Origin of the sequence: Evansella halocellulosilytica (assembly GCF_002335745.1) — a bacterium.
Classification (GTDB): Bacteria; Bacillota; Bacilli; order Bacillales; family Salisediminibacteriaceae; genus Bacillus_CA; species Bacillus_CA halocellulosilytica.
Map to the genome: position 1 here is coordinate 2,510,713 of NZ_NIST01000001.1, position 57,671 is coordinate 2,568,383.

Annotated in this window: 51 protein-coding genes, 15 tRNA genes, 3 rRNA genes and 1 pseudogene (1 of these 70 running past the window's edge); 57 read left to right on the top strand and 13 right to left on the bottom strand. The window is 39.8% G+C overall.

The window, feature by feature from the left end:
• Window positions 1-108 precede the first annotated feature (108 nt).
• The gene (locus tag CD001_RS11915) at window positions 109-474 is read right to left on the bottom strand and encodes a YgzB family protein (protein WP_096187946.1); all 366 of its coding nucleotides are present in this window, start codon (window positions 472-474) and stop codon (window positions 109-111) included.
• Window positions 475-769: 295 nt separating this feature from the next.
• On the opposite strand from CD001_RS11915, the gene CD001_RS11920 reads away from it, so the two are divergent.
• The 21 genes from CD001_RS11920 to CD001_RS12020 all read left to right on the top strand — a co-directional run bounded on the left by CD001_RS11920 (window position 770) and on the right by CD001_RS12020 (window position 11,305).
• On the top strand, window positions 770-1,642 hold the full coding sequence (locus tag CD001_RS11920; protein ID WP_096187947.1) for a nucleotidyltransferase-like protein: 873 nt from the start codon (window positions 770-772) through the stop codon (window positions 1,640-1,642).
• Between the two features lie 544 nt (window positions 1,643-2,186).
• A 16S ribosomal RNA gene (locus tag CD001_RS11925) occupies window positions 2,187-3,741 on the top strand.
• Window positions 3,742-4,339: 598 nt separating this feature from the next.
• Window positions 4,340-7,275 (top strand): 23S ribosomal RNA (locus CD001_RS11930).
• Window positions 7,276-7,405: 130 nt separating this feature from the next.
• Window positions 7,406-7,522 (top strand): 5S ribosomal RNA (gene rrf, locus CD001_RS11935).
• Together the 16S, 23S and 5S rRNA genes with 15 tRNA genes alongside form the textbook arrangement of a ribosomal RNA operon.
• Before the next feature lie 12 nt (window positions 7,523-7,534).
• Window positions 7,535-7,610 (top strand) — tRNA-Asn (locus tag CD001_RS11940).
• A 4-nt stretch (window positions 7,611-7,614) separates the two neighbouring features.
• Window positions 7,615-7,707: transfer RNA gene (locus CD001_RS11945), tRNA-Ser, on the top strand.
• Window positions 7,708-7,716: 9 nt separating this feature from the next.
• Window positions 7,717-7,791, top strand: a tRNA-Glu gene (locus CD001_RS11950).
• A gap of 67 nt (window positions 7,792-7,858) precedes the next feature.
• Window positions 7,859-7,934 (top strand) — tRNA-Val (locus CD001_RS11955).
• A 39-nt stretch (window positions 7,935-7,973) separates the two neighbouring features.
• Window positions 7,974-8,050, top strand: a tRNA-Met gene (locus CD001_RS11960).
• 50 nt (window positions 8,051-8,100) lie between these two features.
• Window positions 8,101-8,176, top strand: a tRNA-Asp gene (locus tag CD001_RS11965).
• 150 nt (window positions 8,177-8,326) lie between these two features.
• Window positions 8,327-8,402, top strand: a tRNA-Phe gene (locus tag CD001_RS11970).
• Between the two features lie 9 nt (window positions 8,403-8,411).
• Window positions 8,412-8,487 (top strand) — tRNA-Thr (locus CD001_RS11975).
• A 57-nt stretch (window positions 8,488-8,544) separates the two neighbouring features.
• Window positions 8,545-8,629 (top strand) — tRNA-Tyr (locus CD001_RS11980).
• Window positions 8,630-8,705: 76 nt separating this feature from the next.
• Window positions 8,706-8,781, top strand: a tRNA-His gene (locus CD001_RS11985).
• Between the two features lie 14 nt (window positions 8,782-8,795).
• Window positions 8,796-8,870 (top strand) — tRNA-Gln (locus CD001_RS11990).
• Between the two features lie 6 nt (window positions 8,871-8,876).
• Window positions 8,877-8,951, top strand: a tRNA-Gly gene (locus tag CD001_RS11995).
• Window positions 8,952-8,978: 27 nt separating this feature from the next.
• Window positions 8,979-9,053: transfer RNA gene (locus tag CD001_RS12000), tRNA-Cys, on the top strand.
• A gap of 15 nt (window positions 9,054-9,068) precedes the next feature.
• Window positions 9,069-9,157 (top strand) — tRNA-Leu (locus CD001_RS12005).
• 37 nt (window positions 9,158-9,194) lie between these two features.
• Window positions 9,195-9,279: transfer RNA gene (locus CD001_RS12010), tRNA-Leu, on the top strand.
• Between the two features lie 135 nt (window positions 9,280-9,414).
• Window positions 9,415-10,401 (top strand): tyrosine-type recombinase/integrase, encoded by a 987-nt coding sequence (locus CD001_RS12015; RefSeq protein ID WP_096187948.1) that lies wholly within the window; start codon window positions 9,415-9,417, stop codon window positions 10,399-10,401.
• Window positions 10,402-10,507: 106 nt separating this feature from the next.
• Window positions 10,508-11,305: a helix-turn-helix domain-containing protein gene (locus CD001_RS12020; RefSeq protein ID WP_179298713.1), complete on the top strand. Its 798-nt coding sequence runs from the start codon at window positions 10,508-10,510 to the stop codon at window positions 11,303-11,305.
• 288 nt (window positions 11,306-11,593) lie between these two features.
• Here the strand turns inward: CD001_RS12020 and CD001_RS12025 are convergent, their stop codons facing one another.
• Window positions 11,594-11,875 carry a helix-turn-helix domain-containing protein gene (locus tag CD001_RS12025; protein WP_096187950.1) on the bottom strand — a complete coding sequence of 94 codons (282 nt, stop codon included), beginning with the start codon at window positions 11,873-11,875 and terminating at the stop codon, window positions 11,594-11,596.
• Between the two features lie 163 nt (window positions 11,876-12,038).
• On the opposite strand from CD001_RS12025, the gene CD001_RS12030 reads away from it, so the two are divergent.
• From CD001_RS12030 to CD001_RS12135, 20 genes are all read left to right on the top strand, one after another.
• Complete coding sequence (locus tag CD001_RS12030) at window positions 12,039-12,323, top strand: hypothetical protein (RefSeq protein ID WP_096187951.1); 285 nt, start codon at window positions 12,039-12,041, stop codon at window positions 12,321-12,323.
• A gap of 130 nt (window positions 12,324-12,453) precedes the next feature.
• Window positions 12,454-12,681: a hypothetical protein gene (locus tag CD001_RS12035; protein ID WP_096187952.1), complete on the top strand. Its 228-nt coding sequence runs from the start codon at window positions 12,454-12,456 to the stop codon at window positions 12,679-12,681.
• A 247-nt stretch (window positions 12,682-12,928) separates the two neighbouring features.
• The gene (locus CD001_RS12040) at window positions 12,929-13,510 is read left to right on the top strand and encodes a ParB/RepB/Spo0J family partition protein (RefSeq protein ID WP_096187953.1); all 582 of its coding nucleotides are present in this window, start codon (window positions 12,929-12,931) and stop codon (window positions 13,508-13,510) included.
• 70 nt (window positions 13,511-13,580) lie between these two features.
• The gene (locus tag CD001_RS12045; protein ID WP_096187954.1) at window positions 13,581-13,901 is read left to right on the top strand and encodes a DUF3102 domain-containing protein; all 321 of its coding nucleotides are present in this window, start codon (window positions 13,581-13,583) and stop codon (window positions 13,899-13,901) included.
• A gap of 436 nt (window positions 13,902-14,337) precedes the next feature.
• Window positions 14,338-14,553, top strand: coding sequence for a helix-turn-helix transcriptional regulator (locus tag CD001_RS12050; protein WP_179298714.1), 216 nt, complete (start codon window positions 14,338-14,340; stop codon window positions 14,551-14,553).
• A gap of 443 nt (window positions 14,554-14,996) precedes the next feature.
• Window positions 14,997-16,208 (top strand): hypothetical protein, encoded by a 1,212-nt coding sequence (locus CD001_RS12055; protein WP_096187956.1) that lies wholly within the window; start codon window positions 14,997-14,999, stop codon window positions 16,206-16,208.
• A gap of 27 nt (window positions 16,209-16,235) precedes the next feature.
• The gene (locus tag CD001_RS12060) at window positions 16,236-17,375 is read left to right on the top strand and encodes a hypothetical protein (RefSeq protein ID WP_096187957.1); all 1,140 of its coding nucleotides are present in this window, start codon (window positions 16,236-16,238) and stop codon (window positions 17,373-17,375) included.
• Complete coding sequence (locus CD001_RS12065) at window positions 17,372-17,629, top strand: helix-turn-helix domain-containing protein (protein ID WP_096187958.1); 258 nt, start codon at window positions 17,372-17,374, stop codon at window positions 17,627-17,629. The genes CD001_RS12060 and CD001_RS12065 overlap by 4 nt, the downstream gene beginning before the upstream one ends.
• 565 nt (window positions 17,630-18,194) lie before the next feature.
• Window positions 18,195-18,608 (top strand): hypothetical protein, encoded by a 414-nt coding sequence (locus tag CD001_RS12075; protein ID WP_096187960.1) that lies wholly within the window; start codon window positions 18,195-18,197, stop codon window positions 18,606-18,608.
• Between the two features lie 327 nt (window positions 18,609-18,935).
• On the top strand, window positions 18,936-19,370 hold the full coding sequence (locus tag CD001_RS12085; protein WP_096187962.1) for a hypothetical protein: 435 nt from the start codon (window positions 18,936-18,938) through the stop codon (window positions 19,368-19,370).
• Entirely contained in the window at window positions 19,360-19,959 is a 600-nt protein-coding gene (locus CD001_RS12090) for a hypothetical protein (protein ID WP_096187963.1), read from the top strand. Before CD001_RS12085 ends, CD001_RS12090 begins: the two co-directional genes overlap by 11 nt.
• Window position 19,960: 1 nt before the next feature.
• On the top strand, window positions 19,961-20,404 hold the full coding sequence (locus CD001_RS12095) for a hypothetical protein (RefSeq protein ID WP_096187964.1): 444 nt from the start codon (window positions 19,961-19,963) through the stop codon (window positions 20,402-20,404).
• A 112-nt stretch (window positions 20,405-20,516) separates the two neighbouring features.
• Window positions 20,517-20,711: a hypothetical protein gene (locus CD001_RS12100; RefSeq protein ID WP_096187965.1), complete on the top strand. Its 195-nt coding sequence runs from the start codon at window positions 20,517-20,519 to the stop codon at window positions 20,709-20,711.
• Between the two features lie 34 nt (window positions 20,712-20,745).
• Window positions 20,746-23,775, top strand: a complete 3,030-nt coding sequence (locus CD001_RS12105; protein WP_096187966.1) for a phage tail tape measure protein — start codon at window positions 20,746-20,748, stop codon at window positions 23,773-23,775.
• A gap of 1 nt (window position 23,776) precedes the next feature.
• On the top strand, window positions 23,777-24,145 hold the full coding sequence (locus CD001_RS12110; RefSeq protein WP_096187967.1) for a phBC6A51 family helix-turn-helix protein: 369 nt from the start codon (window positions 23,777-23,779) through the stop codon (window positions 24,143-24,145).
• A gap of 696 nt (window positions 24,146-24,841) precedes the next feature.
• The gene (locus CD001_RS12115; protein ID WP_096187968.1) at window positions 24,842-25,387 is read left to right on the top strand and encodes a site-specific integrase; all 546 of its coding nucleotides are present in this window, start codon (window positions 24,842-24,844) and stop codon (window positions 25,385-25,387) included.
• Window positions 25,388-25,830: 443 nt separating this feature from the next.
• Window positions 25,831-26,862 carry a CBASS cGAMP-activated phospholipase gene (locus tag CD001_RS12120; RefSeq protein WP_096187969.1) on the top strand — a complete coding sequence of 344 codons (1,032 nt, stop codon included), beginning with the start codon at window positions 25,831-25,833 and terminating at the stop codon, window positions 26,860-26,862.
• Window positions 26,840-27,832: a cyclic GMP-AMP synthase DncV-like nucleotidyltransferase gene (locus CD001_RS12125; RefSeq protein WP_257009797.1), complete on the top strand. Its 993-nt coding sequence runs from the start codon at window positions 26,840-26,842 to the stop codon at window positions 27,830-27,832. The genes CD001_RS12120 and CD001_RS12125 overlap by 23 nt, the downstream gene beginning before the upstream one ends.
• Window positions 27,816-29,573 carry a ThiF family adenylyltransferase gene (locus tag CD001_RS12130; protein ID WP_096187971.1) on the top strand — a complete coding sequence of 586 codons (1,758 nt, stop codon included), beginning with the start codon at window positions 27,816-27,818 and terminating at the stop codon, window positions 29,571-29,573. Before CD001_RS12125 ends, CD001_RS12130 begins: the two co-directional genes overlap by 17 nt.
• 20 nt (window positions 29,574-29,593) lie before the next feature.
• Window positions 29,594-30,412, top strand: a complete 819-nt coding sequence (locus CD001_RS12135; protein ID WP_096187972.1) for a ribosomal-processing cysteine protease Prp — start codon at window positions 29,594-29,596, stop codon at window positions 30,410-30,412.
• Window positions 30,413-30,565: 153 nt separating this feature from the next.
• On the opposite strand, the gene CD001_RS12140 is transcribed toward CD001_RS12135, so the two are convergent.
• The 9 genes and pseudogenes from CD001_RS12140 to CD001_RS12180 form a co-directional block, all read right to left on the bottom strand.
• Window positions 30,566-31,318, bottom strand: a complete 753-nt coding sequence (locus tag CD001_RS12140) for a helix-turn-helix domain-containing protein (protein WP_096187973.1) — start codon at window positions 31,316-31,318, stop codon at window positions 30,566-30,568.
• A 52-nt stretch (window positions 31,319-31,370) separates the two neighbouring features.
• Complete coding sequence (locus CD001_RS12145; protein WP_096187974.1) at window positions 31,371-31,919, bottom strand: hypothetical protein; 549 nt, start codon at window positions 31,917-31,919, stop codon at window positions 31,371-31,373.
• A 538-nt stretch (window positions 31,920-32,457) separates the two neighbouring features.
• Window positions 32,458-33,639 (bottom strand): annotated as a pseudogene (locus CD001_RS12150) (hypothetical protein); the annotation flags it as partial.
• 96 nt (window positions 33,640-33,735) lie between these two features.
• Window positions 33,736-34,245 (bottom strand): tyrosine-type recombinase/integrase, encoded by a 510-nt coding sequence (locus CD001_RS12155; protein ID WP_257009798.1) that lies wholly within the window; start codon window positions 34,243-34,245, stop codon window positions 33,736-33,738.
• A gap of 356 nt (window positions 34,246-34,601) precedes the next feature.
• Window positions 34,602-35,402 carry an ExeA family protein gene (locus CD001_RS12160; RefSeq protein WP_096186330.1) on the bottom strand — a complete coding sequence of 267 codons (801 nt, stop codon included), beginning with the start codon at window positions 35,400-35,402 and terminating at the stop codon, window positions 34,602-34,604.
• Window positions 35,399-36,775 carry a DDE-type integrase/transposase/recombinase gene (locus CD001_RS12165; protein WP_096186329.1) on the bottom strand — a complete coding sequence of 459 codons (1,377 nt, stop codon included), beginning with the start codon at window positions 36,773-36,775 and terminating at the stop codon, window positions 35,399-35,401. The genes CD001_RS12160 and CD001_RS12165 overlap by 4 nt, the downstream gene beginning before the upstream one ends.
• A 196-nt stretch (window positions 36,776-36,971) precedes the next feature.
• Complete coding sequence (locus tag CD001_RS27305) at window positions 36,972-37,571, bottom strand: DUF6431 domain-containing protein (RefSeq protein ID WP_407081092.1); 600 nt, start codon at window positions 37,569-37,571, stop codon at window positions 36,972-36,974.
• Window positions 37,572-37,686: 115 nt separating this feature from the next.
• Window positions 37,687-38,061 (bottom strand): site-specific integrase, encoded by a 375-nt coding sequence (locus tag CD001_RS12175; RefSeq protein ID WP_096187977.1) that lies wholly within the window; start codon window positions 38,059-38,061, stop codon window positions 37,687-37,689.
• A gap of 186 nt (window positions 38,062-38,247) precedes the next feature.
• Entirely contained in the window at window positions 38,248-38,928 is a 681-nt protein-coding gene (locus CD001_RS12180) for a helix-turn-helix domain-containing protein (RefSeq protein ID WP_096187978.1), read from the bottom strand.
• 273 nt (window positions 38,929-39,201) lie between these two features.
• On the opposite strand from CD001_RS12180, the gene CD001_RS12185 reads away from it, so the two are divergent.
• The 16 genes from CD001_RS12185 (at window position 39,202) to CD001_RS12260 (ending at window position 55,197) form a co-directional block, all read left to right on the top strand.
• The gene (locus tag CD001_RS12185; RefSeq protein ID WP_096187979.1) at window positions 39,202-39,462 is read left to right on the top strand and encodes a hypothetical protein; all 261 of its coding nucleotides are present in this window, start codon (window positions 39,202-39,204) and stop codon (window positions 39,460-39,462) included.
• Window positions 39,459-39,905: a hypothetical protein gene (locus CD001_RS12190; protein ID WP_096187980.1), complete on the top strand. Its 447-nt coding sequence runs from the start codon at window positions 39,459-39,461 to the stop codon at window positions 39,903-39,905. The genes CD001_RS12185 and CD001_RS12190 overlap by 4 nt, the downstream gene beginning before the upstream one ends.
• Entirely contained in the window at window positions 39,895-40,347 is a 453-nt protein-coding gene (locus tag CD001_RS12195; protein ID WP_096187981.1) for a hypothetical protein, read from the top strand. The genes CD001_RS12190 and CD001_RS12195 overlap by 11 nt, the downstream gene beginning before the upstream one ends.
• Window positions 40,348-40,376: 29 nt before the next feature.
• Entirely contained in the window at window positions 40,377-40,805 is a 429-nt protein-coding gene (locus CD001_RS12200; protein ID WP_096187982.1) for a recombinase family protein, read from the top strand.
• 95 nt (window positions 40,806-40,900) lie between these two features.
• The gene (locus CD001_RS12205) at window positions 40,901-41,260 is read left to right on the top strand and encodes a hypothetical protein (protein WP_096187983.1); all 360 of its coding nucleotides are present in this window, start codon (window positions 40,901-40,903) and stop codon (window positions 41,258-41,260) included.
• A 102-nt stretch (window positions 41,261-41,362) separates the two neighbouring features.
• Entirely contained in the window at window positions 41,363-43,153 is a 1,791-nt protein-coding gene (locus tag CD001_RS12210) for a recombinase family protein (protein WP_096187984.1), read from the top strand.
• A gap of 833 nt (window positions 43,154-43,986) precedes the next feature.
• The gene (locus CD001_RS27310; protein ID WP_218839251.1) at window positions 43,987-44,109 is read left to right on the top strand and encodes a dihydrodipicolinate synthase family protein; all 123 of its coding nucleotides are present in this window, start codon (window positions 43,987-43,989) and stop codon (window positions 44,107-44,109) included.
• 5 nt (window positions 44,110-44,114) lie between these two features.
• Window positions 44,115-45,677, top strand: coding sequence for a glycoside hydrolase family 43 protein (locus CD001_RS12220; RefSeq protein ID WP_096187985.1), 1,563 nt, complete (start codon window positions 44,115-44,117; stop codon window positions 45,675-45,677).
• Window positions 45,678-45,905: 228 nt separating this feature from the next.
• Window positions 45,906-46,895 (top strand): LacI family DNA-binding transcriptional regulator, encoded by a 990-nt coding sequence (locus CD001_RS12225; RefSeq protein ID WP_179298716.1) that lies wholly within the window; start codon window positions 45,906-45,908, stop codon window positions 46,893-46,895.
• Window positions 46,896-47,447: 552 nt separating this feature from the next.
• Window positions 47,448-48,398: a carbohydrate ABC transporter permease gene (locus CD001_RS12230; RefSeq protein ID WP_096187987.1), complete on the top strand. Its 951-nt coding sequence runs from the start codon at window positions 47,448-47,450 to the stop codon at window positions 48,396-48,398.
• A complete protein-coding gene (locus tag CD001_RS12235) occupies window positions 48,398-49,237 on the top strand; it encodes a carbohydrate ABC transporter permease (RefSeq protein WP_096187988.1) in 840 nt (279 codons plus the stop codon). The genes CD001_RS12230 and CD001_RS12235 overlap by 1 nt, the downstream gene beginning before the upstream one ends.
• 58 nt (window positions 49,238-49,295) lie before the next feature.
• A complete protein-coding gene (locus CD001_RS12240; protein ID WP_096187989.1) occupies window positions 49,296-49,916 on the top strand; it encodes a YesL family protein in 621 nt (206 codons plus the stop codon).
• 124 nt (window positions 49,917-50,040) lie between these two features.
• On the top strand, window positions 50,041-51,378 hold the full coding sequence (locus tag CD001_RS12245; protein WP_096187990.1) for an ABC transporter substrate-binding protein: 1,338 nt from the start codon (window positions 50,041-50,043) through the stop codon (window positions 51,376-51,378).
• A gap of 378 nt (window positions 51,379-51,756) precedes the next feature.
• Window positions 51,757-53,241 (top strand): alpha-N-arabinofuranosidase, encoded by a 1,485-nt coding sequence (locus tag CD001_RS12250; protein WP_096187991.1) that lies wholly within the window; start codon window positions 51,757-51,759, stop codon window positions 53,239-53,241.
• An 8-nt stretch (window positions 53,242-53,249) separates the two neighbouring features.
• On the top strand, window positions 53,250-53,516 hold the full coding sequence (locus CD001_RS26690) for a hypothetical protein (protein ID WP_096187992.1): 267 nt from the start codon (window positions 53,250-53,252) through the stop codon (window positions 53,514-53,516).
• Between the two features lie 271 nt (window positions 53,517-53,787).
• On the top strand, window positions 53,788-55,197 hold the full coding sequence (locus tag CD001_RS12260) for a family 43 glycosylhydrolase (RefSeq protein WP_096187993.1): 1,410 nt from the start codon (window positions 53,788-53,790) through the stop codon (window positions 55,195-55,197).
• 540 nt (window positions 55,198-55,737) lie between these two features.
• On the opposite strand, the gene CD001_RS12265 is transcribed toward CD001_RS12260, so the two are convergent.
• Together CD001_RS12265 and CD001_RS26415 are read right to left on the bottom strand one after the other, a co-directional pair.
• Entirely contained in the window at window positions 55,738-57,387 is a 1,650-nt protein-coding gene (locus tag CD001_RS12265; protein WP_142303583.1) for a catalase, read from the bottom strand.
• 197 nt (window positions 57,388-57,584) lie between these two features.
• A protein-coding gene (locus CD001_RS26415; protein ID WP_179298717.1) for a hypothetical protein crosses the window boundary here: on the bottom strand, window positions 57,585-57,671 show its 3' portion. Its footprint extends 84 nt past the window's final position; only the last 87 of its 171 coding nucleotides appear in the window; the start codon falls outside the window, past its right edge; it ends in the stop codon at window positions 57,585-57,587.

The following is a 57,671-nucleotide window of genomic DNA, read 5'->3' on the forward strand; positions in this document are numbered from 1 at the left end:
AGAAAGTGGATTTTTTAATAAAATCCACTTTCTTTTTAATGCCACGAACGATTGTTTAAACCACCGATCATAAATGAAAAAATAAGCATATGAGGCCGCCTCATATGCTTATTTTTCTTCTTTTAATTTCTTTTGATTGTATTTTTCATCAAATTCTTTGCCTTCTAAAGATTTATCAAGTGTTAATGGCTCACTGCAGTACATGCATGCGTCCACACGACCAAGCATTTTCGTATACTTCTCACAATTTGGACATTGGACCTGTACAGTTTTAGATGATAGCATTCCGATCCAAAAGTAAACGACAGTACTAGCGATAATTGCCAGAAAACCTAAAAGCATGAACAATGTCATCATAATTTGGCTTGTTTGTAAGAAAAGCAGACCGAGGTACATAATCACAATCCCTGCAAATACGAGAACGAGGGCGAATGTCCTGATCTTATTTATCTTGTTCGAATATTTTGCACCCATCGACATAACCTCCTAAATTGAAAGTATAGCACAAGTTTTCGTCAAACTTCTATATATAGAATAATTCTTATAACTAAAGAAGGGAAATTTCTGATAGTGTCGAAAACTTTAGACAGGTGGAAAGAAGTTCATCTATAATGTTTGAAGAAACAAAACTCGTGTTTCTTTTTATAAAGCAAAGTAATGCAGATAGACACAATACATATTAAAGAGAGTTACGATACCTTTGAAAAAAGCTAAAGGAATATTAAATAGTAAACAATTATTTATTTATATAACAGGAGGCATTCCTCAGATGGATAATTTATTAAGACAGCTATACCAAGACCGTACGAGTGATGAACATACATTAGGAATCATTTCAGTAGAAAAAAGAGACAAACAAGATGCAAATACAGATTACTTTGATGGAATCTTATTAGTACTCGTTTCTGAGGATAAGCCCAATTGGGAAATAAAACATTATGCATACAATGGATATCAAGTAGCTATGCACCTTGTTAATACATCGCAGATAGAAGATTGGCTATTAAATAGTTCAAATCGCAGAATCGTAGACTGGCTGATGAACGGTAAAGTAATCTTTGATCGCAATGAATTCACGAAAAACTTCAGGCAGCAAATGATTGAATTTCCTAAAGAAGAAAGACAAACGAGAATCGGTGTAGAGTTTTCAAAACTGATCAGACGGTTTGCTGATGGGAAATCTCTCTTTCATAATGGACACCATTTAGATGCCTATAATCAAATCGTCCATGCTCTTCACCATTTAGCAAGGCTCTCGGTTCTTGAACATGGGTTCCATCCTGAAGTCACTGTATGGCAGCAAGTGAAACAAATTGAACCAGAAATACACAAATTATATTCAGAATTAGTTACTGGTGATGAAAGTATTGAGAAAAAGCTTGAACTTCTACTTTTAGCTAATGAATTTGAATTAATGGCTAAAACTAAACTTGGAAGTGCACACTTATTAGATTTATTAAGAAGAAAAAAAGAACCTTGGACAATAGATGAGATAAAACAAAGCTTAGCAATACACGATTATTCTTTGGATTTAAGTATCCTATTAGAATATCTTGTTGAAAAAGGCTATGTTGATGTTGTAAAACATGAAACAAAAGGTAGATCAATTTATCATCGACTATACGTCGTCAATGATAACTAGAATAAAGATGAATGAAGTAGCTTGCGAAGAGGTTAAAGCTCTGTTCCTAACCTCTTCGCTGAAAAATAGTTATGTGCAGAATGAAATAGTAGGAACAGCTCGTAATGAAAGAACTTAGGATCATTGTACTTGTAGCACATTTTTAAGTTAGGCATATATATGATTGTCGAGTGAAAATAAGGGTTTTATGTTTTATAAAATTTTTTTTGAAAAAGGGTTGCACTTTTTATCATTATCGTGGTATATTATTATCCGTCGCCGAAAACGGCAGACAAAAACGAAAGAAAACATTTAAAAAATGTTATTGACATTAGCGGCTTGAAATGTTACATTAATAGAGTCGCTGTCAAACGACATTAACTACTTTGACCTTTGAAAACTAAACAAAAAGCCAAGCGAAATGGGATATGAAAATATCCCGTCAATGAATTATTTTAAATGTAAGAGTTAAGGAACATCGGCTAATGACATCACATCCTGTGATGACACCGATGTTAGCGCATCCGTGCGCGTCAAACTCGTTAGATCTTTAATAGATCACACTTTATTGGAGAGTTTGATCCTGGCTCAGGACGAACGCTGGCGGCGTGCCTAATACATGCAAGTCGAGCGGACCAACTAAGAGCTTGCTCTTATGAGGTCAGCGGCGGACGGGTGAGTAACACGTGGGCAACCTGCCTTGCAGACTGGGATAACTCCGGGAAACCGGGGCTAATACCGGATGATCAATGGAACTGCATAGTTCTATTGTAAAAGTGGGGATTTATCCTCACACTGCAAGATGGGCCCGCGGCGCATTAGCTAGTTGGTAAGGTAATGGCTTACCAAGGCGACGATGCGTAGCCGACCTGAGAGGGTGATCGGCCACACTGGAACTGAGACACGGTCCAGACTCCTACGGGAGGCAGCAGTAGGGAATCATCCGCAATGGGCGAAAGCCTGACGGTGCAACGCCGCGTGAGTGATGACGGTCTTCGGATTGTAAAGCTCTGTTGTTAGGGAAGAACAAGTGCTGTTCGAATAGGGCGGCACCTTGACGGTACCTAACCAGAAAGCCCCGGCTAACTACGTGCCAGCAGCCGCGGTAATACGTAGGGGGCAAGCGTTGTCCGGAATTATTGGGCGTAAAGCGCGCGCAGGCGGTCTCTTAAGTCTGATGTGAAAGCCCACGGCTCAACCGTGGAGGGTCATTGGAAACTGGGGGACTTGAGTGTAGGAGAGGAAAGTGGAATTCCACGTGTAGCGGTGAAATGCGTAGATATGTGGAGGAACACCAGTGGCGAAGGCGACTTTCTGGCCTATAACTGACGCTGAGGCGCGAAAGCGTGGGGAGCAAACAGGATTAGATACCCTGGTAGTCCACGCCGTAAACGTTGAGTGCTAGGTGTTAGGGGTTTCGATGCCCTTAGTGCCGAAGTTAACACATTAAGCACTCCGCCTGGGGAGTACGGCCGCAAGGCTGAAACTCAAAGGAATTGACGGGGGCCCGCACAAGCAGTGGAGCATGTGGTTTAATTCGAAGCAACGCGAAGAACCTTACCAGGTCTTGACATCCTCTGACCACCCTAGAGATAGGGCTTTCCCCTTCGGGGGACAGAGTGACAGGTGGTGCATGGTTGTCGTCAGCTCGTGTCGTGAGATGTTGGGTTAAGTCCCGCAACGAGCGCAACCCTTGATCTTAGTTGCCAGCATTTAGTTGGGCACTCTAAGGTGACTGCCGGTGACAAACCGGAGGAAGGTGGGGATGACGTCAAATCATCATGCCCCTTATGACCTGGGCTACACACGTGCTACAATGGATGGTACAAAGGGCAGCGAGACCGCGAGGTTGAGCGAATCCCATAAAGCCATTCTCAGTTCGGATTGCAGGCTGCAACTCGCCTGCATGAAGCCGGAATTGCTAGTAATCGCGGATCAGCATGCCGCGGTGAATACGTTCCCGGGCCTTGTACACACCGCCCGTCACACCACGAGAGCTTGTAACACCCGAAGTCGGTGCGGTAACCTTTTGGAGCCAGCCGCCGAAGGTGGGACAGGTGATTGGGGTGAAGTCGTAACAAGGTATCCCTACCGGAAGGTGGGGATGGATCACCTCCTTTCTAAGGAGCATATAGCTCATCAATTTAATGAGCTTCGGTTAAGAGCGTCACATCGTGTGACAACACCGAAGTTAGCACCTCCGTGTGCGTCGTTTGCGCTTTTTGTTTAGTTTTGAGAGGTTATTTTTTTATCTCTCCATTAAATGTTATTTGCAAAGAGGATTAAGCTATTCGATGAAGAGCGACGATCATCTGCCGTTTTGCAAAGAGGGTCAAGGAGTTCAAGGAAGCAATTGACGAGCCACTGGAGCGTACAACAGTACGTGAGGATGGTGAGGAATGAAGCTGACACAGAAATCTGCAGGCCATCTGCCGCAAAATTGTCCTTTGAAAACTAGATAACAGTAGAAAGACTGATTGATCTTCACCGGTTGTTTGAAGCGAATCCTAACGGATTCGAACGAGTACAACCGAGTGTCTTAGAAGGTTAAAAGACGCCATATGCAAAATTGCAAAACTCAAATTGAGTAGGTTTTGCAAGGAGGATCGAGTTGTTCAAGGAAGCAAGGAATTGAGCGACTGAGCGTATGAAATAGATACGTGACAGGAGCGAGAGACACAGCTGACACAGAAGAACGACGATCATCCGCCGCAAAATGGTTAAGTTATGAAGGGCGCACGGCGAATGCCTTGGCACTAGGAGCCGAAGAAGGACGGGACGAACACCGATATGCTTCGGGGAGCTGTAAGTAAGCTTTGATCCGAAGATTTCCGAATGGGGGAACCCACCACCTGTAATGAGGTGGTATCCATACCTGAATCCATAGGGTATGAGAAGGCAGACCTGGGGAACTGAAACATCTTAGTACCCAGAGGAAGAGAAAGAAACATCGATTTCCTGAGTAGCGGCGAGCGAAACGGAAAGAGCCCAAACCAAGAGGCTTGCCTCTTGGGGTTGTAGGACACTCCATACGGAGTTACAAAGAAACGGAGTAGATGAAGCGACCTGGAAAGGTCCGCGGGACAAGGTAAAAGCCCTGTAGTCGAAACTTCGTTTCCTCCGGAGTGGATCCTGAGTACGGCGGGACACGAGAAACCCCGTCGGAATCCGGGAGGACCATCTCCCAAGGCTAAATACTCCCTAGTGACCGATAGTGAACCAGTACCGTGAGGGAAAGGTGAAAAGCACCCCGGGAGGGGAGTGAAAGAGATCTTGAAACCGTGTGCCTACAAGTAGTCGGAGCCCGTTAATGGGTGACGGCGTGCCTTTTGTAGAATGAACCGGCGAGTTACGATTACGTGCAAGGTTAAGTTGAAGAGACGGAGCCGCAGCGAAAGCGAGTCTGAACAGGGCGAATGAGTACGTGGTTGTAGACCCGAAACCGTGTGATCTACCCATGTCCAGGGTGAAGTCCAGGTAACACTGGATGGAGGCCCGAACCCACGCACGTTGAAAAGTGCGGGGATGAGGTGTGGGTAGGGGTGAAATGCCAATCGAACTCGGAGATAGCTGGTTCTCCCCGAAATAGCTTTAGGGCTAGCCTCGAGGGAAGAGTATTGGAGGTAGAGCACTGATTGGACTAGGGGTCCCCACAGGATTACCGAATTCAGTCAAACTCCGAATGCCAAATACTTATCCTCGGGAGTCAGACTGCGAGTGCTAAGATCCGTAGTCAAGAGGGAAACAGCCCAGACCATCAGCTAAGGTCCCCAAGTATACGTTAAGTGGAAAAGGATGTGGAGTTGCTTAGACAACCAGGATGTTGGCTTAGAAGCAGCCATCATTGAAAGAGTGCGTAATAGCTCACTGGTCGAGTGACTCTGCGCCGAAAATGTACCGGGGCTAAACGTATCACCGAAGCTATGGATTGTCCTTACGGACAGTGGTAGGGGAGCGTTCCAAGGGCGTTGAAGCTCAACCGAGAGGATGGGTGGAGCGCTTGGAAGTGAGAATGCCGGTATGAGTAGCGAAAAGAGGGGTGAGAATCCCCTCCGTCGAAAGCCTAAGGTTTCCTGAGGAAGGCTCGTCCGCTCAGGGTTAGTCGGGACCTAAGCCGAGGCCGAAAGGCGTAGGCGATGGAAAACAGGTTGAAATTCCTGTACCACCACGTCACCGTTTGAACAACGGGGGGACGCAGGAAGGTAGGGTAAGCACGGCACTGGATGTCCGTGTCCAAGCAGTGAGGCTGGTAAGTAGGCAAATCCGCTTACCGTAAGGCTGAGCTGTGATGGCGAGCGAAATTTTAGTAGCGAAGTTCCTGATCCTACACTGCCTAGAAAAGCCTCTAGTGAGGTGACTGGTGCCCGTACCGCAAACCGACACAGGTAGGCGGGAAGAGAATTCTAAGACGCGCGGGAGAACTCTCGTTAAGGAACTCGGCAAAATGACCCCGTAACTTCGGGAGAAGGGGTGCTCTATTAGGGTGTATGCCCGAGAGAGCCGCAGTGAATAGGCCCAAACGACTGTTTATCAAAAACACAGGTCTCTGCCAAGCCGCAAGGCGACGTATAGGGGCTGACACCTGCCCGGTGCTGGAAGGTTAAGAGGAGGGGTTATCCCTTACGGGAGAAGCTCTGAATTGAAGCCCCAGTAAACGGCGGCCGTAACTATAACGGTCCTAAGGTAGCGAAATTCCTTGTCGGGTAAGTTCCGACCCGCACGAAAGGTGCAACGATTTGGGCACTGTCTCAACGAGAGACCCGGTGAAATTATATTACCTGTGAAGATGCAGGTTACCCGCGACAGGACGGAAAGACCCCATGGAGCTTTACTGTAGCTTGATATTGGATTTTGGTACAGCTTGTACAGGATAGGTAGGAGCCTTGGAAACCGGAGCGCCAGCTTCGGTGGAGGCATCGGTGGGATACTACCCTGGCTGTACTGGAATTCTAACCTCGAACCGTGATCCGGTTCAGGGACAGTGTCAGGTGGGCAGTTTGACTGGGGCGGTCGCCTCCTAAAGAGTAACGGAGGCGCCCAAAGGTTCCCTCAGAATGGTTGGAAATCATTCGCAGAGTGCAAAGGCATAAGGGAGCTTGACTGCGAGACATACAGGTCGAGCAGGGACGAAAGTCGGGCTTAGTGATCCGGCGGCACCGTATGGAAGGGCCGTCGCTCAACGGATAAAAGCTACCCTGGGGATAACAGGCTAATCTCCCCCAAGAGTCCACATCGACGGGGAGGTTTGGCACCTCGATGTCGGCTCATCGCATCCTGGGGCTGAAGTAGGTCCCAAGGGTTGGGCTGTTCGCCCATTAAAGCGGTACGCGAGCTGGGTTCAGAACGTCGTGAGACAGTTCGGTCCCTATCCGTCGCGGGCGTAGGAAATTTGAGAGGAGCTGTCCTTAGTACGAGAGGACCGGGATGGACACACCGCTGGTGTACCAGTTGTTCCGCCAGGAGCATCGCTGGGTAGCTACGTGTGGACGGGATAAGTGCTGAAAGCATCTAAGCATGAAGCCCCCCTCAAGATGAGATTTCCCATCACGTCAAGTGAGTAAGATCCCTCAGAGAAGATGAGGTTGATAGGTCTCATGTGGAAGCATGGCAACATGTGGAGCTGAGAGATACTAATCGATCGAGGACTTAACCAATGTTTTATCAAACCTTCTAATACCGAAGGTCATCAGTCAAATGTTATCTAGTTTTGAGAGGATAAAGATAAGTTGAATTGCCTTGTATGAGTAGGCAATGAAACAAGAGAACTTCTCAACATTTAAATAGTCCAGTGACGATAGCGGAGAGGTCACACCCGTTCCCATGCCGAACACGGAAGTTAAGCTCTCCAGCGCCGATGGTAGTTGGGGGATCTCCCCCTGTGAGAGTAGGACGTTGCTGGGCATTGATATTTATTCCACAGTAGCTCAGTTGGTAGAGCAATCGGCTGTTAACCGATCGGTCGCAGGTTCGAGTCCTGCCTGTGGAGCCATTACGGAGAGGTGTCCGAGTGGCCGAAGGAGCACGATTGGAAATCGTGTAGGCGGTTTAAACCCGTCTCGAGGGTTCAAATCCCTCTCTCTCCGCCATAGACAGATGGCCCATTGGTCAAGTGGTTAAGACACCGCCCTTTCACGGCGGTAACAGGGGTTCGAATCCCCTATGGGTCACCATTTTACTTATTTTGAAGTGAGTTAGCGTATCTGACGAAGAGATTCGCCGCTTATTTTAAACAAAGATGGAGGATTAGCTCAGTTGGGAGAGCACTTGCCTTACAAGCAAGGGGTCGGTGGTTCGAGCCCGCCATCCTCCACCATTTATATAGCGAAACATCATCCGTAAGCATTTATAACGGCGCGGGGTGGAGCAGTCTGGTAGCTCGTCGGGCTCATAACCCGAAGGTCGGTGGTTCAAATCCGCCCCCCGCAACCAAATATTTAATAAATGAAATACATACATAACTATAAATTGTTCTAGAAAGTGGTCCCGTGGTGTAGCGGTTAACATGCCTGCCTGTCACGCAGGAGATCGCGGGTTCGATTCCCGTCGGGACCGCCATTTAAGACTCGATAGCTCAGTCGAAAAGCACGAGTGCTTTTCTTTCTGAAAAGGATGCGAGCTGACTCGACGCATAATAGCGCCGATACTGCTGGCAGAGGAAGAGTAATCTTACGATTGAAACTAAAAATACTATCAGATTTGTAATAAGGCTCGGTAGCTCAGTCGGTAGAGCAACGGACTGAAAATCCGTGTGTCGGCGGTTCGATTCCGTCCCGAGCCACCATTTACTAATGCTGGCCTAGCTCAATTGGTAGAGCAACTGACTTGTAATCAGTAGGTTGGGGGTTCAAGTCCTCTGGCCAGCACCATTTCAATTTTTATCTTGACGAAATGGTAAACTTTTTGTAATATAATATATGTCGCTTGGAGGGGTAGCGAAGTGGCTAAACGCGGCGGACTGTAAATCCGCTCCCTCAGGGTTCGGCGGTTCGAATCCGTCCCCCTCCACCATTATGAACTTTATGTTAGTTCATGACATAGGTTATATTTATACACACTTTACCAACAGAAATTAAAGGATAATGTGGCGGTTGTGGCGAAGTGGTTAACGCACCGGATTGTGGTTCCGGCATTCGTGGGTTCGATTCCCATCAACCGCCCCATATAAATAAGAAATAGGGCTATAGCCAAGCGGTAAGGCATCGGATTTTGATTCCGTGATTCGCAGGTTCGAATCCTGCTAGCCCTGCCATTAGATGCGGAAGTAGTTCAGTGGTAGAACACCACCTTGCCAAGGTGGGGGTCGCGGGTTCGAATCCCGTCTTCCGCTCCAGGAACAATTTAACAATTATTATATTATGGCGGCATAGCCAAGTGGTAAGGCATGGGTCTGCAAAACCCTGATTCCCCGGTTCGAATCCGGGTGCCGCCTCCATAATATATCTGCCGTGCCGGGGTGGTGGAATTGGCAGACACACAGGACTTAAAATCCTGCGATAGGTGACTATCGTGCCGGTTCAAGTCCGGCCCTCGGCACCATTTTTATTTTCTTTAAAATAGTAAGGCAAATTATTTTGCCGGTGTGGCGGAATTGGCAGACGCGCACGACTCAAAATCGTGTTCCTCACGGAGTGTCGGTTCGACCCCGACCACCGGTACCATCTACATAGCGATATATCACGGAGTTTGCACACGTTGCGAGCTCCGTTTTTACGTTTAATCATACGTCAAATGGTCGTGTGCATAGACGGAGCCTAACCGCTTTCCTATATCCGAATAGGAGGGCGGTTTTTTGTATGCGCAAAAATCGTACTAAGCGTAATAATAAATTAATCGGTCGCGAACTCGACATAATCGAGAAGACGATTACGAGCGTTGTTATGACGTTTGATGAAGCGTTGGAACTGTTTATTGACGATGCTAAGCGTAAAGGATTGCGGGAGTTTACCGTGGTTTATTACAGGCGCGAATGTAATGATTTTCGTAAATGGCTTGCGAAAATAGATCACTCATTATTAATTGGCGAGGTAGTGCGCGACCATATTAACGATTATGTAGAGGATATGCAACAAGAACGCGAATTGAAGCCGGGAACCATAAACGCGAAACTGAGGGCGGTGCGAACATTTTTCCATTATTTATACGGCGATGCGAAAATAATAGCAGAAAATCCGATGTACAAGTATCCGTTATTAAAAGAACGTAAGGGAAATATTGAGACATTTACTATGAAACAGCTACAAGCGTTATTAAATGCGCCTGATCGACGCACCTTTACTGGCCAACGCGATTACACATATATGCTCCTTCTTTTAGAAACAGGAATCAGACTTAATGAATCGGCGGGGATATTGCTTGAGGACGCCAAGCTAAGTGAGGGAGTTATATTTATTCGAAACACAAAAAATCACTTTCACAGATATGTGCCAATCCAAAGTAAGATGAAAGATCAACTGAGACGATACATAAAACTGCGCGGTATTTGTGAAACTGAGTATCTATTTGTGACTTTAGAGGAAAAAGCAATGACAAGGAGCACTTTACAAAAAATTGTAAGTCATTATGGTAAACTCGCGGGCATAAAAGGAGTGCGGCTATCACCGCATACATTTCGGCATACGTTTGCGAAGTTGTCGGTCATGAATGGAGCAGGGGTATTTGAGCTTCAAAAGATACTCGGCCATTCAACGATGGACATGGTGAGGACATATGTAAATCTTTATTCAAATGAAGTTTCAGAGAAACATAGAGAATTTTCGCCGTTAAATAATTTAGATATTTAAACATAAAAAAAGAGCGCCGACCACGCAAAGGCCGACACTGTTACCGTTAATGCTAGTGTATAACGTTTCTCCTTCGTGGTCAAGCGCAAAAAGGGAGACGTTTGTCATGAAATCCGAGTCGATCGCTTACTACGAAGAATATCGCCATCATGAGTCCTTTACGGACGTGGCGGAAATGAACGAAGCCGTGCGTGTACATATCGACCAGCACCGCGAGCAGTTAAATAAAACAGCTATATCCGTGCTTAACTTGCTCTCTCGCTACAGCTGCGTTATTAAGGGCGTCTCGTGGCTGAAACGGGCGACTATTGCGGCACAGCTCGAAGTGAGCGACAAAACGGTTAGCCGTGCGCTGAAACGGCTTGAGGACTGCGGCATTATTAAGCGTGTGCCGACGGTCAGAAAACGGGGCGGGCGTGGTTATGACCTAGTAATAATTCGTCGTGCTGCGCAAGACAGTCCAGTCGGGTTGTCCAGTCGGTCAAGCTGCGGAAGTCCTTGCGGCAGTAACGCAAATAAGGGGGCGGTTAAAGAAGAAACCAACAGCATAAATAAAAATACATACGTAGGTGAAGCGCCGGCACTTAACGAGCTCGACGCGTCTTATACTCCGTCTAACGTGCCCGCAGAATTTACGAAAGCTGCCCGACCATTTTTTCGTGCTAACGAGATATTTGCGTTATGGCAACGGGTTAAAACCGCGTATAACCGCTGCGAGCTGGGCGCAAGTTTGCCGCAATTGGTCGATCGTGTGGTTAGTGTACTCAAAACGTCTATATTCGCGGCAAAACGAGGCATGATTCGAAAGACGTTCCGCGGTTACTTCTATGCGGCCGTAGAGCGTACGTTTGATGACGTGTATATCGAAGAGACTACGGAGTTGTTATATGTACAAAATCGGTAAGAATAACTTATTTATTAGTAGCGGAGGTGACGAAAATGATAGAGTTTTTTAAACGGATAGTTAAGTGTAAGATTAAAAAATTACACAAGGTAAACGTGGCTGATGGTGTTTGTTTGCGCTGCGGTAAACAAGTTAGGTTTCGAAATAGATAGAAAAAGCCCCCGGTTCATCACGCCGGAGACTTCTTCCGATAGGACTGAGATTTATTTTAAAGAAAAGTTGAAGGAAAGTATTTGGAGTTTATGTAGAATATATCACCATTCACAAAAAAAAATAGACGGTTGCAACTTAGTTATTGCTGCCGTCGTCTTTCTTTAGGTCTATAATTTCAATAAGTTCAGATATATCAGTTATGTTTAATACAGTCGCAATCTTTTCTAAGTGATCCTTATTTATAGATGTACGTTGGTTGTTACATAACTCACTTATCGCGGCCGTCCTTATTCCTCCTTCTTCTCTTCCTCCGGTTAACTGGTGAAGGTCTTTTTGTGTTTTACCGTGTTTTTTAAGAAGCTCGTCCAATTTAATTCTGATTTGCTTTGTCTTTTCTATTCCTTTATTCTCCCGCATTCCATCACCTCCATGATTGAATTTATACCTTCATTATATACAAATAAAATAAATTCCGCAATTACGTAATTTTATTGTTGACATTACGAAATAACGGAATTATAATGAGGTTAAGTTACTAAATAACGAAATTTAGTAATAAAATAAAAAGGAGAGGATTTACATGAAAAAAGTAAAAGTTGCTTATTATTGGGAAGAGTTGGACGGCGAAAGGGTGTTCGAGGAAGGCGAAGGCTTCATGCTTACGGACACAATGGCGCTCATGGTCGATTATGACTTGCAACTCGTGCACATGGAGAATATCGAACCTAGCGCGGAATATCCGGGTTATTATGAGAATGCCGACAACTCACCGGGCTACATCGAATTTCCGATCAAATCCACGCCTAACTTTGCGCAAATGGACGGAATGACGGCGCTTGACTTGCTTTCGAAAGGGGCGATATAAATGGCGGCTAGATGCGAATGCTGCAACGGCAGTAAAGACGTTAAGGAGTCGATATTCAGCGGCGATGTACCGTATACTCTTTGTACAGACTGTAGGGCGATAGTGTTCGCGCGGAAAGGGGGTGTTCGCGATGGTTCGGGTTTCGTTTTCGTTAAAGTACGGTAAAATCGGCGTTGGTATTGCGGTGTTTTCGGTTGGCGACCGAACATACCACGTTACGGCGGACATATGGCGCGACTATGTAGGGCAAGCGGTGGCAGACGTTGAGGTCGAGTTATTGGCGGACATGGTCGATGAGATGAACGTTATATCAACGGTAAAACAGCCCGCAATCGGCAAATTGCAGGCGGCAGTGTAACGGAAATGCTCGGCGTCATTAGGCGGGGCGTTGAGCGGCGAGTAAGCTCCGATGAACCGACGGTAGGGGCGACCATGGCGGCTGGCATTATATAGATTGCGGTAAGGTGTGGCGGCCTTATCGTGCGGGCTACGGCAATAGCTCGCGAACATAGACGGAGGGAACGCATTGGCGGGCGTTCTTTTCCGTATTCCGATTATATAACGAACACACGTTCTTGTCAAGCGAAGGCGATTGAGTTACGGAATTGTTTCAGTCGGTGCAAGTTCACCACCTGAAAAAATTTTCACATGAACCGTGTGGGTCAACTGAAAAAGTCGAAGTTCCGGTCGAAATAATCGATGTTAACGAATGGGACGCGGAATATATGTTAATCGCGGAGAACGTAGAACGGCGAGGGCAGGCGGAAAGTGATCCGATAAAGAAAAGCCGGATAGCTTCTTTTCTAAAGGAATATTGGGGCGTTAAGAAAGGAAACAACCAACACAGCGTTCCCCAAAATGGGGAATCCAAAACATCCGAAGATATTGCGGAAGCTGTCGGAGTACAAGCGAAACATTTAAATAGAGTCCTCAAACTAAACGACCTCATACCGGAAATCCAAACGCTCGTAAGTACAAAGAAACTCGGTACTACGGCTGCGGAACAGCTTGCGTATCTATCAGAAGAAGAACAGCGCGCCTTACTTGCGGCAAAGGGCGACGTTAGCGGAACCACATTACAAGACGCGAAAAGTTACCGACAAGAAGCGAAAGAGGCGAATTCAGAAGGCGTAGACTTTTCGCAGAAATTAAAGGAAGCGGAAGAACGGGCGAAGAAGAATATGTAAATGTCGAGCCACAACCGAATACGACACAAATTATGCGACGTCGCATAAAACCCGAATTCGAATTCGCTTTATGAATCGTTGGACGAAAGGAATTTCACGTTCTTCACATGAAGAAACTGAAAAAACTGGTGAGTCGGTAGCGACAGATATAAACGTAATCACCGCGGAAATCAAATCGTATAAGCAAATCGCCGGCCGAGCAATATTCGAGATCGGTCGCCGGTTGAAACACGTCAAGGAACACGACCTCGCGCACGGTGAGTGGACGAGGTGGTTAGAAAGCGTCGATATTGTTCCGCAGACTGCGCGTAAGTTAATACAGGCGCATGAGCAATTTTCAAACCACGCGACGTCGAGCGTTTTGCCAGTCGGTAAAATATTCGAAATGTAATGTGCCAACTTTACGGCAAGCGAGCACTTTTTAATAGTAGAGGCACTAATCCGATGAAGCTACGTTATGGCAACCGTAGCGGAGGGCGATGCCTTCGTCAAATTACCGTAAGCGCGGTGAGCCTCGTAAACTTGCCGCGCGCTCCAAATTAAACGTGGACTTAAAATAATTACCGCACCTATACGGTGGTAGGCGTCGACCGCTAAAGTAGGAAGTTAGTTACCGTACATAAATTTTTTTAAAAATTAATATTGAAATTACCGATATAAATGGTATAATTAAACGTTTATGGGTTATTTGACTGTATAATAGTAGAGGGGTTTCCGCTAAGATCACCAACGGGGTTCTATTCCTCTTGCCGGCAGACTTCGCCAGTTCTGCCGTGCACTTTTTTTTAATGTGTTTGTAACGAAATATATACAAAGGGGTGGGGGATTTGTTAAGTAAAGAGATTATAAAATTTATAAGGTTACGCGATGATTTAAGTAGAGGTGAATTTGCGCAAAAGGTTGGGATTTCCCGGCCGTTAGTATCTGCGATTGAGCTCGGTGAAAGGCGGATCACGTCACAGACAAAAAATAAGATATACCGTGCGTTTGGATTAGACGATCAGAAAATAATTGAGATTGACCGTTTTATCAAACGATTGTAGGCGATGCCTCGCTACACGACTTTGGTTACTTGCATTATTTATATACCTTTGTCGCGAATATTGTATAAATAGCAATGAGGGCGGTTTTCCCGAATTGCAGGGCGCAGCCCTGGGAGTGGCTACACTCCACGTTATTAACGACTAATATCGGGCTAACGCCCGGCACTTCACTCGGTTCAGTGCAACCATACCATTTTGCGAGTATATATTTTACCGCGAAAAGTATAATTGCCGAGCCGGTAGGCGAAGGCTGAGGGACGTCTTTTTGTCCCGAATGTAATAGACCGCGGAAAAAGTTGCGTAATTCAATAACGCAGAATTCGAAAAAAACCGCTCAACCATGCGGGTTACAGCCGTTTTTCCTTAAAGGAGATAACGAAAAAATAAACGATAGTCGAGTAGCGTTCCTTTAACACGCTAAAGCGAAATAAGGGGGATAATTTATGACGGAAATAACGATAATTGATTCGATCATGGGCACGGGTAAAACATCATACGCAATTCAACGAATGAAAGAAGCGTCGACCGATGAACGTTTTATTTACATTACGCCATTTCTCGATGAGATAGAACGCGTCAAAGCGGCGATGAACAATCGGAATATTGTCGAGCCTAACAATGCGAACGATGAAGGGACGAAGCTCCGGTCATTAAAGCAACTTATCGCGGAGGGGTACGACATTGCCGCGACACATTCACTATTTAAGTCGGCGGACGACGAGTTGATTGAACTATTGGAGGGAGCCGGTTACACGTTAATACTGGACGAGGTAATGGACGTTGTGCAGCCGGCTAACATCAATCAACAGGACATCTACGCGTTATTAGAGTCGGGATATATCGAAATAGATGACGAGACAGGACAGGTTTATTGGCGTAATGAGGGATACTTGGAAGGTCGCTTTAATGATATTCGTTTGTTCGCTAAAGCCGGAAATTTGTACTCTTTTGATAATTCTTTTATCGTTTGGGCGTTCCCGGTCCGTGTATTTAAGACATTTGATCGCGTTGTGGTGATGACTTATTTATTCGACGGCCAACTGCAAAAGGCTTACTACGATTTGAACGGGTTACAGTATGGATATAAGTCGATAAAAAAGGACGAGGATGGTCGTTATATATTGACGGAATATGATCGACAGAAAGAGAATCGCGAACAATTAATTGCACTTATAGACATTTATGAGGGGAAGTTAAACGAAGTGGGAGACAGGCCGACGTCATTTAGTTCATCTTGGTTGAGTAATGCAGGCAAAAAGACACTCGACAAGGTTAGAAATAATACGGCTAACTATTTCCGGCGGCATAGTCAAACAAAAGTGAAAGAAAACCTTTGGACCACTAAAAAAGAGCGAAAGGATAGACTCGGAGGTTCGGGGTATAAATCTGCATGGATTCCGGTAAATACACGAGCGACAAACGAGTATAAAGATAGGAAGGCTTGCGCTTACTTATTCAATCGATATATGAACCCCTATGAGCGCAAGTATTTTGAATCACGAGGCGTTAAGGTTAATCAAGACTTACTCGCGGCGTCGGATTTACTTCAATGGATTTACCGTAGCAGAATTAGAGAGGGAAAGCCAATCCATTTATATATACCTTCCGCGCGAATGAGGGGGTTATTGAAGGCATGGGGGAACTATGAAATATAAAACATAGGTTAACTGAGGGGGAGCACTATGAAACTGGCGGAAAGGTTGATCAAAGAACAAGACGGCTATTGCGCATATTGCGACGAGAAAATCACGAAGGGGAAAATATATAATAACCGCGACCACGGCGTTATTTGCCGGTCATGTTATTCGGAAATTGGCGTTGGTGAACGCGAGCTGCGAACGTTTGACGATCGTTTAATCGACATGATGAACGAAGGTTTAGACATATTCGTGGAATCTGTTCGGGCAAATAAAGAGAAATACCCGACTAAAGTTCGGAATAATGACACATTAGAAGATCGAGAGAATGTGTACTACACTTTGCGCGATGAAATGAGAGATTTACTAAAAGAGTATCGTATCAAGACAGGTGTGCGTCCTAACGGCGATCGATTAGAAGAACTCGGTAAATTACTAGATATCCAGGCGCAAAGGGTCGAACATAAACGGGCGACGGAGTTACAGCATTTATCACCGGAAGAGATTGCGGAATTAGAACGGGAGTTTACGGATATGCCGAGAATGGCCGAAAGCGTGCAGGATATGCAGGACAATTACTTAACGGCGTATGAGCGCGGGTTAATGACGGAGAAAGAATTAACGGAGGTACTGGCGAAATTTAAAGAGTGCGCTTATCGCTTTTGCTATGCTGCGATAGATACACGGAAGGTACACGGCAATACTCGTCACTGTTGCGACCAGCATCGGGAAGCTGATAAGAACGCAAACAGACGTTACGAGAAAACCGGTACATACTTACCGGATTACGCGTATAGATCAAAAATGGTGCGGACGGTTGAAGAAGATTACCGTAAGCACGAAACGGCATTTAACGACGACTTTATCGGAATGTATTCGAAGGACGAAGGTGAGGCAATCGCGCAACGTCCGGGCGGTAAGTTAGATACACGCGGAGAAAGACGTAAGGTTCGGGAGCGAATGACACGCAACAGTCAAATACAGGAACAGCTTGAGAAATACGACGCATTTAAAGAGGGAGAAAATAACGAAATTTTTTCCGTAAATGTCGCTAGTGGCGCGAAGATGTGGGGTAAACGACCGTATAAAGATAGGAACGTTAGTTCGGTATTTTTGACTCCGTCTTTTTTAGCGGCGGAGGTAATAAAAGAATGTAATAGTAATAAAAAGGAGGTCATGAAATGAATTCTGAAACAGTGAAGGCGTTGAGGTATTATAAGGGGATGACACAGCAGCAACTTGCCGATGCAACTGGTTTTAGTCAATCATTAATCGCTAACGTGGAAAGTGGAGTGAAGAATGTCTCGCCTAGATTGCGTCATGAGTTATTAAAATTGATTGGCGATGACATAGGTTTCTTTGACGCGCTCGAAAAAGAACGTCAATTATTATTTTTTATTCGTGATTTTGAAGAAACTCATGTTTTCCCAACTAAATAATAACACACATAGAAAGTCAATGCAATATTTAATTTTCGGGGGAGTTAATTATGGGTTTAAAACAAGATTTTCAGAAACTGGCACGCGACCAGTGCGCCACCTACGACCGCGACGGCCTTTGCCTACTCGAGCGCGGAGGCTGCCGAACATGTTTATATTTTCGTGTTGATGTAGAGCTGCCGAGGTGCCCGTACTTTGAAAATAGCGTACTGCCCGGCGTCGATACACTACACACGCGTTATTGGCGTTTATTCGACGCAGACGGTTCAGGTAAGTATTGCACCGAGCCAAATTGCTCGAACGTTTTTGAGCCGAACAGCAATGCGCAAAAGTATTGCGGAGAGTGTCGGGAACGTAGGCAAAAAGAACAAAGAAAACGCGAGAATCAACGGTACTATTTGAGGCGCAAAAGTAAGGGGGTAATCAGGGGGTAAACGGGCGAAAATCAGGCGTTTTTCGGCGTCTAGCGCTTGATTTTAGAAACGCCACCCTTTACCGAATATTAGAAGTCTTAAACGGAGAATAACGGGGTCTATTTACCCTTAATCAAACGAGAGGTGAGTGAATGGAATTCGGACAAAACGTATACCTCGAGGAAGTTTACCGAGGACACACCGGCAAACGTAGACCAGTCACAGTATGGCCCGACGGTTCAATAACGGAAGTTGAACAGCGCGACTGGCCGCCAACTGTCGAGGGCTATCGTGCGAAACTGAAAGTCGCTGTCGAACATGTCGTGCCAGAAGTGGACGAGGAACTAGGCAAGCGACCGCCACATTATTGGTTAGCAAAAATCGCGATTGTTGACACGGTGACAAACGAGACAGTTTCGGAATTTGAACGTAATCTTTATCAAACTAGAAAAGTTGAGTCTGCGACAAGTCAAGCTAACCAAGCCGGAAAGCACCGGGCGTTTACTCTTGGCTATCGTGAAGTTATTCCGCATCGCTCTGCGGAAGTGATTAAAAATGACCGATGAAACGGTGAGCGGCTGGAGCCGTTTAAAGTTGGCTCGGTATTTTTAACGGGCGTCTCGTCGGGCTATGAAGCTATTACTGCGTTGCTAGCTCGGTGCTGCGATGAAGTAGGCGAGGGCAATAAGCTAATAGTTGCGAGGTCGACCGTTGAGCATTTCCGCAGAAAGAGCAAGGTAGAAAATAAAATAAACGTAATCAGTAAAAATCGAGGTATCACTTTTAAGGTGTTTTTTGATCGAAAAATGCCCGAGCCGATACAAAAAGAATGTATGTTGCTCGCTAATGACGCGCTCGATAGAAAAGAAACTATTTTCTCAGATATATAGGAGGTGGAGATTATTAAGCAGTTAATAATCGCAGACATACGAAAAATAGAAGATAAGCCGTTTCTCGTCGCGCAATACATCGACGAGGACGGTTTTTTAAGTGATAGTTTAATATTACCGCACGTAACGCAGCAAGGCACCGTTGAAAACTTGCGGGGACTTACCGAGGCTTATCCGGTCGACGTGTGGACGAGTTCACGCGAAATTTACAGTATATGTGTCGGCGCGCTCGGACTTAACGCGCAAATTAAGCACGACAGCGAAACGAGCTCGACCAAGCGACAAATTAACGAAGCGGACGAAATACTGCGCAGTATTTATCATATCGAGCAGGTTGCAGGGCCGGAAGAGCTGCCGTTTTGGCGTCGTTGGTTCTCGGTGGGATTGCGTAAATTATTAAAAATAATCGAGGGGGAGAAATACGAAAATGGAATTTAAACAATTAGAGCAATATCGAAAAGATAAAGCGGAAAATCTTGCACGTCAAAAAGAGGTTAGCGAAAAGCTGAATGATACAAAGGAAAAGCTCGAGGCCAAGCGCGCCGAATACGAGCAACTCGTCAAAGCCGGCCTTGAGAGCGGAAAGACTGACGAAACGAAACTCGCCAAAGTCGACGCGCAAATTAACGATCTTATCAGCCAAGCTAAACGCTTTGAGACGGAACAACGATTATTGCCTAGCGTGACGCGAAAGGGGCTCACAAAAGACGAAGTACTGGCGGCGTGGAATGACGAGTTTAAGCCGGCATATTTCGAAAAGTATGTTGCGCCTCAGCTTGAAAAATTGCGCGAAGCAAAGCTCGAGTATGTACGGCAACTCGAGGCCTATAACGAGATTATTCGCGACTATGAAGGCAAGCGCGAAGAAGCGTATACAGAGATCGGCAACCTAACAAGCTTCGGCAACAGCCACGAATTCAAATTCTCAAAGCTTCATATCGACATGACCGATTATACGCTACGCGAATACGAAGTCGAAGAATTAAAAGCCGGCCGTTTGCCGGACCATTTGAAAGGGGCGCTGTAATATGAGCGGACTAATACTCGAAAGCCATGTTAACCAAGCGAAGGAGCAAACGCAAGGCAGCCCGGACAGAATTGCGCAATATCAAACGTTAAAAAATCGATACCGCGAGCAAAACGCCGACCTATTTGACGAGGATAACCCGTTGCCTGCCCGTCCTAGCGAGGACTATGTCGCGCAACTCAAAACAAAAGCGAACGAGTCCGACGACCCGAACGACATGCTACGTTATCAAGTCGTAAAAGGGCGCGCGGAAGCACAGGCGGAGCAGCAGTCGAAAGTCGAGTCGATTCCGGCTTTATCGCAGGAATTAAGGCAACGAGTGCAAGCGGATAACATAAACGAAGTAGATTTGCGCAGGGCTGAGGAGTTAGCACGAGCGACAAACGACATTAAAGATATTGCGCTATATCAAACGATCAAAGCGAAAATAAGAGCGCAGTCATAATTTAACCGCGATGAAACAACGGCTCGGACATACCGTTGCGGAGCGCATGTCCCTCCTTTAACGCCTCGGCTAACCGCCGGGGCTATTTTATTTTAATCGAGAGGTGATCGGAATGGTAAACGAACAAAATGCAGCCGAAGTATTTTCTGATACTTGGAAATTAGAATTGTATTTGCGGCTAGTCGATAAGTTATCGACAAACGGCACGCTTTACGAGTGGATAAAAGAACACGGGCAGGATTACGTTACTAATTTCTTGCTCGAGGCGGTAATAAACGAATCAAAAACAATGAGAGTCGTCCAGTAAATGGGCGGCCTTTTTATTTAGGAGGAGTTAAAGAATGAATACACCAAATGCAGGTGAGATACGGGCCCGGCTTACATTAGAAATGGATAATTTTACCAAATCGATGAACGAGGCGAAACGCCACACCGAAGAAGCGAAAAAGAAGACGCAAAGTTACACGAAATCGATCAAACAGGTTGAAAAAGGAGCGCTACTAATGAGCGGCGCCGTTGCGGGAGCTATCATGACTTCCGTAAGAGCAGCGGCAAACTTTGAGGAATCTCTCAGCCGTGTTGCGAGTGTGACCGGCGCGAGTACAGAGGAGCTTGAGAAGCTGGAAGCAACAGCGAGAGAGCTCGCCGCCTCAACCGCCTTTAGTGCGCCGGAGGTATCCGAAAATTTTCTGAAATTGGGAATGGCTGGCTTCGATGTAAACGAGATTTTAGCCGCTACCCCTTCGATACTCAACGCCGCGACCGCCTCGGCCACCGATTTAGGTACAACCGCCGATATCGTATCTAACGTTTTAAGCGGGTTTAATATGTCCGCCGAGGAAACAGACCGAGCCGTCGACGTTCTAGTATCGACTATCTCCAGCGCAAACACGGACTTGCCGCAACTTGGGCAAGCGCTCAGTTACATTGGGCCGGTCGCTGCGAGTCTTGGTTACGATATTGAAGAAGCGGCGGCAGCAGTCGGTGTATTAAGTGATAACGGGCTCGCCGGCAGCCGCGCGGGAACGACGTTACGTCAGACGATGTTATCGCTCGCCTCGCCTACGTCTGAAGCGGCCACTGAGATGGAAAAATATGGCATTAACCTACTCGACGCTAATGACGAAATGTTGCCGATGCCTGAAATCGTCGGAAATATAGCTGACGCCATGGACGGCATGACAGACGCGCAAAAAACGCAAGTTGCCCAGACTTTGGTCGGTACCCAAGCCGCTTCGGGCTTCCTTACGTTAATTTCGCAAGGCGAGGACGCGCTTGCCGACTATACAGGTCAGTTGCGCGATAGTGAGGGCGCAGCGAGTGACATGGCGGCCATACAACAAGATAACCTTAATGGCAGCTTCCGTGAATTTCAGTCGGCGATGGGCGAGTTAGGAATCGCAATTGGACAGGAGTATCTGCCGGCTGTAAGACGGATGATTGAAAGAGCCACGGAGTTAACGAGGTGGTTTGGTGAGTTAAATCCTGCGACGGTTACGCTCGGACTTAACTTCGTCGGAGCATCGGCAGGGATTGCGTTAGCAGTAACCGCAGCCCTACGGTTAGCGACGGCTTTAAGGGGACTTATGATGCTCCACCCAGCCGGATGGCTTGTGTTAGGCCTATCGTTAGTCGGAGGAGGTATTTTTGCGCTAACTCAGCATATGAGGGATGGCCATGAGGTTAATACGGAGTATGCCGAGGGTTTACTAGATCAAGCGCAATCGCTCGAGGAAGTAACGGCGCGTTACGATGAACTACGTCGTCAGTCCGGCTTAACAACGGATCAAATCGGCGACTTACTCGACATTCAAAAAAGAATGGAATCGGAAAGTGACCCGGAGGAATTGGCGAAGCTAGAAAAAGCATACGAGGATATTGCTGAAAAGTCGGGATTATCACGCGATGAAATCAGCGAATTACTCGAAGCTAATGACGCGATTATCGATCAGACACCGTATGTTGAACAGACGTTTACTGATCGCGGTAATGCCGTGGTCGAATCGACTGACGCGGTAAATGACTATATTCAATCATTGCGTAACATGGCGTGGGAAGAGCTGCAAATCGAAAGGATAAAAGCGCTTGAAAATGAGGCTACCTTGCTGCGAGATAATCAAAAAATTCGTGAAGACATTGAACAAGTAGAGATTAGACTTGCGGAGATACAAGACGCCTACAATATGTCGGAAGAGGAACGGAAAGATCGCGTGCAAGAAATCCTCGCGTTAACAGCAGACCAAAATACTAGCGCCGAGGAAAGGCTGGAGCTTGAGCGCGAATTAGGCGCGTTAGATATAGTTAAACGTGGAGCGAGCGCACAATACCTTGAAGATTTGCAGGAACAAAGGAAAGAACTTGCTCAACAACTTGAAGATAATGAGGCGAAACTAGGGCAACTTGAAGAGGTTGACGATGCACTAGCAGGGATTTTATTACTCGAGCTCGGCATCAACGAAACCGGGAAAGAAGGCTTAGAAATTGCCGACGAAAAGCTTGAAAAACTTCGAGATGAAAAAGCCGAGGTAGAAGAACAAATCGCAAAAGAAGGCGATAAACACGGCATTTTACAAATGCACGTTGATGAATTAAACGAACAAATCGGCAGGCACGAGTCCATAATCGGGCAGATCGAGGAAGAAACACGTCTCAGTTCGGAAGTTCTTAGCATTGAAGATGATCGAAACAGAAAAATCGACCAAATGAACGACCGCCTTGCCGACCAAGAACAGACGCAGCAAGACATTAATCGCGAAGCCGGCCGAATTAATGAAACAATAGCGGACGGCGTAACGGGTGCTCAAACGATGAATGACGAGTTGTCGCAGAGTATCGATAAACACGTCAACGTCACGGACAACGGAACTATCGACGAAATTAACCGACGCGCATCTAATCCGGTCACGAAGGTTATTAATTTTCGCGAGCAGATGTCGAACGCAGTCCGGTCGCATTTAACTCGCCACAACGGCGGACTAGTCGGACAGTACCGACCGGGCGATGGACCGGCGGGCACGTTGCATGGCGGGGGAATGCCGAGTCATTTCCTCGATAGAATGCCGATGTTTAACGAAGTCGACGTGCGCTTGCTACGCAACGAAATGGTGCTCACGGAAGGGCAACAGGCGAATTTGTTCCGCGCGCTACAAGGCAGCGGGCAGGTGCAACAGGTCGATTCGGGGAACGGCGGCTATTCCTCGGAAATGTTGGCGGTATTACGAAGCATAGACCGTGGAATAGCCGGTGGTAAAGCCGTTAGCGTAGTTATGGACGGAGAAAAAGTCGGCCAAATGACGGAGCCTTACGTTAGCCGCGAGCAACACGACCGGCATGGTTTACAGAAAATATTCAACGGAGATTGGGGGCGTTAAAATGCGAAAATTAAACGAAAAGCAGTTGCAGGCAATCGAAATCTTATCGACGGTGCACGGCCTCGAGTACCAGGAAATCGCCGCAAAGCTGGGTGTAACTGACCGCACATTACGTAACTGGCGCAAAGATGGCGACTTTAACGACGAGCTCAAGCGGGCGATTGTGCGTAAGAGTGCCGACATGTTGCCGGAGGTAATGGAGTCAATACCGGGGCATATTATAAACGACGGCAACGCGGCTATGTTCCGCACGTTCTTGCAGGCACACGGTATGTTGACGGAAAAGCACGAGGTAGAAGCCGTAGGTAGCCCGCAGGCCGACATAGGCGACATTAAAACGAAGGTTGCGCATTACCGCAAGGAACAGTAATATAGTTGCACGGGTGGTTACGATCATCCGTGTAAACCTACATAGATACGGAACAGACGACACCCCGGAAATAGGGTACGTACATATAAGAAGGAACTTGTATATACAACCGTCTTGAGCTTCCGTTAATTTCCGATAGAGCTACGTTTTAGCCCGTCCGTGCGTTGACACGTTACGAGGATACGGGCGGTTATAGCCCGCGACAGGGGCCTGCTGAACGCCCCTTGCCGAAACTCAGGGGGTTATAGGGCGATAGGGCGACACGGCTACACACGCATACATACGGATATGGGGCGGTATATCCTGCGACACCCTGCCGGCGGGCGACCCCTCGAACGCTTTGAGGCGGATTTTATGCAACTTTTATGCAAAGTCGAGCGGAGAACAAACGTTGATTTAACGCGGTTTCTTCGATTGCATAAACGGAAATGATCGTTCGTAAATAACAAATCGCTTAATAACACGTCTTTCAGCGTTTTTTCAACGTAACAAAAGGACATTAAGTTACAGTCGTTATGCCTTCAAATGAATAAAAAACCACCGACCCCCAACGCCCCCTCAAATATTCCCTGCGCCTGATGCCCGCAAATTACGCACAAAAATTTTCATTTCGGAAATATTTTCCTTGCATACCGTAATCACTTCGTTATATACTCGGTGTAACATAACATATCGATAAGTTACGGAGGGGTAACGATGGCTAACGAAGTAAATCCGATTAAGGACCTGAAAGACATACGCAAAATGAAAGCCGCACTCGCCGGCCGCGACCGTTTAATGTTCGTGATGGGAGTTTCTCTAGGCTTGCGAATCGGCGACCTTTTAACGTTAAAGCTCGGAGACTTACGCGGCAAAGAGGAGATAAAGCTCCGCGAACAGAAGACGGGTAAGCCCCGCAGAATTAAGCTGAGTAAAACGGTAAAGAACGAAGTTGCGAAGCTGGACGGTCGAAACAACGAGTATATATTTCTCAGTAGACAGGGCGGTAATAAAGCGATTAGCCGAGTGCAAGCCTACCGTATATTAAATGCAGCGGCCGAGCGGGCAGGAATTGCGGGTAAAATTGGCGCAGTAGGTACGCATACTTTGCGTAAAACATTCGGCTATCAATTGTATACGCAGGGGCACGACATAACCCGTATTATGGCGATATTAAACCACAGCACCCCGGCTATGACGTTAAAATACATCGGCATTACCCGCGATGAAATAGACGCGGCGTATGATGCGATCGAAGTTTAATAAATAATTCTTGTCCAATTCGGACATATATCGTATAATCAACGAAAAGGAAAGCGGTAGTGTGCAATCAATTCGAGGTATATCGCTCAAATGGACGGTTTGCATAACGTAAGCCTATACGGTGGTTCAAGCACGACTCAAAATCGTGTTCCTCACGGAGTGTCGGTTCGACCCCGACCACCGGTACCAACCCTACAGACACAAATTATAAAGTACTATTATAGACAACGTAAATAATTAACTTAAAGTTAAGCAACAGAGTATATTATATTCTGTTGCTTTTTTACTTTTTAAAACTATATATTGACGAAGATATATTATAAATATGGAAATTTTTTAATTTAATATCGAAAGTATGTTCTCGTATAATTCAGTCAATTATGTTAGAATTTAGTTACATAATATTACAATTATTTTAATTTTAAAGAGAGGTGGTGTATTGAATGAAGGAATTAGAACCCTATAAAATATTATCTATTGATGGTGGTGGAATTAAAGGTTTATATTCAGCGGTAATTCTGTCTGACTTTGAAGAAAAGTACGGTAAGTTAAATAATTACTTTGATTTAATATGCGGTACTTCTACGGGAGGAATTATCGCCCTTGCACTATCAGCAGGTATCCCTGCAAAAGAAATTGTAAGTCTTTATGAAAAGAATGGCCCCAAAATTTTTCCTTATAATACGAAATATACTCGCTTATTTCATAAAATTAAACAGGCTTTATTTACATCGAAGTATAGTGATAGCAATTTAAGGTTGGCTCTAGTTAATGTTTTTGGGGAAAAAAGAATTAGGGATTGTAAAACAAATGTATTGATACCAACTTCAAATATTACTAGGGGAACACCATGTATAATTAAAACCGATCATCATGATGAATTAGGAAGAGATAGCAACCATTTATTAGTTGATGTTGCATTAGCAACTGCTGCTGCACCAACTTATTTCCCTATACAAGAAATATCTACAATGGAACACAATAATGACCAGTTTGCAGACGGTGGTTTATTTGCAAATAACCCGTCGTTACACGGAATTCAAGAAGCATATCGTTATTTTATCGGCAAATCAAATTATAAGTATGGAAATTTTAGTTTATTATCTATATCCACACTCCATCAAAATTTTTCATACCAAAAACCACTTAAAATTCGGCGAAGGTCGTTTGTACAGTGGAATGTAAAATTAATTTCTTTAATGATGGATTTACAGTCTATTTCAACTCATTACCATATAGAATATTTAAATAAGTCACTTAACGGTAATTATGTAAGAATTGGTAGTGAACCTCTCACAAATGAGGAAAGTAAGAAAATTGATTTGGACAAAGCATCTAATGATTCTATTGTATTACTTAAGCAAAAAGGGCATGAGGCAAGTAGAAAATGGATTGAAGAACCTGAACTACTGCATTTTTTTGATAATGATATTGAAAAAATAAATAATAGAGGTGAGGCAGTTGGCACAATGTAATGATTTATTTCTTGACTTTGATAAAGAAATTAAATTGAAACCTGAAAAGAAGAAATCCTTGCGTACATCGAGGAATGCACTAAGAACCAAAATTCAGAATTATTTTGAAACTAATTTGAAAGTATCAAAGCCAAAATTTTGGGGACAAGGCTCATATATGATGAATACTACTATTAAACCCATTGAAGGTGAATATGATATAGATGATGGTGTGTATTTAATACATTTAGCAGGCAAAAATGAAGGGGAATGGCCACTAGCAAGTACAGTACATAACTGGATTGTAAATGCTGTTGAGGATCACACGAGTACTCCTCCAATTAATAAAAATACTTGTGTACGTATCGTCTACAAAGATGATTATCATATTGACTTTCCAATCTATGTTAAAGGAGACGATGCTGAACATCCAAAATTGGCTCATAAAACAAATGGTTGGATTGATAGCGACCCGAAGGCGTTAACTAACTGGTTTCATTCAGAAGTAACAGAGAAAGGTAGTCAACTTAAACGAATGGTTAGGTATTTTAAAGCATGGAAGGATAATAAAAAGGGAGATAATAAGTTTCCTAGTGGAATGGTTTTTACAATACTGGCTGCAAACTATTTTGTTGAGGGTTATGTAGACGATGACGACTCTGCATTTATTGCACTTGCTAAAGAAATTTATGACGCTTTAAGTGATTCATTTAGTTTGAAACGACCGGTTTTTCCGGATGAAGAGTTGTTAGATGATTGGTCAGAAACTGCGAAAAACAATTTTTTAAGTAAATTATCAACTCTGATAACAAATGGACAAAAGGCTCTAGAAAAAGAGGAAATAAGTGATTCAGTTGATATTTGGAGAAAAGTATTTGGAGAACGTTTTCCCGAATACACTCCACCTGAAACTGAAAATAGAGTGAACAAAGGGGATGCTTTACAAACATCATCACCAGCAATTTTAGGAAATCATGGACGTTCCTCATAACTTGGAAGAAATCTATTCAAATATTAGGAGCGAATCTGTTCGATATCTCGAAAAACATTATGGGGCAATAAAAGTTAATCCAGAAGACACTAACAAATATCCTGTTACATTAAAAGTGAGGGTATCGGTAGTGGAACATGAGTTAAATTTATTAGTTAGCCTTCCTTTTAACTTTCCTGATTCGTTTCCTAAAGTAAAGTTAGATGAACAAAGTTTTCAAAAAGTATATCCTTTACCACACCTAAGTATGTCTAAAACGCTTTGCCTATTTGATGAAGTAGCAGCAAGTCCGAATCCTGAACAGCCCATAGGTGTATTAGAAGCAACAATTAAAAAGTGTAAGGAAATATTATCTAAAGGCATATTAAAACAAAACCTTAATGATTACTCAGATGAATTTGAAACTTATTGGGCTGAAAACAGTAGGGGGTTCTATTTATCAATCGTAAAACCTTCTGGAACTTCTAAAGAGGTGTACTTAGCCCCATTTAAGTATCAAAATTGGTTAGAAAAAGGAATCTTTGCTGATAAAAAAAGTGATGCCATTAACTGGGTTCATAATTTAGGTGGAATAATTAATGAAGAAGAGATAACTAAGGTTTTATATATCCCATTAAAAGAACCTATTAAATATCCATTTCCTAAAAATAATAAAGAGATTTATAACTTATTGAAAGAAAATAAATGTAATTTAAAGAGCCTTACCAATTTTTTGTCAAAAAACAAAAGACCAACTAAAGTATTATTTTCAATGGAAGATGACAGTCAGTATTCATGGGGTGTTTGGGAGCATTCTAAACCTTACAAAGAGATTGTATCAAAGTATAAAGGTCGTAGAAGAATACAAACCGGTATAAAGGGATTTAGGGCAAATAAGCAACATGGTTTACTTGAGATAATAAAGGAATTTCCAATGGTGGAACTTAATAAATATTCAGTTGAAGATGTTAGTGCCATTCGTTTGAAAACACGAGGTGGAGATGGAAAGGTAGAAAATATTGAAAATAAAGTAGCAATAGTGGGGTGTGGTGCTGTTGGAAGTCAAATTGCACAAGGAATTTTCGATATCGGAATTCAAGACTTATTATTAATTGATAATGATATTTTAAGTTTTGAAAATATAAATAGACACCTCTGTGGTGCTGATCATGTTGGGGAATTGAAAACAGAGGCAGTTAAAAGCAAACTTAGCAAGCACTACCCAACAAGTAATATTGATGTATACAATGAAAATGTTTTATCAGTTCTTATGGAAAATCCAGATGCCTTGAATTCTTATGATTTAATAATAGTTGCAATAAGTAATACTCCAACAGAGTTAAGGATTAATGAGTTACAAAGAGAAAATATAATTAAAAAGCCTATATTAAATATATGGGTTGAACCTTATTTAGCCGGAGGACATGCAATATGGAATGAACCAAATAATAGTGTACCTCTTAACATATTATTTAATAATGAAGGTTTATATAAATACCAAATATTAAAGGATGGAAACGTGTATTCTAAAAGGGAACTTGGGTGCTATACTTCCTATGTTCCTTATGGAGTACTGGAATTAAAAAAATTCATCGTGGAAGTGATGTTTTTTATTCAACAACAATTAGTTTATGAAGATAATAAAAGTAGGATTTTCACATGGATTGGGAACCTGACTGAGCAGAGAAAAAAGAAACGTTTGCTAGCAACAAAGTGGGTAGGGGCAACTGATTTTTCCAGTAGGATACAAGAAATTGAATAAACCATGAAAGTGTGGATTTAATGATTTATAAGTTCGGTGAAATGCATATTGTTTTTACAGAACAAGTAGTAAGGTTATTTGATTCTTATAAGCAAAGGAACAAAAAACAACATGAAGCAGGAGGAGTACTTTTAGGGAAGGTGTATAATGATCTAATATTAGTAGATAGGGTTTCAGAACCAACAAAGGGAGATAAATCAGGTCTCTACTATTTTTATAGAAATGTTCATAAAGCGCAAGAGATTATTAAAACGGCTTGGGAAGAGTCGAGCGGGGAAAGAATTTATTTAGGAGAGTGGCATACTCATCCTGAGGAAAATGCACATCCTTCTAAGGACGATAAAAGTTTAATAAGTAATATGCTTAATGATTCTTATATGGAAATAGATTTTTTATTTATGGTCATAATTGGAGTTGTAAAACCTTTTGTTGCAGTGCACAAAAGGGACCAATTATATATAGAAGAATTGGCCCCACTTAAATCCTCAGACGGGTTGGATATTACACTATATGAAAACAAAAAGAGTATTGTTGGTTTTAAAGTAGTGGGCTATTTAAATATTGGTCCTATAGGTAATGATATTTACAATGCTGCATTTTCACAGATATTTTTTGGTACAATAAATTCCATTCTTACATTGACAGAAGTATCTGACTACATTTTAGAACAAGAAAAAGCATTTATTAAGTTTATAGTTCCAAAATTAAATTTGAATGAAGAAAAGGATATAGTAACTCTTTTAGAAGGTATGAAGATACAAATTAGAATGTTGATAAATGAGATGGAAGCAAAACAACTTGAAAAACATGTTTGCGTTAAAACAAATTATTTAGTTTAATTTTAGATTAATCACTGTAATTTGGAATAAGGTAAAGAATAAAGAGACAGTTCATTAAATGGATCAATTTTATTTTTTTTGAGTGTATTAAAAATAGAGCATGATCCTTAAATGACTGTCTCTAAATAAAATATTGGCAGATAATCATAATTATTAAAAAGTACTTTCCTCTAACCGCTTTAATGCCTTTTCGTAAGCAGCATTTCGTTCTTTTTCTTCCCAATCAAGCCTTTCTAAAATTCGTTGCCAATAGATATTTCCTTCTATTGCATAGGATTTCGCTGTCTCTCTCCATAAATATGCTTCGGCCTCTTCCAGTACAATGAAATACCTGCTATGAATTTTGAAGTGGGGCATTCCTTCTTCTTTTATTAGACCATAGACCGTAGCCGGACTAGTTCTGAAGTGATTTGCTGCTTCTTTAATAGTTAGTACCGTCCTACCATAGTAACTTTCTTTCTTTTTTTGGGACTCGCTTTTAATTTCATCTGAGAAGTTATTCAATTCTTCTCTTATAATTTTTCTGAATATATCTTCTATCATTGGAGATTCCTCCTTTTCTTTACGTAACGATTCGATTTCAGCCTGTACAGCAGATACATCCCATTTATTGTCTGGATCAGTCCAGCCATATTTCTTATAATTATTAATTGTTTCTGTTATTTCATCTTCCAAAAAAATTAGTCTAGACAACACTTTTCTATGCGGCATTGCCCTTGTAAAAGTTAACTGCCGTAATGTGTATGTACCTATGCCTGTCAATTGTGATACTTCTTGCAAAGTTAAATATTTTTTTGTTGTATTCTTTTCATTTTCTCCAAGAGTTCTAACGAATTGTGATACTTCATCTTTGACAACGAATTGGAAAAGTTCTTCAAATGAAAAATCGAATGATTGTTTAGTCATTTTTTCACCTAACCTTATTTAAAGGAGTTACCTCGAAATAATATTTTCGGCTTTAATAATCAGGGTTAATCCACACTATATCACCTATTTTATTTGTGAGACTTTTACTTTCTTTTAACGACATTACAAAATGATGTTTTTTATAAAAGTGAGTCAGTCTGTCCATATGATCTTCATCTACTCTTGATATCCAGCCAGAAATCTTTTTTGATTTCTTCTGAACTGCAATATTTATTAGTTGGTTGAGTAATATGCCCCCATAACCATTGCTTGCTAGGTGTTCTTCAATTTCGATATCACCTAACTCAATTTCTGAGAAGTCATAGTTAAAGAATGCTTTTAAAACCGGTTCCGGGTATAGCAAACCATTATCATTTATTATTCTTATTTTTAGAACTATCTCTCTTTCTTCTTCCTCTGGAAGGTCATAAAAATGCCTATATAAAATCAATGAACATTTTTCTTTATTAATGATTTCAATTATTTCAAATCCTTTATTAGCAATGTTATTTGATTGATATTGTACTTCATATTCAATGTTACCCCTTCTTTGTAAAGGTTCATTTAGTTGTCTATTAAATAATGTTTTAAATAAATCCAAGAAACTCCCTCTCTTTATCATAAAATAGTTGTAATTTATTGTTAGTTTAATTCTATCATATAAATATGGCCCGATTATTTAAAAGAATGTAGTGGCTTATTTGCTGAGATACAGTTTTTTGGACAGCAGCCAAAATTCAATAAAATCGCTGATTTTCGGGTGTTTTAAGCGGTTATAAAAAAATGTCGATATAAATGCTATTATTTTCGGCAGTATACATTTTTCTATTTTTTTCTAGAGTGGTGTACCCCTTTGTATGGATTTTTTTCGGTTGATTTTTTTCGCGAATAAAATCTCTAGAGGATTACTATCAAAGATATAATTTTAAACAGTTTTGTAATGATTGAAACATTTAAAATCAGTAATTATCTGTTATAAATTTGTGTCGATTTTGTTTTAAACGGTTTTGTGATGATTAAAACATTATTCAGCAGTAACAAACTGTGAAATAAATAGTTTCTTGTAGTTATGTATGGTTTTGTAATGATTAAAACCTTAACGATCCTTTATAAACAGATTGTTAAGGTTTTTTACTTTATTAGATACCAACTAAGTCAAAATAATAATGTCGTACTAAATTTGCTTTTATTTTTCGGTAATCAGACAAATCCATTAGAGTGAAATCTAATTTTTTATCATCCGTCTTCACAAAGTCAGGAAGCCAAATTTTATATAAATTTGGTTTATGCATTGGTCTGACACCATCGTGATAGTAATCGTAATTCTGGTAATATTCTAAACTCCCGTTTTCTTGAAGTTTTTTAATGTGAGTAAATGCTGTTCTCGGAGAGTGGCCAGTGGCTGTAGAAACCTGTTGATAACTCATGAAAAACCACCCATCTTTTCTAGAGAAGCGTTTGTGATGGATTAGTAAAGCCATATAGGTAGAGAGTGGTTTAGGTGTATTTTGACTGCCGAATAATGCTTCTACTTCGGATGAATAAAAGGAAATAGTTTTACTTTGTTCTAAAAATGAAAAATCTTTTTGCATTGCGCTAATTGCCATTCTCTTAATCTCTTTTTGGCATTCCTTATAAGGGGTCTTATACATATTTTTAGGTTGTGCTATAAGCCATTTCGTTAATGCATCTTCAATTTCTTCTTGATGAAACCCAAGGTGACGATAATAATAACTTAGTTGAACAAGACTTTTGTGACGGGTTCCCGGTGATTGTATGCCATATCGGAGCAATGTTTCTGCTTTTTCAACAGTAGGTGTATCTAAATCTCTAGTTGGTATGGATATAGTTTTTTTCTTTACTTTGGTAATACTTTTGGGCTTTTTCTGATAAGAGTGATCCTCTAAGATGGTTTCAATTATATCGTTATTTACTTTATCAACTGTTAGTATGTATTCTTGTGTTTTAATAGGAGCACAGCCGTCGTCTATATCTACAAACCAGCAAATGTTCCCTGTTTTTCTATGTATACCTAAAGGTAATTTCATTCCTTGATTTGGTAGTGGGCGACGCTCAATTTCTCCTTCCGGGAAAACGTCTATTAATTCACCTATTTTGTTTTTTACAATGTTAAACAACTGTTCAGATTGGGTAATATGTATTTCCTTTTCAAAAAAAATTTCTACGTGGTACCCCTTGCTTCCACTCATATTAGCATATATCAAGATTTTTGGAATCCCTAAGTCACATAGGACCTCACGTATAACATATACCATTCGCTTAGCCTCGCTCATAACTGGTACATCTATATCAAAAGAAAGGAACTTAACGGCTCTTCCGTATTATTCTCATTTTGGAACAGTATTGTGAATTGGATAGAAGGTCTTTTTAAATGAAAGGTGGTCTTTAAACATCTCTCACATTAATTTTTCTAACGCAATTTCTTTTGTTTCGTTATCTGCCAGAGAATAACGAGTTACCATATCTGTTGAAGAATGTCCACTTAAAGATTGAATAAGTGAAAAATCCTCGTTATTTCGAACAAGTGTTGTAATAAATGTGTGTCGTAATGAATGTACGTTATATCCGAACTTTTTTAATAAGTGTTGTACTGCTCGTGGAGAGATTCTTTTCCCGTGAGTAGAAAGGAACAATGGAGATTCGTTATCCATTCTATCTGCTAGATATCTTCTAATAGCCCGTCTTGCTTCTGCATTAAGCGGGATTACTCTTTCCTTGTTCCCTTTCCCATTCCTTATTGTTACTTGTCCTTTTCTTTCAGTCATTTCAATGTCTTCTTTATTTAAAGAAACCAACTCTTGAAGGCGAACACCAGTATTAACCAGAAGCATAATTATAGCAATGTTTCTGTTATTACCGGTGCGGTCAACCTCTCGAATTAATTTATTCAGTTCATTTCTTTTCAATGATGTCAGAAGCCATATTAAATGACGGTTCTTTCGGAAACGTCACTGTCGTTGACTAACTTCCTTCGGAACCGCCATTTCGTTTTCCTTCTTTTAACCGCCACTTTTTTGTCAGCTATAAAAAATCCCCGTCTTTAAGACGAGGGAGATAATTATAATAATAATTTCATTTCTATATGCTCTCTATGCTTTTAAATTGCTTTGATTAACTCTTTGTTTTGCTTCTTTAATTCTTCATTTTCTTTTTCTATTTGTTTAAGCAGTTCCATCTTGTCATCCATGCTCATGCTTTTTATGGTAATGGTACTTAATTTGGTCTCCATTAAATTAACCCTTTCCGAAGTCAAATTGTTTATTTAATATCTCTGGTCAGCGATTACTCTTTCTACGGTATCTTCGTCAACTAACTTATCTTTTCTCGCAACGCAATCTAATAAACACTCTGTACATAAACGATTTGTTAATCGTAAAATTCCTTTTGTGTACGTATAAATATTCTTCATGGCAGCTTCCGTAAATATTTGTCTTTCTTCGCCTGCAACTTTCAAATGATGCTCTATATATTCTTTCATTTCATCATACGTTAATCCTACTAAATGAAAACGAGTTGTAATTCGTTGAGAAATAGCTTCTAGACTTCGAAGGCGTATTTTATCACGTAATTCTGGTTGCCCCACTAAAATAAGTGCTAAAGGGGATAATGAGTCAATTTCAAAGTTTGTTAAGAAACGAATTTCTTGCAACATTGTAGGCGATAAAAGGTGTGCTTCATCGATCACTACAATCGGTGTTTTTTCCTTGTTTTGATATAAGTCTAGTAGAGCGGCTTTGAATTGTCTTTTCAGATCACTTGCTAAAAACATTGGTTCAATCCCAACTTGCACAAGCATCTCTCGGTAAAAATCCCTTGGTTTTAAAGATGAATCTGATAAATAAAGAAAAACATGTTCACTTGATACAAGACGGTCATGCAAAGCCCGTAGGGCGGTTGTTTTTCCTGCACCAACTTCTCCTGTGATAAGGCCGAATTCTCTTTGGTTAATCATGAATTCGAGTCTTGCTTGCATTTCTTCGAACTGTTCGGATTGGAATAAATCATGCGTTAATATTTGTTTTTGAAAAGGGGTTTTTTCCCACCCAAAATAAGCTGCTATCATTTGTCTTCACCTCTTATAATGGAACTGTAACTTAAGCGTCCCAATTGCTCTTTCTTTTTCTTTTCATGCTCAGGAAGGATGAGTTCTAAAAAGTTATATTGTGTTTTTATTTCTTCTTGTGTTTCTTCTTCCATAATGAACCGTCTATCAATTGTTCGATGAACTTCCAAAGCGTTTGCCATACCAAAGCTTTTTCCATCGTGCCACACTTCAAGATGATTTAAATCGATTGGGTCGTATCGAACAATAATTTCACTGCCACTAAGCACAGAATCTACTTCATATTTATTATTTTGAAAGGATATACACCCTGTCTTATCTACCTTTCTCTTTTCCTCCCATAAGAATGCTTGCTTCATTTCTTCTAATGTGGGAAAAACGAGTGGATGATCATTTTCTTCAAAACGCTCTCTAGGTGTTTGCTTTGTTTCTCCATGTTTGCGTTCATGATAGAACGTACCTAACCAAATTTGAAAATAATGATTTAGTTCCTCAATGGTTTGTATTTTTCCAGATTCGATTAAGTCATAAGCTTCAACTTTAAAAGAGGTATCGACAAACTGGAAAAAGCGCTCTAATTTCCCACGTCCTTCAGGACGTCCAGGTTTAGAGTGGGAAAGTTTAATCCCTAACTTTGCACATGCAAGTTTTAAAATATCCGATCGATATACTGCTCCGTTATCGACGTAAATTTGTTCAGGCTTCCCTTGAGAAATCATTGCTTTTTGTAAACAGTCTTCTAATTGTGGTCCTCGTTCCTGAAAGTAAAATTCGCCATGGACGATGGACCTTGAATAGTCATCCATGAATGCAATGAGTTTCGCAGTGAGTCTACGCTCTGGTTTATTAGGATCTGGAAGATAAAGTGTATGTTGAACATCCCCTTGCCAACATGCATTTCGATAAGGGAACTCAAAACGACGATAACTCCCCGACTTTGATCCTCTTAATTTCTTTCTCGTAATATTTAGCTTTCTTAATTGTTTCGATAACGTACTCTCTGATATTTCTCCTTGTTTAATAACACCTGCTAACTCTAGAATACGAATGATTTGCTCGACAGAGCGTTCAGGCTTTTCCTTTTTCAATCTAATCGCTTTCGTTAATACTTCTTCTCCAATCACTCTTGATGTACATGTTGCACGTTTACTAGGTTTTAGTGCTTCGAAGCCTCCTTGACGATAAAGTTGAAGATAACGTTCGAGTGTTCGTTTGCTAATGGTTTGCTCTTCTCCATATGCATTGATGTGCTTTTGATTGGATATAGATCTTAGATGTTGTGATAATTCTCCTTTTTCCAAGGTTCTGGTTACAACGTTTGATATTAAACCAAACCGAAATAGTGCGATGTTTGTTCTCAGTTGTTCGTCCATCTCCTGCCTCCTTTAAATAAAATGTCTTTTCTATTTTCTTATAAAGGGGCTCAATTGAAGAGGGGACAAGTTCTGTGGGATTTCACGACCCTTATTGGAACTTTATGGTTATTATTAGCCGTATTTTAGGCGAATACAAAATGGCATTGATGATGTCGGTGAAAGACTTCCTGAAGGAAATTCCATTGCGAGGCATTTATTCTTGTATAAGCAAATTTATCCATGGGAGAAAACCGTAGAAGGGGTAAGGATTCGAAGGATGAACTTTTTTCCAAACGGTTAAGATGAGTTGAATAAGAGTCTCCGCCACATTCGGGTGACGGACCTTTGATCCAACATTGAAGGCAGGATACACCCTTAATAACATTTTTAACATTTGCTGGGTGAGACGTTGAAGTTGTTTATTACATTGTCGTTTCCAACGTTTCAAGGTTCCCTTTGGTATAAGATAAGGGTAGCCACGTGTTATCTTTAGATTAGCACTTTGATACGTTTCTCTTTTATGAAAAATCCTCAAAAAGAAACTCTCATAGATCAATGTGTAATGAGCTCGATATGGTATTAAAAAGTCAGGGAGAATAGAGATTGTTTGTCTACAAGTTTGATTCGAGCATCTCCAGCGATAAATCCGAAGGATATAACTCTTTGACTTTGTAAGGACTGTTCTTTTGTAATAACCATGTTTATGAAGGTTACTTCCACATAATGGGCATGGTTCATTATAGACGGGTGGTACTTCATGGTAATTCCTCAAGTACCCCTTGATAGATTTAGAGATATGTTTTATGATAATCATGGTTTTTGAAAATGTTTTTGCCTCAAAGAGACGGTCATCTCTTTGGGGCTTTTATTTTGCCTTTCTTCCGTAATGGATATTTTTCTCAAAAATCCATTGTCACATATAATCTACCTCATGTAACGTCAATATTAATTCCTAAAATGTCAAAATCCGCCGTCATTGGAAATGGCGGCGGACACAATGACTTCGGTGCCTCGTTTAAGTAGTTTGGAGTTCTTACTACTTGAATGTCTTCTGTTGCTTCAGTATTGTTATTCCATGTACAAAACTTTTTGATAGCGTTCCACTTTTTATTAATTGTTGCTGCACTATTTCTTTGGCTAGCCAGATAATTAATATATTGTTGTACATCGACCCGCCCAAAATTCTCCAAGTCTGTTCCCGCACCTGATAACCAAGTTTGAAATTGCAATAAAGCATTTCTGTATGTTTTCTTAGTTGTAGAAGAGTGTGCTATTAATGCCTCGTTAATAAACCTCTCAACCATGTGCTCCCACCTTTCTTTAGTGATAAATAATTCTACGACATAAAATACTCTTGTTAATTCTAATTTTAGCGCGCATTTCAAATAAAATCATGATAAAAAAAGTCGTAGAATAACTATTCTACGACGTAATTCCATGCAGTTTTCTTATTTAATCTTTTTGTTCGTAATTCCATGCAGTTTTCTTATTTAATCTTTTTGTTCAAGTTCCTCAAGCATTTTAAGTACCTTTTGACCATTTTCAATATTTTGGTTTAAATATGATTTTAATACCTTAATCTGTTCTTCTTTGGTTGGCTCATGAGTTATTTGTTGGGCTTCTATTGAATAGGTTAGTTGATTAATCAGGTCATCTATTTCTTTGTTGTCAGAGTTATTGTTCATAACCATATATATTGAAGCCATAAAAATATTAATTATCTGCTTAGATAATTCTTCGTGTTGTTGTATTTCCTCTAATGTTAAATCCTCTAATGTTTTACCATGTTTCGTAATTAATGTATTAGTAATTAAACCAAACAAAACTACTTCAATTGGATCATCTATTTCTATCTCATGGTTTTGGCGATCCTTAAAGTGTTGCTTAATTTTATTGGAAGAAAAATTAAACAACTCCTCAAAGAAATCAAAATCCCATGTGTCCATTACAAAATCAGTTTTTTGAACTAGATAATCAACTGATGTATTGAACAAATTAGCCAGTTTTACTATGTCTTCAATTGATGGTCTACGATGGTTATTCAAGTACTTTTGTAAATTAGACTTATTAAATCCGAAATCTTCTATTAATGACTGGCGATTAATATCGAAGTTATTCTCATTGATTAAATGTCTGAGACGATCCCCAATCATAATCTTATCATCACTCATATAGCAACCTCTCCTCCTTAAAATACCTTTATTACCAAAAAATAATCATTATAGTATTTATCTTTCTTATAGCGTATTCTACCATATGGTGACCTATTTCAGGACACTTTATTAATAAAAAAATAAAAAATGTCACTTTTAGTCTTTACAAATGATTTTTTATCATGTTAACATTAAGTCATCACAAAACATCCTTTTTTGTTACACTTTTAATATATATAAAATATAAGTGTGACAAAATAGGATAGTTAAGATTTTAAAAGGAGTGATTTGATGGGTCTGAAAGGTAGAAATTGTCCGAAATGTGGGAATGAGTATTTTGCTCCACCAGCATTAAGTAGAGAAGATAATAAAACAGACATCTGTTCAGCATGTGGTTCTTGGGAAGCCGTCGGTGCTTATCTTCAATATATTGGTGCTTCTAAAGATGAATTAAGACAGATGAGAGATCAAATCTATCTAGATGGGCGAAAAAAGGAAATGCAGTATAAAGAACATATGATGAATTTAAAAATGGAGGGGGTTGTCAAATGAGAAATGAAAGTTACTATTTATCCAAAGTACTAGATGAGGTAGTAGGAACAGCACTGTCTAGCATGTTTACCGATATGGTTGACGAAAAATTTTCAGGCAATAGAGAGGAGTATATAAAATACCTAAATAAAACAGGGAAAAAATTCAACAAATTATTCTCACCTAAAGAGAAGGAAACATTATTTACTGTTATAGTTCCTTGGACATTATCAGGAGGTGAGGTTTTGCCAATTCTACCAAAAGAGATACTAATCTTTTGTATTGACTTTGAGGTTAAAGCCAATAAAAAAAAGATTATTAAAGATAGGATAAATACTAAGTTACTTAAATCTAAAATTAGTAAATTATCTGAGTTAGAAGCGTTACTTTTACTGATCCTAAATGACAAGTTGATTAGAGAAGCAAGAATGATGGTTGAAGAGGAATGCTCGTATGGATATTGAGATTAAAGATAAACGATTAAGAAATTATATTAATAAAGTTTATCGAAACCATGGTATTACTCAGAAAAAGGTTTGTGATACAGTTCGTGTTTCTGAAAATTGGACCTTATTGGAATATGAGGAACTTCTTACCTTCACACCTTTTAGAAACCCAGATATTAAAATTTTTAAAAATAAAGAATCAAATGATTACCTTGCTGTTTTGTTTATGCCGGGTGAAGACTACTACACAATTTACTGGCGGTCGAAATCATATTTAAATGTAAAACAAGTGCTAAATACTTTGTTAATCGTTCATCGGATTGAATCAATTTTCTCATTAAGGGATGAAGCATATTTTCTTTGTTGGGAGTGTGGTACAAAAAGCCATTTTTTAGATATTGCTGCAGATAGTTTAAAGGAGAAATGGAGTAAATACGAAAATTTTTGTTGTTGTGATTAAAGTCAAAAAATTAGAAAAGGGTGTAAAAAATGAAAAAGAAAAAAGCCATAGGTTACTTAGTAAGAATTCTTGATTGTAATGGAAATCAAGTCAACCTTTCACTTGAAAAACAATTTGAGGAAATTGTTAAATATTGTGATCTAAAAGGATATGAATTGGATGACATTCACAATGAGACTATTAAAGCAACCAATAGTATCAAAAGAGTTGGATTAGAAAGAGTATTAGAAAACAGCAATAATTACGATTTAATTATTTCTTATGATATTGGAAGTATTGCAAGGAACATTTTTGAAGTAAGTGAATTATTTTCAAGATTAGAAGAAATAGATCTAATGTATTCATCTGCTACAGAAGGTCTTTTTAGAACTGACACGCCATCAGGTAGATTATGTGTAAATATGCTTGAAAGTTTAGTGAGACTAGAAGAAGACCTGAAAGTAAAATATCAAACTTAATACTTGATATTAAATACCACAATGAGTATCTAAAAGCAGGAAAACCAATGAATAACTTTAATACATATTCATTGGAACAAAAGGAGGAAATCAAAGTGACTATTAAAAAAAGTGATTTTTCTGTAAAGGATTTTGAAGGCTTAGTTGATAAAACATATGACTTGGAATATGGTTATAAAATCTGTTTTTATCGAGATGGAAACTGGAGTGTACTTAGAGTAAACGAAATTGATAAAGATGAATTTTTTTCTATTCGCCTTAATGGTGTTAACAATTCTGATGAAGACATTGATGCTCTGATTAAAAGCGAATATTCAAGCGATGAAATTTCTGTAATGACGGAAGAAGAATATGGAGAAGTTTATGAAGATATGTTTAATTCTCATATGAGGCAATTAATGTTTGAATGGCTATACGATGAGATCCCGTTTAGGTTGGAGGAATTAGGATATTGAGGAAGTGTTGTAAGAGTGAATCAACTATCAACAGGCACCTATTATTATAGGGACGCCTGTTGATTAAAAAAAAATGAATTTGGATTAGGGGGATAATAAGTTATGGAAAACAGTAATAAGGCAGTTGCATATATCAGGGTGTCTCGAATGGGTTTGGAAAAGGAAGATTGGGATGAAAAAGAAAGTCCTAAAACACAACTTGATACAATACAGAAATATTGTGATTTAAAAGGTTATGAGTTGGTACGTGTTTATCAGGATTTAGATAAAAGTGGTAAAGATGATGAAAGAGACGAGTTTAAAAAAATGATTAAAGCAATTGAAAACGGTGAAGATATTGGTGTTGTGGTGGTTTATAATTTAACGAGATTCTCGAGGAGTCTGCTTGATATAAATAAGTATTTGGAATTGTTTGATGAACACCATGTCAATTTTGCTTCTGCTACTGAAGAACACCTTAGAACAGATAATAGTATGGGGAGATTGATGGTAAATATTATGGGGGCAATAGCCCAATTTGAAAGAGAACGAATAGCAGAAAACGTCAGAAATAACATGCGTAACCGGGCAAGAAGAGGACTTCATAATGGTGGATTTGCACCAGTTGGGTACTATGTTAATGATAAAGGAACATATTCAATAAAGGAAGATGAAGCAAAAGTAGTTAAACGTATATTCCAAATGTATGTTGATGGTTACGGGAAAGGAAGAATTTCTGAAGTATTGTCTTCTGAGAAAGTATTGGGTAGAGAATGGCCTAAGTCAACGATTCATGAAATTCTGATAAACGAGAAATACAAAGGGGAGTATATTTTTGGAAAACGAGACAAAAGAAAAGGAAAGCCAAGATATAAGGACAGAAGTGAATGGATAATTCCTGAGGAAGATTACAAACATCCTGCAATTGTTTCTGAGGTTTTATTTGAGAAAGCCCAAAAGGTACGTGAACAAAGAGGAGATGGGAAAAATTACTTTAAGAAAGAGAATGTACAGACATATGTACTCGGAGGGATGATCTACTGCGGTCAGTGTGGAAGTAAAATGACAGGGCGAACCAACCGTAATTCTAAAGGAAAAAAGTATAGGTATTATACATGTTCAAAAAAAGATAAACAATTTGCAGGAGCGTGTAGTCAAAGATCCATTAGACAAGAGAAAATAGATGCATTAGTTATCGATTCATTGGAGGGATATATTTCTCATGAGTCGTTTCTTGAAAACATGAAAAAAGCACATAGAGAATATATAGAAGATTTAAAAATTGAGTATAGTAAGATATTGAAACTTGAGAGCGAAATAAGAGTGAAAACTGAACTAAAAAAACAATATGCTTCAATGATTGTTGATGCCCGAACAGAAGGGGAAGATGAAGATGTTATCAAGGACATGAAAGAGAAATTGAAGGAAGTGAAAGAGGAGATAGAAACATTGGAAATTCAAAAGAAAAAATTGTACGAATTTAAAGAGGAAGATAGTGAAATAACACTTGATATAATAGAAGAACTTGAAAAAATGGACCCATGTGAATTACTTACATCGTTAGATAATTTAAAGGAAAACTTTAATATTCAATGGGTAAAGCATTTTGATGAAGAAAGTCAAAACAGGTTGCTGAAAAATTACACCAAGCGAGTCGAAGTGGCTGATTTGAATTCCAAGAAAACAGAAGTAAAGATAACATTTAACTTTTCAAAAGACAATGTTGAACTAATCCTTTTTCAAAATGAAAAAATTAAAAATCCTGTATTTTATGATGATGAGTATGGTGGGTACGAGTCTTTTTTTAAAAAACGGATTGTGTCGGTGACAAACGGCACAATCCACCGGTACCATCTAAACGATAAAAAAGTTAATATATCAGTACTAACAGATGATTTTCACCCTAATAAGTGAAGTCATCTTTTTTGTGTTTTACAGGCAAACTTAGGTGACTCTAAACTGAATGTTGAGGAGCTCTTTATGAGATCGATAATTGTCTTTGATAATAGAAGTGGTCAAAGAGAGAGGTATACTTCTCAGATCAATTTATCTCTATTTCTTCCTAGTAATAGTATTAGGAAGAAATAGAGGAGCGAGACATTTACTATAAAGAATACACTGTGAGGTTAGTTATGTATTTTCCGTTTTCTTGATTTTGTTCGATGTAAAGGGGTTCTTGAAGCGTTTTAATAATGAGTGAACTGTACTTTTATCCAGTTCCATTCTTTCACTAATATCAGTTATTTAGAGCATCAGTCGTATGTTCATCAAATAAATCTATAATTTCTAGAGCGAGTACAACAGATTAGATAATTGGCATATAGACCCCTCATATTCATCATATTTTTAAACAGGAGTTCTAGCAAATTCGTAAATAATTTTACATGAACTGGAACGTTTTTAAAAAGAATTTAAAATCCCGCTCTTTTATTTTCCAGTGTAAGTGTTTTCTTTTTGTGATTATATGCTATAATAAACAAAATATTTTGAATTATAGCATGTAATTTTATAATATAAAACAAATAAAGGATAAAACTTATCAAAGTAAATGGTTCATATAAAGGAGAAGTAGAATATTGGAAAATATGAAAGCGCTTAAAGAGGTCGTTCCACCGCTCTCAATCTTATTGGTTTAAAGAAAAAGGGTTGCTAGATAAAAATCAAATGAGCAGTTTAATTGATTATTTGATTATGAAAGAAGGAATAAATGGGCTTTTTTTCTTGGAACTGGTGGAGAGTTTTCGCAGATGTCATCAGGTGAAAGAAAAGAGATAGCTAAATTTGCGGTAAATTATGTGAATAAAAGGGTGCCTGTGCTAATAGCGACGGGGAGTACTAGTACGCGGAATTATTATGGAAAAGAAAGGTGAGGTTTATGAAGACAATAAAGAATCCTGTGTTACCGGGGTATCATCCAGATCCATGTATTATACGGGTGGAAGACGATTATTACATGGCTGTCTCTACATTTGAATGGTTTCCGGGTGTGCAAATTCATCATTCTAAGGATTTAGTAAACTGGAGACTATTGACATACCCGCTTACACGAACTTCACAATTAAATATGATAGGCAATATTAACTCTGGTGGTGTTTGGGCTCCGGCATTAAGTTATTCTGATGGAATTTTCTACTTAATTTATACAGATGTAAAAAGTAGAATGGGAGCATTCAAAGATACACACAACTATTTAGTTACTGCAGAAAATATCGAAGGTCCATGGTCAGAGCCCATTTACTTGAATAGTAGCGGTTTCGATCCTTCCCTCTTTCATGATGAGGATGGAACTAAATGGTTAGTGAATATGATCTGGGATTTTCGTAAAGGGAAAAATTCATTTGCTGGTATTGCTCTACAAGAATATTCAGTGGAGCATCAAAAATTAGTAGGTCCAATCCAAAATATTTTTAAAGGAACGGAATTAAAAGTAACGGAAGCTCCACACCTTTATAAGCGAAATGGCTACTACTATTTACTAACAGCAGAAGGTGGAACATGGTACACTCATGCAGTAACTGTAGCTCGATCAAAATCATTGTTTGGTCCATATGAAGTAGATCCAACGAATCCAGTGTTGTCATCCAATCAAGAAAATTTGGAACAATTACAAAAGGCTGGTCATGGTAGTCTAGTTGAAACACAAAATGGGCAATGGTATATGGCCCATTTATGTGCTAGACCCATTGTTGATCAAAAATGTATTCTGGGACGTGAAACAGCACTACAGAAATGTTATTGGACAGATGATGATTGGATTCGGGTAGAGGGAGGTCCGTATCCACAAATGGAAGTTGAAGCACCGGACCTCCCATCTCATCCCTTCGAAATGGAAAGTAACGAAGATGATTTTAACGATCAAACTCTAAAAAAATACTGGAATTCTTTAAGGCGTACGTTCTCGGAAGATTGGATATCTCTAGTAGAAAAACCTGGTTACTTAACACTAAAAGGTGGAGAATCCATGCAATCGACTCATCACCAAAGTCTAGTAGCAAGAAGGCTAGAGAGTTTTTATGTAGAAGTAGAGACTGAAGTTACATTTTCACCAGAGAATTTTCAGCAAATGGCTGGTCTCATCGTATATTATGATACCGACGATTATGTATATCTACGTGTTACGACACATGAGGAATTTGGTAAATGTATTGGAATTATTGAATCAAAGTATGGAAAATACGATGAATTGTTGCAAGAAGACCTTTCACTCTTCTCTGCATCGACTAAATTAAAAGCTGTCATTGAAAAACAATGGCTTCACTTTTCCTTTGTAGATGGAGAAGGGAAATGGAATGAGATCGGGCCGAAGATAGATATTAGTCACCTTTCCGATGATGATGCAGATTATATTCGATTTACTGGAACATTTGTAGGTATGTGCGTTCAAGATTTAAGTGGTCAACGTATTCCAGCTCATTTTGATTATTTCAATTATCGGTAGTTTGTCCATTTTTCTAGATTATCAGTTTAAAGGTGTAAATTTTGGTAAGTATTAAACACGCAAAAGGAATTGATTCATTTGTAACTACCAGCCCAGCTGGTAATAGAATTAATGCAAAATAAATAAATACTGCTTTAGTTACAGATTGGAAAAAACTAGAGAGTATGAAGCAGTGATAGAAGTTTTTTATGCAGCATTAATGGTATAATTTGCTTGAGGTGAATGACAATGAAGGTAACCATTAAAGATATTGCTAATATTTGTGGAGTGTCAACTGGAACAGTTGACCGGGCGCTTAATAACCGAACAGGAATTAGCGAGAAAACCAAAAAAAAGATTCTAAAAGTAGCAAAAGAAATGAAATACAAACCTGATTATATGGCAAGAAGTCTTGTAATGGGAAAAACAATGACGATTGGGGTTGTCTTGTTTGACTTATATAACCGCTCCTTTGCTCAATTACTAAATGCGATTGAGTTAAGAGCTAGAGAGTTAGGCTATTTTGTTTATATTACGCTGTCAGATAAAAAAGCGGAAAATGAAATCAATTGTATTGATTATTTAGTAGATCGAAAGGTTGATGGGATTATCCTGTTTACAGTGAACAAGGGTGAGCAATTTGAATCATATTTAAGCAAGCTAAATATTCCGATTATTACAATTTTAAATTATGTTTCTGAAAAATGGGAGTATATAGGGATTCGGGATCGCCAAGCTATGAAGGAGGCCATAGACTATATTGTAGGTGAAGGATACCAAAAATATATTTATATTAGTCCACCTCTTGCATATTTAGGAAAAACAAACATTTACACGCAAGAAGAGAGGCTTAATGGTTTTCATGAAGGACTAAAAAGAAATGGGATTTCCTCTAAACCGCTCATTGTAAAGAATAGTGAGTATATTAAAAAGTTAGAAAACATAACTTTTAGCAAAGATGAAAAGACAGCTATTGTCTGTTCAACCGATCTCTATGCGTTAGAAGTAATGGAGTATCTAAAGGAACAAGGTGTAAATATACCAGAGCAGGTAGGAGTAATGGGTTTTGATGATATTGATATGTTAAAGTACATTACGCCACGTTTAACGACAGTTAAATACCCAATTGAAGAAATTGGCAGACGGGCTGTAGAGAGCATAGTTAACAAAATTGATCATGGGGATTTTGTATCAACCTCTTTGCTAGATTATGAAATTATTAAAGGAGAGTCAATTTAAACATTATCTGAAAATTCTAAAATTAAGTTGACGGTAGTTGACGTGGGTGTTAGTATGAATTTGTACTAAGGAAATCAAATCAATAATCTCTCCCAAAATTAATGGAATGGGGATTATTTTTCCTAATTCCGTGTACGTACACGGAGTAGAAACCTTTATATTTTGAATAAAATTTATGTGAATGTTTGTTGATAATTAGCGTGTTTATTTTTCATTATATCGTTTACGAGCACAAATAAATGGGGGGATGGATTAGAAATCAAAGATACATAAGCTGAATAAACACCCAAAGTAATCAGTTGACTAATCAAAATAAGATTACTTGACTTATTATTTAAGTTTACGTGTACGTGCACGTAAGTTGTGTAGCTCTATAACAAAAATAGGTGAGAAACTAGCAATATCATGAACTAGAATCAAAAAGCAAGATGATTAACTGGATGTTTTGTTTTTTCGTGTATGAACATAAAGAAGTGTAAACGATTTCATAACTGGTATGTAAGGCACGCGTTATGTTTGAGTAGAAATCAAAAAACGATAGAGGGGGTTCCTATGTTACAAAAGGAAAGGGCTACCAAACAAGAAGTCGTCCAAGCGCAAAACAAGAAGTATGGCGGTTTATTTAAATTCTTAAATTCTCAAAAAGTAGTGCCGTATATCTTGATTTCACCATTTATTCTTTCGTTTTTAGTATTGTCGTTATACCCAGCAATTCAAGCAATTATTATGAGTTTCCAAAGAGTATTGCCTGGTGACATTACGTTCATTGGATTAAGGAATTATACGAGAATTTTTAATCCAACGTTTTATACAGCATTACAAAATACTACGGTTTATATGATTTTAACTGTTGTTATTTTAGTTTCAATACCGATGTTGTTAGCTGTTTTATTAAATTCGAATGTGGTGAAATTCAGAATATTTTTTAGGACGGCATTATTTTTACCAGCATTAACGTCAGTAATCGTTGCTGGTATGGTTTTCCGTTTAATGTTTTCCGAAAGTGATACAGCGGTAGCAAACCAAATCCTAAATTGGATTGGATTTGATTCGGTTGATTGGAGATACAATGCTTGGTCAGGGATGTTCCTAATGGTTGTTCTTGCATCTTGGCGCTGGATGGGTATAAACATATTGTATTTCCTAGCTGCGTTGCAAAATGTACCGAATGAGTTATATGAAGCTGCAGACATTGATGGTGCGAGTACTGTTCAGAAATTCTTTTATGTGACATTGCCATTTTTAAAACCAGTCACTATTTTCGTTGCGACTATTTCGATTATCGGTGGATTTAGAATGTTTGAAGAAAGCTTTGTATTCTGGACAGATGGTTCACCAGGGAATATTGGTTTAACGATAGTTGGTTACCTATATCAAGAAGGTATTCAACAGAATGATATGGGATTTGGGGCAGCTATTGGTGTTGTATTAATGGTTATAATCTTTGTAATCAGCTTGACTCAACTGTATTTATCTGGAGCCTTTAAAAGGGGGGATGAGTGATGAAGCAAACGAACAATCCTTTATTAACATGGCTGCTTACTGTTGGGTTTGTCGTTGTAGCATTTGTTGCCTTATTTCCACTGTTAAATTTAATACTTGCTTCATTTCAACCAGCATCGGATTTGATGAGGAATGGGATAAGCTTAATCTTTGATCCTAATACATTAACGATGGATAATTTCATCTTTATTTTTACTGAAGCTGGAATATATTGGAGATGGTATGGGAATAGCGTTTGGATATCGATTGTAATCGTTGTCTTATCCTTACTATTTTCTTCTATGGTTGGTTACGCTTTGGCAGTATACGATTTCAAAGGTAGAAACTTTTTCTTTTTACTAGTTTTAATCATTTTGATGATTCCATTTGAAATATTAATGTTACCTCTTTTCCAATTAATGATTAAGCTAAGTTTAGTAAATACTTATACAGCCGTTATATTACCTGCGATTGTTGCACCAATTGCCGTCTTTTTCTTTAGACAATATGCATTAGGGCTTCCTAAAGAACTAATGGATGCTGCAAGAATTGATGGTTGTAATGAGTATGGTATATTTTTTAAGATTATGCTTCCGCTTATGGGACCTTCATTAGCAGCAATGGCAATTTTACAAGGGTTAGGTAGTTGGAATAACTTCCTGTGGCCGTTAGTCGTATTACGATCCAGTGATATGTTTACACTGCCAATAGGTTTAGCAACATTATTAACACCATACGGTAACAACTACGATATTCTACTATCTGGTTCTGTAATGACAATAGTTCCGATTGTTCTCTTGTTTATTTTCTTCCAACGGTATTTCGTAGCCGGTTTAACAGTTGGTGGAGTAAAGGGATAATCGATTTATAAGGTTTTTAGGAAAAGGATTTTTGTAAAAATAATGAGGTGGACAACATATGAACGGAACTCAAATTGTATCATCGCTTGACCGAATCCTTCGCTGGATCGTACAACTAGCCGTAATAAATTTCTTGTGGTTTTACTACATGCTATTAGGTTTAATTATAGGGGGAGTATTTCCAGCAACATTGGCAGCATTAGGGTTATCAAGAAAATTAATAATGGGGAACACTGATCTAAAAATGTGGAAAACCTTTAAGCAGATTTACAGAGAAGAGTTCATACGATCTAATTTGATGGGGTGGTTTTTAACCGTCATCGGGGGAATTCTTTATCTGAATTATCTAGCAATAGCCAATTCAAGTGAGGAGCTAATATTTGTTGTGCCGTTTGCTTTCTACTTTATTTTATTTTTCTACCTCATTGTTGTTATTTGGGTTTTCCCGCTATTGGCACATTATCAAACAACATGGTTTTCATATATTCGCAGTGCCATCATTATTGGATTGACGAAAATTCACTATACTTTTGCAAGCGGTTTAGTTGTCTGTACAATCATTTATTTTTCACTAGATTTTCCTGGATTAATCCCGTTTTTTTCAATTAGCCTAGCTGCAATAGGTTGTATGTGGCTCTCTATGCAAACTTTTGGACAATTAGATGAGCGAACCTCTTAAATTAGCAATGGAAAACGGAAATCAAACATTATCTAAAGTATCGAGAACTTGAGGAGGTGGTATACTTAATATTTTTCCTAAGGTTGTCTGGTTTATAGTGTTTAAAAAATAGGGGAGGATTGTAATGAATAGGAAAAGCTTGTTATTTTCGTTAATTGGGATTATGGTACTCGTGTTAGTTGCTTGTAGTGGTAATTCATCCTCTTCAGATGATGCAGAGGAAACATCTGTAGTTGGAGATGATATTGAAGGTGCTACAGAACTAACGCTTTGGACATTTGCAGGTCAACATGTTGATTTATTTGAGGAGGCAGCGATTGCTTGGAATGAAGAATTCCCTGATAGACCACTAACACTCGTTGCCGAAACTTATCCATATGATCAAATGCACAACAATCTATTACTTGCATTGCAATCAGGATCAGGAGCACCGGATTTAGCTGATATTGAAATTTCTCGTTTCCCTAATTTCCTACAAGGTGTACCACAACTTTTACCAATGAATGATTATGTGGAACCGATTATTGATAAATTTATTGAAGCTCGTTTTGATATCTACGCTAAAGATGGCGAATATTACGGAATGCCTACTCATGTTGGTGCATCTGTGATGTATTACAACACAGAAATTATGGATGAAGCAGGGGTAGATGTTGAATCAATTCAAACTTGGGACGATTATGTTGAAGCTGGTAAACAAGTCGTAGAAAATACAGGTAAATTAATGACAACCGTTCATACGGATGATTACTTACCTATGTTTCAAATGGTCAGCCAACGTGGTTCAGATTGGTTTGATGAAAATGGTAATTTAACTCTAGACAATCCAGATAATATTGAAGTGTTACAATATTTACATGATTTAATTTATGTTCATGAAATTGCGGAGCTTACACCAGGCGGAGAACCACATGCGGAAGAATTTTATGCATATATGAATGAAGGAAATGCAGCTTCTATGGCCATGCCAATCTGGTATATGGGGCGTTTCCTTGAGAACATGCCTGACTTAAAGGGCAAAATGGTGATTCAGCCACTCCCTGCATGGGAAGAAGGTGGATTTCGTTCAGCTGGAATGGGCGGAACAGGTACTGTTGTTACAAACCAAACAGAACATGAAGATCTTGCTAAAGATTTCTTAGCATATGCAAAGCTTTCTGAAGAGTCAAACGAAAAGCTATGGACTGTCCTTGGGTTTGATCCTCCACGCTGGGACGTATGGGATAACGACATATTCAAAGAGGACAATGACTTCTATCAATTCTTTGGTAGTAATATTTTTGATGTATTATTAGATGTTCGAGATGAGATTAATTCAGTAAATATTACACAATACACACCTGCTGTAGCTAATGAGTTTGGTACAAATATTTTTAATGATGCACTAAGACAACAAACTCAAACTCCAGAAGAAGCCTTAAAAAATGCACAGCAGGCGGTCGAGTCTAATATGCAAAATTAGTATATAAGTGAAGATGCCAGGTTGACTCGATGTGGATATAATCACTCCTCGTTTTACCGATGTTAAACGAGGAGTGGTGATGAAACTGGCCGTAGAACAATGAACGTACTGTTAAGAGAATTTTGTATAGTCATTTTGATAGAGTATGAATGATGGAATTTGGAATGTTCTTATTAACTTTTACAATAAAATGTCAATGTGTAATTGCTTTTATTTGTGTACATAAACGTTAAAGGAAGTTTATATATCTTCCTTTTTTTAAGGGTGCGTTGTCTGTTGGTACAATTATTAAATGAGTAGTTAAATGATATTTTTACCTGCGTGTATGTGCACGGTTTTTTAAAAAAGAAAAGCCATAAAATATGAGGTGAATGAAACATGAAACAACATGCCATTTTAAATGTTGATGTTGAACAAGGAAAAATTAATAAAAATATCTACGGGCATTTTGCCGAGCATTTAGGCAGATGTATTTATGAAGGAATATGGGTAGGAGAAGATTCACCGATTCCTAATACAAACGGAATTCGCAATGATGTGGTAGAAGCATTAAAAAACATTAACATCCCTACTCTCCGTTGGCCAGGTGGATGCTTTGCTGATGAATATCATTGGAAAGATGGTATTGGTCCAAGGGAAAAACGAAAGAGAATGGTCAATACGCACTGGGGTGGTGTAGTAGAGAACAATCATTTTGGAACGCATGAATTCATGATGCTTTGTGAAATGCTTGAATGTGAGCCGTATATTTGTGGGAACGTTGGAAGCGGTACTGTCCAAGAGATGTCGGAATGGATAGAGTATATGACATTCAAAGGTGAGTCACCAATGGCAGATTGGCGAAGAGAGAATGGTCAAGAAGAACCATGGAAATTAACGTATTTTGGTGTCGGAAATGAGAATTGGGGATGCGGAGGGAATATGCGCCCCGAATACTACTCAGATCTCTATCGCCACTATCAGACTTATGTTCGTAACTATGATGGAAACAAGATTTACAAGATTGCAGGCGGTGCAAGTGTTGATGATTATCATTGGACAGAAGTGTTAATGCGAGAGTCTGCACGTTATATGGATGGATTAAGCCTTCATTATTATACGATACCTGGTGACTGGACAGAGAAAGGGGCAGCAACAGGATTCCCTGAAGGTGAGTGGTTTGTAACGATGAAAAAAGCGTTACATATAGATACTTTAATTCGTAAACATGCAACGATCATGGATAAATATGACCCTGAAAAACGCGTTGGAATGATTATTGATGAGTGGGGGACATGGTTTGATGTAGAGCATGGTACGAATCCTGGATTTTTGTATCAACAAAATACAATTCGAGATGCACTTGTTGCCGCTCTTCATTTTCATATTTTCCATGATCATTGTGACCGTGTTCAAATGACGAACATTGCGCAAACGGTAAATGTTCTCCAGTCGATGATCTTAACTGAGGGAGAAAAAATGATTTTAACTCCTACTTATCATGTATTTGAAATGTATAAGGTACACCATGATGCACAAAAGGTAGCGGTTGATACGAAAGCAAACGATTACGAGCTTAACGGGGAAACGTTGCCACAAGTCAGTCTTACCGCTTCTAAAAATGAAGAAGGTACAGTGCATGTAAGCATTTGTAATGTTGACCATAAAAACGACGCAGAAGTGAACATCGATATCCGTGGTCTAGCAATATCAAATGCAAATATTAGCGGTAGAATATTAACGGCTGATAAGATGGATGCTCATAATTCATTTGAACAATTTGAAAATGTGAAACCTGTTGAATTTAGTGGATTCTCTGTGGATGGTGAAGGATTAATCGTCAAGTTACCTCCAATGTCTGTTGCTGTATTAGCATTAAAATAAGAGGCAAGATGAAGGAAAAATTTAGAGATGACTGTAAGGGATGTCAAAGAGATGTCAGCGTTACTGATGAGCCGCTAATCTACTATTCAGATTCTAGAATTGAAGATCAAGGTAAGTATGTCAATGAAGATTTGTACCAAAAGCGTGTTCAGATTTGTCTCGATTGTTCCTCGTTACAATACGGAACGACTTGTAGGCATTCAGGGGTGCTCATTGGTTATAAAGCAAAGCAAAAAAATAAACGCTGTCCTATGCCAGGCGCTGCTAAATGGTAAAAGTAAGGACGTCAGATTGGAGGAGAATAACTTTGAGAGGTAATACGCTCTCATCCTCCAAACAAACATGGGAAATGTAAGTAGTGTGTCGATTTCTGCGTTTTATTTGTTTATGTTTTCTATATCAACCATCACATTGACTCAGTCTTTTCATTTTGATTTACTATCTAAAATTAAAAAGGAGATTAAGTGGCTAATGCCTTGTACCAACTAAACTTTAGATGTTGGTTGTGATGTAATGTTTACATTAATAATAATGGAGAGGTTTATAATGAAAAAACAAGGAATGAATCCTTATCTTCCTTCGTGGGAATATATACCAGATGGTGAACCGTATGTTTTTAATAACAGAGTCTATGTTTTTGGCTCACATGATCGTTTTAATGGTCATGCATATTGCTTAAATGATTATGTATGTTGGTCTGCACCTGTAGACGATTTGGCTGATTGGCAGTGTGAAGGTGTAATATATAGGAAAACAGATGATCCAGTGAACCATGCTGGAAATATGTGCTTGTATGCTCCTGATGTCACACTTGGACCAGATGGAAGGTATTATTTATACTATGTTCTAGATAAAGTATCAATTGTTTCAGTGGCCGTTTGTGATACACCAGCAGGAAAGTATGAATTTTATGGTTATGTTAAATATGCTGATGGTACTCGTCTAGGAGAAAAAGAGGGTGATGAACCACAGTTTGATCCTGGTGTATTGACTGAAGGGAAAAAAACATATCTATATACTGGCTTTTGTGCAGTTGGTGACAGGTCAAGAAAAGGGGCTATGGCAACAGTTCTTGGACCGGATATGCTTACTATTTTAGAAGATCCGGTATTTATTGCACCTAGTGAGCCTTATAGTGAGGGGAGCAGTTTTAAAGGTCATGAGTTCTTTGAGGCACCTTCCATGAGGAAGGTAGGGGATACCTATTATTTTATTTATTCCTCCATAGTAATGCATGAACTGTGTTATGCCACCAGCAAAAATCCAACGAAAGGCTTTGAATATAAAGGTGTTATTGTGAGCAATAATGATCTTCATATTGATTCTTATAAACCTGCAGATAAACCTATGTTTTACGGTGGTAATAATCATGGCAGTATCATCGAAATAAATAGTAAATGGTTTATTTTTTATCATAGACATACCAATGGATCTAATTTTTGCCGTCAAGGTTGTATGGAGCAAATTGAAATTCTAAACGATGGTACGATTCCACAAGTAGAGATGACTTCATGTGGGTCGAATGGAGGAGCACTAATCGGTCGGGGAGAGTATCCAGCATATCTGGCATGCAATCTGTTTTACCGTGAAGAAGAAAAGTATACAGGTGATCTGTGGATGGATAGCCAATTCCCAAAGATAACTCAGGATGGAAAAGACGGGGATGAGGAAATCGGATATATTGCGAATATGCAAGATACTGCTACTGCTGGATTCAAGTATTTCGATTGTAAAGATATTAAGACGATTAAAATTAAAGTAAGAGGATATTGTAGTGGCGTTTTTGAAGTTAAAACCTCGTGGAATGGTAAAGCACTGGCTAGAATACCAGTTAAATTCACAAATGTATGGACAGAATATTCTTCTGACATAATTATTTCGGATGGTATACAGGCATTGTATTTTACTTATACAGGTAACGGTAGAGCTAGTCTGGCTTCTTTTACATTTGAGTGAAAATAGACTAAATGCATAAGGGAGTTTGCTAGGTAATATTCACTGAAACAGTGGTTATGAAAGAAATACTCACAGATAGGTCAGCCATGTGGATACCCCCGACCACCGGTACCATTCCATTTTATTTTTAATCGTGTAAATGTGAATACATACCGTCATATCACCGTTTCTCACAGTAGTGGGGAACGTTTTTTTTATTTTTATAACAACGTTGATTTTACGTTTAACTTATAATCTCTAACCGAGTGCAAACATTCGAAAGGAAGATGTTTATGATAAGAGGTAAACAACAATTGAAATGACCGTGAATTATCCATAGTCCGAAAATGGTCCATGTCATATAAAAAGCGTTATGTTTGTTTATAGTTAGATGATTGCGACTTACAGAAGTACCAGTGGACGGGTATGCTACAAAGAAATGCTTGTCGAAAAAGAGACAGGCTCGTATATTTTCAAAATCAACAATGTATAGAATTAGAAAAGGCTGCAAGTCCGTCACTATCTTGACTTCCTTTTCAGCCTCTTTTGTATACTCCTTAATTAATATGGATCTGCTTCATGGCCTTTATCTACTGCCTCTTTAGTTGCTTCATTTGCTCCTTGTGAGCCTTCGCCATATTTCGTGGAAGCAGCTTCTCGACCAGGAATGTTATCTTTCTCCGCCATCTCTTTATTTTTCTTCATTTGCATTTCCATACCCTCTTTCACACGGCGACCATATTCTTCATCGGCTTGTGTGAAATGATCAACCATCGCATCTTGAATTCGCTTGTCACAGATTGCTAATGCTTCGGAAAGATTCTTGATTAATTCATCGCGCTCCCAATCTTCAAAGCTACGGTAAGTTTCGCCCGCTTGCCCGTAGTTATTCGGGCGATCAATTGGCTCCCTCATAACTGCATCGTTATACATTGGACGATGAGGATGATGATTTTCTTTACTATGTTCTACAAGTCCACCAAGCATAGATGGCTCATAGTTAATATGTGGGTTTTCTCCAGACTCTTTTGGGTCACGCGTATCCATTTGACCTCGTTGCTGGTTCGTGCGAACAGTCGTTTTCGGTGCATTGACAGGTAATTTCAAATAGTTTGCCCCTACTCGGTAGCGTTGCGTATCTGAATAAGAGAACGTACGGCCTTGCAACATTTTATCGTCTGAGAAATCCATGCCATCGACAAGAACACCTGTACCAAAGGCAGCTTGTTCAATCTCAGCATGAAAATCTTTTGGGTTTCGATCAAGTACCATGCGACCTACTGGCAACCATGGAAATTTATCTTCCGGCCACAGCTTCGTATCATCAAGTGGATCAAAATCAAGTTCAGGATGATAGTCGTCTTCCATCATTTGTACAAAGAGCTCCCACTCTGGGTAATCCCCATTTTCAATCGCTTGATATAGATCTTGAGTTGCATGTCCTACGTTTTTCGCTTGAATTTCGTGAGCTTCATCTTGTGTTAAGTTACGGATGCCTTGCTTCGGCTCCCAATGATATTTCACTAGAACAGCTTCACCTTTGTCATTAATCCACTTATAGGTATTTACACCTGAACCTTGCATATGGCGGTATGTAGCAGGAATACCCCATGGTGAGAATAAGAATGTAATCATATGTGTTGCTTCTGGTGTTCGAGAAACGAAATCAAACATACGCTCAGGATTCGGTATATTCGACACAGGATCTGGTTTAAATGCATGGATCATATCTGGGAACTTCATCGCATCACGGATGAAGAAGATTTTTAAATTATTACCAACTAAGTCCCAGTTACCATCTTCTGTATACATTTTTACGGCAAAACCACGTGGGTCTCGTTCTGTTTCTGGGGAATCCTTCGCTCCTGCCACAGTAGAGAAGCGAACCATTAAAGGTGTCTTCTTCCCAGCACCAGAAAAAACTTTCGCACGAGTATACTTTTCTACTGGTTCATCTCCAACTTTTCCGTACGTTTCAAAATAACCAAATGCCCCGCTTCCGCGTGCATGAACGACACGCTCAGGTACTTCTTCCCTATCAAAGTGGGAAATTTTTTCTATGAAATCATAATTCTCAAGTGTAGCTGGTCCACGATTACCAACAGTACGAATATTTTGATTATCTCTCATTGGATGACCTTGACGCGTGGTTAGCTTTTCACTATTCGTGACATCTCCGTTTGTCTGCTGCTTATCTTTATGATCTGACAAAATAAAAACCTCCTCAACATTTGTTCACACATATAATGCATCAATTTAGAAATTTTATACAGTTATAATTTCGTGTTTGCAGGTGTTGATATGCTTTCCATCTACTCGCTTTCACCTCTAGGCACAAGTGAAACATCCGTTGTGCTTTGGAGTGAAAACGTCCGAAAGTTACGGATTCGAGTAATTACTCCACCAAGTTAAATCGAAAGATTTTTAGGATTCATGATACAAAATATGCGCAACTTCTCCTTGTTTAGGCGCAACAACTCTTCGTTTGGACGCAA

Bases quoted from the DNA above. Each gene is read 5' to 3' on its own strand.
- CD001_RS11915 (WP_096187946.1), bottom strand. From the start codon at position 474: ATGGGTGCAAAATATTCGAACAAGATAAATAAGATCAGGACATTCGCC.
- CD001_RS11920 (WP_096187947.1), top strand. From the start codon at position 770: ATGGATAATTTATTAAGACAGCTATACCAAGACCGTACGAGTGATGAA.
- CD001_RS12015 (WP_096187948.1), top strand. From the start codon at position 9,415: ATGCGCAAAAATCGTACTAAGCGTAATAATAAATTAATCGGTCGCGAA.
- CD001_RS12020 (WP_179298713.1), top strand. From the start codon at position 10,508: ATGAAATCCGAGTCGATCGCTTACTACGAAGAATATCGCCATCATGAG.
- CD001_RS12025 (WP_096187950.1), bottom strand. From the start codon at position 11,875: ATGCGGGAGAATAAAGGAATAGAAAAGACAAAGCAAATCAGAATTAAA.
- CD001_RS12030 (WP_096187951.1), top strand. From the start codon at position 12,039: ATGAAAAAAGTAAAAGTTGCTTATTATTGGGAAGAGTTGGACGGCGAA.
- CD001_RS12035 (WP_096187952.1), top strand. From the start codon at position 12,454: ATGGTTCGGGTTTCGTTTTCGTTAAAGTACGGTAAAATCGGCGTTGGT.
- CD001_RS12045 (WP_096187954.1), top strand. From the start codon at position 13,581: ATGAATCGTTGGACGAAAGGAATTTCACGTTCTTCACATGAAGAAACT.
- CD001_RS12055 (WP_096187956.1), top strand. From the start codon at position 14,997: ATGACGGAAATAACGATAATTGATTCGATCATGGGCACGGGTAAAACA.
- CD001_RS12060 (WP_096187957.1), top strand. From the start codon at position 16,236: ATGAAACTGGCGGAAAGGTTGATCAAAGAACAAGACGGCTATTGCGCA.
- CD001_RS12065 (WP_096187958.1), top strand. From the start codon at position 17,372: ATGAATTCTGAAACAGTGAAGGCGTTGAGGTATTATAAGGGGATGACA.
- CD001_RS12075 (WP_096187960.1), top strand. From the start codon at position 18,195: ATGGAATTCGGACAAAACGTATACCTCGAGGAAGTTTACCGAGGACAC.
- CD001_RS12090 (WP_096187963.1), top strand. From the start codon at position 19,360: ATGGAATTTAAACAATTAGAGCAATATCGAAAAGATAAAGCGGAAAAT.
- CD001_RS12095 (WP_096187964.1), top strand. From the start codon at position 19,961: ATGAGCGGACTAATACTCGAAAGCCATGTTAACCAAGCGAAGGAGCAA.
- CD001_RS12100 (WP_096187965.1), top strand. From the start codon at position 20,517: ATGGTAAACGAACAAAATGCAGCCGAAGTATTTTCTGATACTTGGAAA.
- CD001_RS12105 (WP_096187966.1), top strand. From the start codon at position 20,746: ATGAATACACCAAATGCAGGTGAGATACGGGCCCGGCTTACATTAGAA.
- CD001_RS12110 (WP_096187967.1), top strand. From the start codon at position 23,777: ATGCGAAAATTAAACGAAAAGCAGTTGCAGGCAATCGAAATCTTATCG.
- CD001_RS12115 (WP_096187968.1), top strand. From the start codon at position 24,842: ATGGCTAACGAAGTAAATCCGATTAAGGACCTGAAAGACATACGCAAA.
- CD001_RS12120 (WP_096187969.1), top strand. From the start codon at position 25,831: ATGAAGGAATTAGAACCCTATAAAATATTATCTATTGATGGTGGTGGA.
- CD001_RS12130 (WP_096187971.1), top strand. From the start codon at position 27,816: ATGGACGTTCCTCATAACTTGGAAGAAATCTATTCAAATATTAGGAGC.
- CD001_RS12135 (WP_096187972.1), top strand. From the start codon at position 29,594: ATGATTTATAAGTTCGGTGAAATGCATATTGTTTTTACAGAACAAGTA.
- CD001_RS12140 (WP_096187973.1), bottom strand. From the start codon at position 31,318: ATGACTAAACAATCATTCGATTTTTCATTTGAAGAACTTTTCCAATTC.
- CD001_RS12160 (WP_096186330.1), bottom strand. From the start codon at position 35,402: ATGATAGCAGCTTATTTTGGGTGGGAAAAAACCCCTTTTCAAAAACAA.
- CD001_RS12165 (WP_096186329.1), bottom strand. From the start codon at position 36,775: ATGGACGAACAACTGAGAACAAACATCGCACTATTTCGGTTTGGTTTA.
- CD001_RS27305 (WP_407081092.1), bottom strand. From the start codon at position 37,571: ATGATTATCATAAAACATATCTCTAAATCTATCAAGGGGTACTTGAGG.
- CD001_RS12175 (WP_096187977.1), bottom strand. From the start codon at position 38,061: ATGGTTGAGAGGTTTATTAACGAGGCATTAATAGCACACTCTTCTACA.
- CD001_RS12180 (WP_096187978.1), bottom strand. From the start codon at position 38,928: ATGAGTGATGATAAGATTATGATTGGGGATCGTCTCAGACATTTAATC.
- CD001_RS12185 (WP_096187979.1), top strand. From the start codon at position 39,202: ATGGGTCTGAAAGGTAGAAATTGTCCGAAATGTGGGAATGAGTATTTT.
- CD001_RS12190 (WP_096187980.1), top strand. From the start codon at position 39,459: ATGAGAAATGAAAGTTACTATTTATCCAAAGTACTAGATGAGGTAGTA.
- CD001_RS12195 (WP_096187981.1), top strand. From the start codon at position 39,895: ATGGATATTGAGATTAAAGATAAACGATTAAGAAATTATATTAATAAA.
- CD001_RS12200 (WP_096187982.1), top strand. From the start codon at position 40,377: ATGAAAAAGAAAAAAGCCATAGGTTACTTAGTAAGAATTCTTGATTGT.
- CD001_RS12210 (WP_096187984.1), top strand. From the start codon at position 41,363: ATGGAAAACAGTAATAAGGCAGTTGCATATATCAGGGTGTCTCGAATG.
- CD001_RS27310 (WP_218839251.1), top strand. From the start codon at position 43,987: ATGTCATCAGGTGAAAGAAAAGAGATAGCTAAATTTGCGGTAAATTAT.
- CD001_RS12220 (WP_096187985.1), top strand. From the start codon at position 44,115: ATGAAGACAATAAAGAATCCTGTGTTACCGGGGTATCATCCAGATCCA.
- CD001_RS12225 (WP_179298716.1), top strand. From the start codon at position 45,906: ATGAAGGTAACCATTAAAGATATTGCTAATATTTGTGGAGTGTCAACT.
- CD001_RS12230 (WP_096187987.1), top strand. From the start codon at position 47,448: ATGTTACAAAAGGAAAGGGCTACCAAACAAGAAGTCGTCCAAGCGCAA.
- CD001_RS12235 (WP_096187988.1), top strand. From the start codon at position 48,398: ATGAAGCAAACGAACAATCCTTTATTAACATGGCTGCTTACTGTTGGG.
- CD001_RS12240 (WP_096187989.1), top strand. From the start codon at position 49,296: ATGAACGGAACTCAAATTGTATCATCGCTTGACCGAATCCTTCGCTGG.
- CD001_RS12245 (WP_096187990.1), top strand. From the start codon at position 50,041: ATGAATAGGAAAAGCTTGTTATTTTCGTTAATTGGGATTATGGTACTC.
- CD001_RS12250 (WP_096187991.1), top strand. From the start codon at position 51,757: ATGAAACAACATGCCATTTTAAATGTTGATGTTGAACAAGGAAAAATT.
- CD001_RS26690 (WP_096187992.1), top strand. From the start codon at position 53,250: ATGAAGGAAAAATTTAGAGATGACTGTAAGGGATGTCAAAGAGATGTC.
- CD001_RS12260 (WP_096187993.1), top strand. From the start codon at position 53,788: ATGAAAAAACAAGGAATGAATCCTTATCTTCCTTCGTGGGAATATATA.